Annotated in this window: 63 protein-coding genes (2 of these 63 cut by a window edge); 14 read left to right on the top strand and 49 right to left on the bottom strand. The window is 43.3% G+C overall.

Annotation, left to right across the window (positions count from 1 at the left end):
- From GC096_RS30675 to GC096_RS30640, 8 genes are all read right to left on the bottom strand, one after another.
- Nucleotides 1-1,871, bottom strand: partial view of a sbcc family protein gene (locus GC096_RS30675; RefSeq protein WP_171635635.1) — the 5' portion only. Its footprint begins 676 nt before the window's first position; the window shows 1,871 of its 2,547 coding nt (coding positions 1-1,871); it begins with the start codon at nt 1,869-1,871; its stop codon lies beyond the left edge, outside the window.
- Nucleotides 1,868-3,040 carry a metallophosphoesterase family protein gene (locus tag GC096_RS30670; protein ID WP_171635633.1) on the bottom strand — a complete coding sequence of 391 codons (1,173 nt, stop codon included), beginning with the start codon at nt 3,038-3,040 and terminating at the stop codon, nt 1,868-1,870. Before GC096_RS30670 ends, GC096_RS30675 begins: the two co-directional genes overlap by 4 nt.
- 11 nt (nt 3,041-3,051) lie before the next feature.
- On the bottom strand, nt 3,052-4,053 hold the full coding sequence (locus GC096_RS30665) for a hypothetical protein (RefSeq protein ID WP_171635631.1): 1,002 nt from the start codon (nt 4,051-4,053) through the stop codon (nt 3,052-3,054).
- Between the two features lies 1 nt (nt 4,054).
- Nucleotides 4,055-4,402 carry a hypothetical protein gene (locus tag GC096_RS30660; RefSeq protein WP_171635629.1) on the bottom strand — a complete coding sequence of 116 codons (348 nt, stop codon included), beginning with the start codon at nt 4,400-4,402 and terminating at the stop codon, nt 4,055-4,057.
- Between the two features lie 19 nt (nt 4,403-4,421).
- Complete coding sequence (locus tag GC096_RS30655) at nt 4,422-4,670, bottom strand: AbrB/MazE/SpoVT family DNA-binding domain-containing protein (RefSeq protein WP_171635627.1); 249 nt, start codon at nt 4,668-4,670, stop codon at nt 4,422-4,424.
- A gap of 41 nt (nt 4,671-4,711) precedes the next feature.
- The gene (locus GC096_RS30650) at nt 4,712-5,008 is read right to left on the bottom strand and encodes a hypothetical protein (RefSeq protein ID WP_171635625.1); all 297 of its coding nucleotides are present in this window, start codon (nt 5,006-5,008) and stop codon (nt 4,712-4,714) included.
- Between the two features lie 14 nt (nt 5,009-5,022).
- Entirely contained in the window at nt 5,023-5,529 is a 507-nt protein-coding gene (locus tag GC096_RS30645) for a helix-turn-helix domain-containing protein (RefSeq protein WP_312886375.1), read from the bottom strand.
- Nucleotides 5,530-5,672: 143 nt separating this feature from the next.
- On the bottom strand, nt 5,673-5,876 hold the full coding sequence (locus GC096_RS30640; protein ID WP_171635624.1) for a helix-turn-helix domain-containing protein: 204 nt from the start codon (nt 5,874-5,876) through the stop codon (nt 5,673-5,675).
- Nucleotides 5,877-5,979: 103 nt separating this feature from the next.
- Between GC096_RS30640 and GC096_RS30635 the strand changes: the two genes are divergently transcribed.
- Nucleotides 5,980-6,600, top strand: a complete 621-nt coding sequence (locus tag GC096_RS30635; protein WP_171635622.1) for a hypothetical protein — start codon at nt 5,980-5,982, stop codon at nt 6,598-6,600.
- Here GC096_RS30635 and GC096_RS30630 read toward each other — a convergent pair.
- On the bottom strand, nt 6,597-6,803 hold the full coding sequence (locus GC096_RS30630; protein ID WP_171635620.1) for a DUF4428 domain-containing protein: 207 nt from the start codon (nt 6,801-6,803) through the stop codon (nt 6,597-6,599). The two genes, GC096_RS30635 and GC096_RS30630, sit on opposite strands and share 4 nt — an antisense overlap.
- Before the next feature lie 27 nt (nt 6,804-6,830).
- Nucleotides 6,831-7,088, bottom strand: a complete 258-nt coding sequence (locus GC096_RS30625; protein WP_171635618.1) for a helix-turn-helix domain-containing protein — start codon at nt 7,086-7,088, stop codon at nt 6,831-6,833.
- Between the two features lie 162 nt (nt 7,089-7,250).
- Here GC096_RS30625 and GC096_RS30620 point away from each other — a divergent pair, with 162 nt between their 5' ends.
- Entirely contained in the window at nt 7,251-7,604 is a 354-nt protein-coding gene (locus GC096_RS30620) for a helix-turn-helix domain-containing protein (RefSeq protein ID WP_171635617.1), read from the top strand.
- A gap of 590 nt (nt 7,605-8,194) precedes the next feature.
- On the opposite strand, the gene GC096_RS30615 is transcribed toward GC096_RS30620, so the two are convergent.
- From GC096_RS30615 to GC096_RS30605, 3 genes are all read right to left on the bottom strand, one after another.
- A complete protein-coding gene (locus tag GC096_RS30615) occupies nt 8,195-9,790 on the bottom strand; it encodes an SIR2 family protein (protein WP_171635615.1) in 1,596 nt (531 codons plus the stop codon).
- Between the two features lie 842 nt (nt 9,791-10,632).
- Entirely contained in the window at nt 10,633-14,007 is a 3,375-nt protein-coding gene (locus GC096_RS30610; RefSeq protein ID WP_171635614.1) for a helicase-related protein, read from the bottom strand.
- The gene (locus GC096_RS30605; RefSeq protein ID WP_171635612.1) at nt 13,998-17,522 is read right to left on the bottom strand and encodes an Eco57I restriction-modification methylase domain-containing protein; all 3,525 of its coding nucleotides are present in this window, start codon (nt 17,520-17,522) and stop codon (nt 13,998-14,000) included. Before GC096_RS30605 ends, GC096_RS30610 begins: the two co-directional genes overlap by 10 nt.
- A 338-nt stretch (nt 17,523-17,860) precedes the next feature.
- Here GC096_RS30605 and GC096_RS30600 point away from each other — a divergent pair, with 338 nt between their 5' ends.
- From GC096_RS30600 to GC096_RS30580, 5 genes are all read left to right on the top strand, one after another.
- The gene (locus GC096_RS30600) at nt 17,861-18,451 is read left to right on the top strand and encodes an ImmA/IrrE family metallo-endopeptidase (RefSeq protein ID WP_171635610.1); all 591 of its coding nucleotides are present in this window, start codon (nt 17,861-17,863) and stop codon (nt 18,449-18,451) included.
- 2 nt (nt 18,452-18,453) lie between these two features.
- A complete protein-coding gene (locus GC096_RS30595) occupies nt 18,454-18,846 on the top strand; it encodes a hypothetical protein (RefSeq protein ID WP_171635603.1) in 393 nt (130 codons plus the stop codon).
- Nucleotides 18,847-18,849: 3 nt separating this feature from the next.
- Complete coding sequence (locus GC096_RS30590; RefSeq protein ID WP_171635601.1) at nt 18,850-20,025, top strand: tyrosine-type recombinase/integrase; 1,176 nt, start codon at nt 18,850-18,852, stop codon at nt 20,023-20,025.
- Nucleotides 20,026-20,095: 70 nt separating this feature from the next.
- Nucleotides 20,096-20,515, top strand: coding sequence for a hypothetical protein (locus GC096_RS30585; protein ID WP_171635599.1), 420 nt, complete (start codon nt 20,096-20,098; stop codon nt 20,513-20,515).
- A gap of 144 nt (nt 20,516-20,659) precedes the next feature.
- The gene (locus tag GC096_RS30580) at nt 20,660-21,091 is read left to right on the top strand and encodes a hypothetical protein (RefSeq protein WP_171635597.1); all 432 of its coding nucleotides are present in this window, start codon (nt 20,660-20,662) and stop codon (nt 21,089-21,091) included.
- Nucleotides 21,092-21,864: 773 nt separating this feature from the next.
- On the opposite strand, the gene GC096_RS38925 is transcribed toward GC096_RS30580, so the two are convergent.
- The 9 genes from GC096_RS38925 to GC096_RS30540 form a co-directional block, all read right to left on the bottom strand.
- Nucleotides 21,865-22,083, bottom strand: a complete 219-nt coding sequence (locus GC096_RS38925; RefSeq protein ID WP_246303060.1) for an NUDIX domain-containing protein — start codon at nt 22,081-22,083, stop codon at nt 21,865-21,867.
- Between the two features lie 239 nt (nt 22,084-22,322).
- Nucleotides 22,323-23,081, bottom strand: coding sequence for a reverse transcriptase domain-containing protein (locus GC096_RS39395; RefSeq protein WP_312886388.1), 759 nt, complete (start codon nt 23,079-23,081; stop codon nt 22,323-22,325).
- 116 nt (nt 23,082-23,197) lie between these two features.
- The gene (ltrA, locus tag GC096_RS30565) at nt 23,198-24,487 is read right to left on the bottom strand and encodes a group II intron reverse transcriptase/maturase (protein WP_171635593.1); all 1,290 of its coding nucleotides are present in this window, start codon (nt 24,485-24,487) and stop codon (nt 23,198-23,200) included.
- Between the two features lie 488 nt (nt 24,488-24,975).
- A complete protein-coding gene (locus GC096_RS30560; protein WP_312886374.1) occupies nt 24,976-25,518 on the bottom strand; it encodes a reverse transcriptase domain-containing protein in 543 nt (180 codons plus the stop codon).
- Between the two features lie 588 nt (nt 25,519-26,106).
- The gene (locus tag GC096_RS39705) at nt 26,107-26,337 is read right to left on the bottom strand and encodes a DUF6199 family natural product biosynthesis protein (RefSeq protein ID WP_512699183.1); all 231 of its coding nucleotides are present in this window, start codon (nt 26,335-26,337) and stop codon (nt 26,107-26,109) included.
- A 56-nt stretch (nt 26,338-26,393) separates the two neighbouring features.
- On the bottom strand, nt 26,394-26,714 hold the full coding sequence (locus GC096_RS30555; protein ID WP_171635592.1) for an Imm32 family immunity protein: 321 nt from the start codon (nt 26,712-26,714) through the stop codon (nt 26,394-26,396).
- Nucleotides 26,695-27,120: a hypothetical protein gene (locus tag GC096_RS30550; protein ID WP_171635590.1), complete on the bottom strand. Its 426-nt coding sequence runs from the start codon at nt 27,118-27,120 to the stop codon at nt 26,695-26,697. The genes GC096_RS30555 and GC096_RS30550 overlap by 20 nt, the downstream gene beginning before the upstream one ends.
- Before the next feature lie 341 nt (nt 27,121-27,461).
- Nucleotides 27,462-27,611 carry a hypothetical protein gene (locus tag GC096_RS30545; RefSeq protein WP_171635589.1) on the bottom strand — a complete coding sequence of 50 codons (150 nt, stop codon included), beginning with the start codon at nt 27,609-27,611 and terminating at the stop codon, nt 27,462-27,464.
- Between the two features lie 628 nt (nt 27,612-28,239).
- Nucleotides 28,240-28,425 carry an NUDIX domain-containing protein gene (locus GC096_RS30540; protein ID WP_376769535.1) on the bottom strand — a complete coding sequence of 62 codons (186 nt, stop codon included), beginning with the start codon at nt 28,423-28,425 and terminating at the stop codon, nt 28,240-28,242.
- Between the two features lie 252 nt (nt 28,426-28,677).
- Between GC096_RS30540 and sda the strand changes: the two genes are divergently transcribed.
- Nucleotides 28,678-28,836 carry a sporulation histidine kinase inhibitor Sda gene (gene sda / locus GC096_RS30535; protein WP_376769534.1) on the top strand — a complete coding sequence of 53 codons (159 nt, stop codon included), beginning with the start codon at nt 28,678-28,680 and terminating at the stop codon, nt 28,834-28,836.
- Nucleotides 28,837-28,994: 158 nt separating this feature from the next.
- Here the strand turns inward: sda and GC096_RS30530 are convergent, their stop codons facing one another.
- Complete coding sequence (locus GC096_RS30530) at nt 28,995-30,476, bottom strand: copper amine oxidase N-terminal domain-containing protein (protein WP_171635587.1); 1,482 nt, start codon at nt 30,474-30,476, stop codon at nt 28,995-28,997.
- An 18-nt stretch (nt 30,477-30,494) separates the two neighbouring features.
- Nucleotides 30,495-31,244, bottom strand: a complete 750-nt coding sequence (locus tag GC096_RS30525; RefSeq protein ID WP_171635585.1) for a hypothetical protein — start codon at nt 31,242-31,244, stop codon at nt 30,495-30,497.
- Nucleotides 31,245-31,411: 167 nt separating this feature from the next.
- On the opposite strand from GC096_RS30525, the gene GC096_RS30520 reads away from it, so the two are divergent.
- Nucleotides 31,412-31,588, top strand: a complete 177-nt coding sequence (locus GC096_RS30520; RefSeq protein ID WP_171635584.1) for a hypothetical protein — start codon at nt 31,412-31,414, stop codon at nt 31,586-31,588.
- Nucleotides 31,589-31,670: 82 nt separating this feature from the next.
- Here the strand turns inward: GC096_RS30520 and GC096_RS30515 are convergent, their stop codons facing one another.
- Nucleotides 31,671-31,955: a hypothetical protein gene (locus tag GC096_RS30515; RefSeq protein WP_056624777.1), complete on the bottom strand. Its 285-nt coding sequence runs from the start codon at nt 31,953-31,955 to the stop codon at nt 31,671-31,673.
- A gap of 154 nt (nt 31,956-32,109) precedes the next feature.
- On the opposite strand from GC096_RS30515, the gene GC096_RS30510 reads away from it, so the two are divergent.
- Both GC096_RS30510 and GC096_RS30505 read left to right on the top strand, forming a co-directional pair.
- Nucleotides 32,110-32,607, top strand: coding sequence for a GNAT family N-acetyltransferase (locus GC096_RS30510; RefSeq protein ID WP_171635582.1), 498 nt, complete (start codon nt 32,110-32,112; stop codon nt 32,605-32,607).
- Between the two features lie 121 nt (nt 32,608-32,728).
- A complete protein-coding gene (locus GC096_RS30505; RefSeq protein WP_246303058.1) occupies nt 32,729-33,796 on the top strand; it encodes a polysaccharide deacetylase family protein in 1,068 nt (355 codons plus the stop codon).
- A 73-nt stretch (nt 33,797-33,869) separates the two neighbouring features.
- On the opposite strand, the gene GC096_RS30500 is transcribed toward GC096_RS30505, so the two are convergent.
- The 8 genes from GC096_RS30500 to GC096_RS30465 form a co-directional block, all read right to left on the bottom strand.
- Nucleotides 33,870-34,328 (bottom strand): Fur family transcriptional regulator, encoded by a 459-nt coding sequence (locus GC096_RS30500; protein ID WP_171635580.1) that lies wholly within the window; start codon nt 34,326-34,328, stop codon nt 33,870-33,872.
- A gap of 130 nt (nt 34,329-34,458) precedes the next feature.
- Nucleotides 34,459-35,457, bottom strand: coding sequence for a CobW family GTP-binding protein (locus GC096_RS30495; protein WP_171635579.1), 999 nt, complete (start codon nt 35,455-35,457; stop codon nt 34,459-34,461).
- 42 nt (nt 35,458-35,499) lie between these two features.
- On the bottom strand, nt 35,500-36,042 hold the full coding sequence (locus GC096_RS30490) for a hypothetical protein (protein ID WP_171635577.1): 543 nt from the start codon (nt 36,040-36,042) through the stop codon (nt 35,500-35,502).
- 5 nt (nt 36,043-36,047) lie between these two features.
- On the bottom strand, nt 36,048-37,211 hold the full coding sequence (locus GC096_RS30485; RefSeq protein WP_171635575.1) for a metallophosphoesterase: 1,164 nt from the start codon (nt 37,209-37,211) through the stop codon (nt 36,048-36,050).
- A 38-nt stretch (nt 37,212-37,249) separates the two neighbouring features.
- Nucleotides 37,250-37,930: an SOS response-associated peptidase gene (locus tag GC096_RS30480; protein WP_171635573.1), complete on the bottom strand. Its 681-nt coding sequence runs from the start codon at nt 37,928-37,930 to the stop codon at nt 37,250-37,252.
- 147 nt (nt 37,931-38,077) lie between these two features.
- Nucleotides 38,078-38,602 carry a YhjD family protein gene (locus GC096_RS30475; RefSeq protein WP_216626293.1) on the bottom strand — a complete coding sequence of 175 codons (525 nt, stop codon included), beginning with the start codon at nt 38,600-38,602 and terminating at the stop codon, nt 38,078-38,080.
- A complete protein-coding gene (locus GC096_RS30470; RefSeq protein WP_171635571.1) occupies nt 38,599-39,876 on the bottom strand; it encodes a DNA polymerase IV in 1,278 nt (425 codons plus the stop codon). The genes GC096_RS30475 and GC096_RS30470 overlap by 4 nt, the downstream gene beginning before the upstream one ends.
- Complete coding sequence (locus GC096_RS30465) at nt 39,873-40,244, bottom strand: YhjD family protein (protein WP_063795520.1); 372 nt, start codon at nt 40,242-40,244, stop codon at nt 39,873-39,875. Before GC096_RS30465 ends, GC096_RS30470 begins: the two co-directional genes overlap by 4 nt.
- A 316-nt stretch (nt 40,245-40,560) precedes the next feature.
- Between GC096_RS30465 and GC096_RS30460 the strand changes: the two genes are divergently transcribed.
- The gene (locus GC096_RS30460) at nt 40,561-40,935 is read left to right on the top strand and encodes a DUF3992 domain-containing protein (RefSeq protein WP_171635569.1); all 375 of its coding nucleotides are present in this window, start codon (nt 40,561-40,563) and stop codon (nt 40,933-40,935) included.
- Nucleotides 40,936-40,966: 31 nt separating this feature from the next.
- Nucleotides 40,967-41,305 carry a DUF3992 domain-containing protein gene (locus GC096_RS30455; RefSeq protein ID WP_171635567.1) on the top strand — a complete coding sequence of 113 codons (339 nt, stop codon included), beginning with the start codon at nt 40,967-40,969 and terminating at the stop codon, nt 41,303-41,305.
- A gap of 58 nt (nt 41,306-41,363) precedes the next feature.
- On the opposite strand, the gene GC096_RS30450 is transcribed toward GC096_RS30455, so the two are convergent.
- From GC096_RS30450 to GC096_RS30415, 8 genes are all read right to left on the bottom strand, one after another.
- Entirely contained in the window at nt 41,364-42,023 is a 660-nt protein-coding gene (locus GC096_RS30450; RefSeq protein ID WP_171635565.1) for an S-Ena type endospore appendage, read from the bottom strand.
- A gap of 106 nt (nt 42,024-42,129) precedes the next feature.
- Complete coding sequence (locus GC096_RS30445) at nt 42,130-43,344, bottom strand: collagen-like triple helix repeat-containing protein (RefSeq protein WP_216626334.1); 1,215 nt, start codon at nt 43,342-43,344, stop codon at nt 42,130-42,132.
- Nucleotides 43,345-43,649: 305 nt separating this feature from the next.
- Nucleotides 43,650-43,937 carry a stage VI sporulation protein F gene (locus GC096_RS30440; RefSeq protein WP_171635563.1) on the bottom strand — a complete coding sequence of 96 codons (288 nt, stop codon included), beginning with the start codon at nt 43,935-43,937 and terminating at the stop codon, nt 43,650-43,652.
- Between the two features lie 615 nt (nt 43,938-44,552).
- Nucleotides 44,553-44,819 carry a DUF1294 domain-containing protein gene (locus tag GC096_RS30435; protein WP_312886373.1) on the bottom strand — a complete coding sequence of 89 codons (267 nt, stop codon included), beginning with the start codon at nt 44,817-44,819 and terminating at the stop codon, nt 44,553-44,555.
- Between the two features lie 94 nt (nt 44,820-44,913).
- Nucleotides 44,914-46,962 carry an ATP-dependent DNA helicase RecG gene (gene recG / locus GC096_RS30430; RefSeq protein ID WP_171635562.1) on the bottom strand — a complete coding sequence of 683 codons (2,049 nt, stop codon included), beginning with the start codon at nt 46,960-46,962 and terminating at the stop codon, nt 44,914-44,916.
- Nucleotides 46,963-46,965: 3 nt separating this feature from the next.
- Nucleotides 46,966-47,826 (bottom strand): fatty acid kinase binding subunit FakB, encoded by an 861-nt coding sequence (locus GC096_RS30425; protein WP_171635560.1) that lies wholly within the window; start codon nt 47,824-47,826, stop codon nt 46,966-46,968.
- Nucleotides 47,827-47,871: 45 nt separating this feature from the next.
- Entirely contained in the window at nt 47,872-49,608 is a 1,737-nt protein-coding gene (locus GC096_RS30420; protein ID WP_171635558.1) for a fatty acid kinase ATP-binding subunit FakA, read from the bottom strand.
- A gap of 29 nt (nt 49,609-49,637) precedes the next feature.
- The gene (locus GC096_RS30415) at nt 49,638-49,997 is read right to left on the bottom strand and encodes an Asp23/Gls24 family envelope stress response protein (RefSeq protein WP_028558212.1); all 360 of its coding nucleotides are present in this window, start codon (nt 49,995-49,997) and stop codon (nt 49,638-49,640) included.
- Nucleotides 49,998-50,246: 249 nt separating this feature from the next.
- On the opposite strand from GC096_RS30415, the gene rpmB reads away from it, so the two are divergent.
- On the top strand, nt 50,247-50,435 hold the full coding sequence (gene rpmB / locus GC096_RS30410; RefSeq protein ID WP_029197753.1) for a 50S ribosomal protein L28: 189 nt from the start codon (nt 50,247-50,249) through the stop codon (nt 50,433-50,435).
- Nucleotides 50,436-50,539: 104 nt separating this feature from the next.
- Here rpmB and spoVM read toward each other — a convergent pair whose 3' ends face one another.
- The 8 genes from spoVM to rsmB form a co-directional block, all read right to left on the bottom strand.
- The gene (gene spoVM / locus GC096_RS30405) at nt 50,540-50,620 is read right to left on the bottom strand and encodes a stage V sporulation protein SpoVM (protein WP_036634233.1); all 81 of its coding nucleotides are present in this window, start codon (nt 50,618-50,620) and stop codon (nt 50,540-50,542) included.
- 335 nt (nt 50,621-50,955) lie between these two features.
- Complete coding sequence (locus GC096_RS30400) at nt 50,956-51,201, bottom strand: hypothetical protein (RefSeq protein WP_171635556.1); 246 nt, start codon at nt 51,199-51,201, stop codon at nt 50,956-50,958.
- Nucleotides 51,202-51,217: 16 nt separating this feature from the next.
- Complete coding sequence (rpe, locus tag GC096_RS30395) at nt 51,218-51,868, bottom strand: ribulose-phosphate 3-epimerase (protein ID WP_171635554.1); 651 nt, start codon at nt 51,866-51,868, stop codon at nt 51,218-51,220.
- A gap of 5 nt (nt 51,869-51,873) precedes the next feature.
- Nucleotides 51,874-52,806 (bottom strand): ribosome small subunit-dependent GTPase A, encoded by a 933-nt coding sequence (gene rsgA / locus GC096_RS30390; protein ID WP_171635552.1) that lies wholly within the window; start codon nt 52,804-52,806, stop codon nt 51,874-51,876.
- Nucleotides 52,806-54,908 carry a Stk1 family PASTA domain-containing Ser/Thr kinase gene (pknB, locus tag GC096_RS30385; RefSeq protein WP_171635550.1) on the bottom strand — a complete coding sequence of 701 codons (2,103 nt, stop codon included), beginning with the start codon at nt 54,906-54,908 and terminating at the stop codon, nt 52,806-52,808. The genes rsgA and pknB overlap by 1 nt, the downstream gene beginning before the upstream one ends.
- On the bottom strand, nt 54,905-55,669 hold the full coding sequence (locus GC096_RS30380; RefSeq protein ID WP_171635548.1) for a Stp1/IreP family PP2C-type Ser/Thr phosphatase: 765 nt from the start codon (nt 55,667-55,669) through the stop codon (nt 54,905-54,907). Before GC096_RS30380 ends, pknB begins: the two co-directional genes overlap by 4 nt.
- Nucleotides 55,670-55,681: 12 nt before the next feature.
- Nucleotides 55,682-56,752, bottom strand: a complete 1,071-nt coding sequence (gene rlmN, locus GC096_RS30375) for a dual-specificity RNA methyltransferase RlmN (RefSeq protein WP_171635546.1) — start codon at nt 56,750-56,752, stop codon at nt 55,682-55,684.
- Between the two features lie 79 nt (nt 56,753-56,831).
- Nucleotides 56,832-57,671, bottom strand: partial view of a 16S rRNA (cytosine(967)-C(5))-methyltransferase RsmB gene (gene rsmB, locus GC096_RS30370; RefSeq protein WP_171635545.1) — the 3' portion only. Its footprint extends 636 nt past the window's final position; the window shows 840 of its 1,476 coding nt (coding positions 637-1,476); the start codon falls outside the window, past its right edge; it ends in the stop codon at nt 56,832-56,834.

The raw sequence follows: 57,671 nt of genomic DNA, 5'->3' as shown, positions 1-57,671 counted from the left end.
AGCAGCGCTACCTCTGAATCCAGACTCAGTAGATTCAGCTGAAGCAGCGAGATCTCTTCCTCGATCGTTTGTTTACGTTCTTCCTTTGCTTGCACTTCGCTATCAATGGCAGCAATCCGAGCTGTCGAGCTCTGTCTGGCCTCACGTGCAGCCCCGATCTGTTCTTTCAAGTTCGCCCAGGCTTGAAGATTCTCCACGCGTAAACGAAGCACTGGAAGAGGTGCTAGCGCTTCAAGTAACGTCCTGAGCTCATTTTGAGTGTTGTGTTGCTTTTGTTCTAATTCTCCTACTTGATCAATAAGCCGTGTACTTTGAGCCTGCAAACTAACAAGGAGCTCTTCCTTTGCCTGCATTTGACTTGCTTCTTCTGCCATTGGTCTAAGCTCTTCAATAGTAATTTTCAAAGCTCGATGAGCTGCAAAATCATAACCAATCTTTTGCTGACTTTCATTAAGACTATTCAACGATTCATTCAGCTTATTTAATAAAGAATGATCTAACATGCTAAACTCTTCATTTTTGCTATCCAACAATTGCTTGGCATCTTGAGCATCCGATAGAAACAAGCAAGCAGCCTTAGTGACATCAATACAATTTGAATCCGCAAGCATCGATGTCTTTGTTTGAAGCATTCGAATTTCTGATTCAAGCAAACTCTTCGTTGTGTTGATCCTTGTCTGCTCGACGCTCACTTTTGCTCGAATGTCTAAGATTTCCTTTTCTATTGAATCCCATTGTTCAGCAAGCTGCTCTGTTTGGGTTAACTGTATGCAGGCCGCCTTATATTCATCTGCCTTAGCCATGAATAGCACTCGACTCTGAAGCAATTGCTGAAGGTTCCTAATCCTATGGTCTAGCGGGTCCAACTCATTCTTTAAATGAAGGATAGATAATTCCATGTGTTCAAGCTCAGAGGCTAATCGCTCCTGATCCGGAAGCCGTGCCTCGAGCGCTGCGATCTGCTCTTTTGCTAGATAAAACTCATCCGTATTGGTAACAATCTCCGCTTCCCTCGAAAGTATCTTCTCTGCTCGTCCGAGCTTTGCAAGAAGGCTCTCCTTTTCTAATTGAAGTGGAGCGAGCTCTCTTAAAATAGAAGCCACCTGACTTTTAAGCTCTGCAGATTTCTCAGCATTGGTTTGAAGAATACGAATCTTCTCTTCCTGTTGTACCAAAGCGGCTTCTTTTACCAGGATGAATGATTTCATGTCATCGGATTCACGAGTTAGATTTTCAATTAGCTCGATCCTGGAAGGCTTCAGCAACAGCCGAGCATCATGCTCGGCCAGTTTATCCTTCGCTTTTTCGATCTCAATATGTAGCGCCGCTGCCTTATGTCTAGCTGCTTCTTGTAGACGCTCGTAAATGTTAAGTCCAAGAATCTGCTGCAAGATCTCTTTCCGCTTACCGGCTGACTTAGCTGTAAACTCATTGGCTTTACCCTGCATAATCATGCTCGAAGCAGTGAAAGTTTCATCATCGAGATTCAAGAGACTGCGGATTACTGCTTCCGTATCTTTGATTTTCTCAGCAGACTTACTCTCCCACCGGTCATTAATTTGCTGCTGGAACTCCAAAGTGCTCTTCCCATTACCTTTAAGTGAGCGCGTCCGGATCGTTCGGTAGGTGCTGCCCTGATGCTCAAATGTAAAAGTGACGGCCATATCCTGCGTACCTCGCTTTACAAGATCATCCATGCTAACTCCCTCAATCACATCACCGAACAATGCAAATCTAGGCGCCATGGTGAAACCAGAGCTCTTCCCCGCACCGTTTCTTCCGCAAATGGCCGCGATTGTAACGTCTGTTAGATCTATGTGTGCAAAAGGAATTGCGCGGAAGTTAACTAATTCTAGCGTTAATGGATTCATGAGATCGCCTCCAGTAGTTCAGCAGTGAGTGCCTGCAGCTCGCTTATTTCCGCTGTTTCAATGCCTTGGTTCTCAGACCATTTAGCTAGTGCAACTTGCGGACCAAGACTCTCGGTCACCTCAACGTCACGAACCCGATCGGAGCGTTCAATGTCTGCTTTAATCTCATGCACAAAGAATGCGCCAGCATCATACAGTGACTTTTCCAACGTCCTACGATCGAATCGCTTCTGTAGATCTTCGCTGCAGGTGTACCGGACCCGGACGATTGCATCTTTAATGGATGCAAACTCATCCACTTGCCCATCCAGCCAAGCTTCAATATCCATATCGCACCAATCAATGGTTTTAAATCGGCGAGCAGGCGTTCCTATAAAAGTTGATGCAAAGGTTTGCTTTGCTGTTAATTCATGAATCCAAAAGCCTGGCGCAGTCCGTTCATCTCCGAAGTTATGACGTTCAGGAGCACCACTGTAAAAGACATTTCTCCCAGCTTGCTGTGGCCGGTGAATATGGCCAAGAGCGACTAGATCGAACAGCTGTGCAGCCTCATCGGTAAGAATCGGTTCGTTCATCAGAAGCACGTCTTCAAAGCCTGTATCAGCCAGGTCAAACGTTAGATGAGACATGAGTATGTTGGTCCCCTTACTATAAGCAGCTAATTCAGAACACTTCTCATAGATCCATTCCGTCATCTTTTGATGAAACTCATTAGGAGATAAATCTTTAAAATCCTCTTGAGTAGCAAACTGACTGCGATTCATGCCAGGTAGGCAGCTTATGGATAATTCATTTTCTGGTGTACCTAATACGAGACCGCCTGGTGCTGTGAAGATCGTAACTTTAGGAATAGACATTTCTTTGATGATCTCGTAAGCAGAGACCGCATCGTGTGAAGGTGTTCCACTAATTACAACGACCTTACACCCCGCGCTGCTTAATCGCCGCAACCACTGCGTAAACGCCGCAATCTCGATCGTAGCCCGATCAATGAACACCCTGGCATCCTTAAACGCGTCGCCGGCAAAGAGTACAACCTCGCATCCTTCTTCAATAATCCGATCAGCGACCCAATCCATTGTTCTTGTTATATCCCCAAATCGAGAATATGGGTTAGGGCCCGGATAACCGAGTCCCCAGTGACTATCTGCAACATGAGCTATTTTCAAAGCATTTCACCTCACAAGTCTTCTGGTACATCGAATTTCATTTCTCTTTGGTCTGACTGGCTCGCTGCGATAAAGAATTCAAGATGGTCTCCAACTGTCTTCCAATCTGCATCCGATTGAATATCTGATACGACCTTTTTAATATCACGATTCAAAGCGATCGTGGCTTCTTTTGCGAGAGAGTTCCAATCTAAAGCAGCTTTTTTCATGAGATCCAAAACTCGATTCTTCTGAACAACATTTCCTGATTGCCCAGAATTACCTGTACCCGAGCTGCGACTACTAGTCTGCTTGCTCTGGGTGTTTTGCTGTTGAGCTTTGGATTGAGTCGGGTTATCCCCTTCTCCATCCGGATCCTCCCCAGCTAGATAAGCTTCCAACTCTTGCTCAGTTTGTGTGAAGATTCCACTGGATCTAGTCGCAGCAAGGGTAGCATCCACAAGTGCACGTTTCTTAGCCATCTTTAGGACCGTGTTCCAAATGGAATGCATATCGTCATTTTCCATACGATAAGATTGATACTTGCCATATTTACCAGTACGTTCTTTACTAACGAGGTCTTCTTTTTCAACACCTTTAGGAAGATCTTTCTCCGATACCCATCTCCAGCGGTACCGGCTTTCAAACGTATTAGCATGGCCCACGCCTTCGCCGATGATGGAGCCAGAACCGCGGTGGATTAATCTAATCGTGATATCCACTCCGTAGTAACCTGTCTCGAAGTTTTTATCTTCAACCTTACTAGCAATCGTCGGAGCGAAATTATAGAACTCACAAAGACCTTCCGCTCCTGGTTTTAGTAATGTGGGTTTATCTGTTCCAGGAATAATCCCGTAGTCAACACCTTCTTGCATGACCTCGCGGAAAAATTCTTTTGTTAGATTTAGTTTTTGCTTCATATCGGCCAACTTCTTCCGTAAATCTGTTGCACTGCCGAATTCGTAATCGATGATTGCTCCGCCGCCAGCTTGTCCGCTAGAAGTTTGAGGCTGAATAACAGTGACTTCGTTCAAATTACGCCGCCCCCTTTAGCAGATCCACAATGGACTGCAACGCCTTAAGCTCCGTCTTCAACTTGTCCAGTTTATAGCGAGACTCCATTGTAAGATGCTCCGTGCGTGCTACCTCATTTCGTTCAATTGCCGAAAACTTACGAAGCTGTGCACTGCGAATTTCTGCATTTTTGCCGTCAATTACCATTCCCTCATCTTCAAACACCCCAAGATACAGACCATCTTCTCTATGCGTTAGCTGAGAGCGAGCAATGTTTAAATTGTTTTGTGCATTGATCAGCGCAATCTCAGCGTTTGCAATAAGCTCCGGCAATTCCATTAACCGTGCAATAATTGTTTGTTTATTCATTTGAATGACCTCCTAGTTTTTAAATTGATTGAATTTGGCTGATGCAGCTCGTACAAATTAATTTTCCACCAGGACCTGATTTCACGTTTTCGATATTGGTACAAAGCACGCAACCCGGAGCATATTTCTTTAAAACAATGCTGTCGCCGTTCGTAAAAATCTCAATGGAATCTTTAATCTCGACCCCAAGAGTTCTCCGCAGCTCAATTGGTATTACTACACGACCTAGGTCGTCTACTTTTCTTACGATTCCAGTTGCTTTTAACATGTTCGTTTCTCCTCTTAGTTTGATTTGGTAGATTCATAGATTTATAGACAAAAAAATGAGTCCTTGAATTGTATTTGCTCAGCCGGTATACTGGAAGCAATGTTATTTTCAAATGCTGCAATCTTGAAGTAGTCACCCTGGCCGGTGGCTGCTTCTTTTTCTATTCCATACAATTCCTTCTCCAACGCGGCAATTGCCCCTCGAAGCCAATCCTCTGCAGCAGGTCTCACGTCCTTATGGAAGTAACCTGGGTTTGTCCGCAAAGCCTCTAAATAGGAATACAACTTACTTAAATGTGCGTAGAAACCAACATCTTTAGATACTAAAATCTGTGGCAATTGTTCACCTCCTCTCAGCGATCGCACTTTTTAACTTCTAGCTCATGCTTTTGGATTAATCGTTTCCTATCTAAGCCAAACTCATCTTCCAAAACACCTTGCATGACATTAGCTGTTTCAATGACAACTCTCATCTCATGCCATACATTCTCAGCACTTTCTCTTCGTTTCTCAGGGGAAATGTGTTTTGCCATAGCTAGTCGCTCCAATGCTTTCCCTGCTTCTGCAAGTTGTTTGAGCAGCACATCTTTAAGCGCTGCTGGATGCAAATCCAGATTTGGAACATCCTCTAGGATGTTTGATATGTAACCTCCTGTCCTTTCATCAGCAATCTCGAGAGCCAGCTTCCAGGATAGACCGGATACAACGGTGTCATAACCACTAGGCAATGGGCGCTCTCCGCTTTCAATTCGGGCGAGTACAGTACGATCAATTGGAATCCGATTTGCAAGTTCTTCTTGAGTTAAATTCTTTTCTCTTCGAAACATTTGAATGGCTTGTCCAATTGCGATATTTCTCACCACCTCTCATATAATTGTGTCAAATTAGCACAAGACCACTATAGATTTGTGACAATGAAGCAAATTAAGATGTACTTACAGATGAGCGCTTCATCTCTCCTCTCCACAGCCGCTGACAACCTTCTTCGTCAGCATTTATTGTTTTATTGAGCAATTCGATGGTTCTCGCTTTCTTGCAGCTTCATCCAAGCCTCGATTGTCTCCATTCGAAATAGGATACGAGCGCCGACTTTGAAGTGTGGAATTTCTTTTTTACGAACCATTGTATAGACGGAATCGCGGTGAACGCCTAGGTAAGATGCGATTTCATCAACGGTTAAGGTTTTGCGTTCGACTTGTTGGTCCATTTGATCACCTCCTCGACAAGAACATATGTACTTGGGTTTCCAGAATATGATAGAATAGGAATTGTTGTGATTTAATATTTTTTAACAAAAGGAAGTGTGAAAGATGAGTGAAATAGAAGTCGGATTGTCAAAATTTATTGAATTCACAATTAAACAAGGACCTGCAAAACTAAGTGTTGTAAGAGATGTTAAGTACCAGACTGAGTACAGCCCTGCTACTGACTACTGGAAAAAATTAAGAGAAGGAATCGTTGAAATGCATCGGAACGGATATTCTTCTGAATATCTAGATCACATTGTTGAATCAGTTACTGATAAGAAAAAACACCAGTATGCCAAAGCAGTCGACGAATACAAGAAGCTTTTCAAAAAACACGAAATAGATTTTTTTGAGCCTGGGAAAGCATTCTGGGCATATGAAGATATCATTGTTAAAGCAAACCCAGAATTAGGCCTTTACATTAACGGCGAACCTCATTTAATTAAACTTTACCTCCGCGATGACGATTCACGATTTGATAAATGGACTACTACATCAGTTTGTACATTGCTAGCCAACTCAACTTATTCTCAGCATTTCAATTTTGAGAATGCTGCTTATTCGGTAGTACATGTCAAGAAAGGGAAACAATTTTCACTACTTAAGGGTCTAGTGAAAGCAGACAACATTCTTACACTCCAGGGTGAAGCTGCTCATTTTATTGATCTTTACAAAAAAATTTAGCTAGCTCTATCGCTCATATCAGCTGCACATGAATTACAAAGGTTTCTTCCATCCTCAAGCCCCAAAATGCCTGGTTCTCTGTTACAGATGCAGCAATTTGGGGTTTCTTTTTTTCGGGCAATTTTAGTTGCTGAATCCACACTATTTTGGAAAAATCGTTTAATCGTGTACTTTCTTCCACTCCATCCGACTTGTTGGTCCATGTGATCACCTCCTAATCTAGTTATTTATTAGGCAGTCGAAGCACTTTCGGAAGTTGCCATTTTGGCAATTTTAATTTCAAAAAAAAGTTCCTTAATATCTACTTTTAAAATATGTGCTATTTGTGCAAGTGACTCTGCTGAAATCTTTCCTCTTCCACATTCAAGGTAATAGTAACCATTAGTGCTCTCATAGCCAAGGAACTTAGACATTTCTTCTAATGAGTAACCCGCCAACTTACGTAGTTTTTTTATTTTTTCTAGATTAACCTTTGCAATACTTTGCATTATGTCACCACCTCCTTATTGCCAAATCGGTAACTATACACATATATTACATTGCCAAATCGGTAAAGTCAATATAAAAGTTACCTTTTTGGCAAATAACTTTATTACCATATTGGTAAGTAGTAAAATATACTTATACTCAAATGAACTGAGGTAACTATAATGAGTGTTTTAGGCTCAAGAATAAAATATCTTCGTGAGAAGTTAGATATTTCTCAAAAGCGTCTTGCTGACGCATTAGGAATAACTAATATTCAAGTATCAAGATACGAGACAGGTGACCGAAAGCCTGATCCAGATACAATTAAAAAAATAGCTGAATTTTTTGATGTTTCTTCTGATTTTTTGTTAGGGGTTACATCAGATCAAGTTGATTCAAATGAAACTAACAGTAGTATTGGCCGCGCTTTCTTCGGAGGAGCCGATCAATACACAGAGGATGAGTTGGAGATAGCTCGCGCCGCTGCGCAAGCTGCTGTTGAGGCTTATAGGAAGGGTTTGAATAAGAAGAAATAAACGACACCATAATTGGTGTCGTTTTGTATATATTTAATAGTTGTTTGATAAATATATCCTTGTTGCCTCAGGAATCCGAAAAGCTTTCAAAGTACTTATATTTGTAAAGGACTTGTTACTTCCTTGTTATGCCAAACTTATTTATTCATTTTTTCCTCATTTGAGTTATTGATGTTGATTTTCATATGTAACATCTCCCTTTATTTTATAAGTACTCATAATAAGCTATGTTTTTTTACGATTATTTTCGTTTAACGATCCACATTACTAAGTATGCCAACAACGCAACGACAAAAGGTAACGGACCCATGAACATAGACAATACCGCGCAAACCACCATAACACCAAGAAATTTCAACATTTTAATATCCTCCTTGTTTAATTTTTTTATAATAGCTCTGTGAAATTAAATCCAATTTCAACACAACCTGTCATACTCCTTCAAACTGGAAATAACAGTTGTTGCATACCAATGGATTTTGTTAGTTTTCATTGACGATGTGCAAGCTTTTTTATTATAATACGCATATAATAATTATTAACGCAGTAACCTTGTGGACTTCATATAATAATATGAACCCTCCGCAAGGTTATTTCTTATACATAAATAGATCATACAATGATACCAAGCGACGAAAAGAACTCTTATGATTGCTATCAAATGCATTATATTTGGCAAACTCTTTTTGAAGGAATGTTTTTATCTCTTCTAATGGCAAGGCTTCAAAATTTCGTATTATCCAATTATACTTTCTCCAAGTAATTAATCTATAATCTTCCGGCATATGCTCCATTCTGGTACCTTCAGGAACACTTCGTAAACTTGTAATAAGCCCATTATTTAAATAATGATTTTTCTCCGTATGCGTTATTAAATACTCGTGAACCTTTGGGCATTGTTTTATTTCTTGTTCTGATAAATCTATTGAATATTTATAGATAGGTAAAATCCTATTTATAGTTAAATAAGAGTGTTCATACGTCTCTTGAATAAGTCTTTTGTTATTAAAATTCTTGTTATCAAATAAAACATCCTCAAGTAGATCTTCGATCGGCCTTAAATTATATCCATATGCGCTATTAATATCTCGTATATTCCCTATTGCTATTGCAAATTTTTGGTCACTTTGTGAAAGCTTACTAATATCATCCATAAGTATAGTCATTACTGAATCAGTTTCTTGGTTAGATTCTACCGATTGAACAACAATGTCTCTTACTATTCTTTTAACTTGTTTTACTGTACTGATGTTCATCGCAGGTGTTAAATTAGATAGCCTTTTATAAACCTCTTCATAATTGTCAGTACTTATTATTGATATAGGGAATACGGTTTCTTCGCCATTATAAGCCTTCGCTCTGAACAAAAATTCTTTTTCTTGTAATTCTTGATTACCTTGATTATATTCAATTAAATAAAAATGGTTTTTTAAACTTTCAATTTGTTTATGAGATAAGCATCTAACTAGATCTGTTAAGATTTGTTGTATATTCGGATCATTTATAGAATAACCAATAAATACTACAGGGTTTTCTGATATTAAAGTTAATAATTTAGCACTAAATAACTTCGCATTTTCTTTGAAATTATTGTAATCTTCTGTTGTGATAACAATATTGTCTGGTTCAGTTATGCATCCGTGAATTTTATACAACTCTCCTAGCTCCAATGAATCTGGACTAAAAAGTTGCGGCTGACCAATAAATGTATTTTCCTTAGGAAGTGCAAATAAAGTTTCTATTAAAACATCATAATTGGTTGTAATTACTGACATTACTTTATTTTTTAATCCTTTAAAAACGTCTAATTCTGCTTCTTTTTCACTTATAATTTTAAAATCATTTACAATTGTAGAAATGCATTTCCTAAAAGGATTTACTCCTTCCTCAATCCAATCTGAATATGTATCTACTAACTCACTTTCATAAAAATAATCATTAAACTCTTTTTCAATTTTTTCTGCAATAATGGCATTTATCTCACCATCGCCGAATTGTCTATATTCAGCTGTATTCTTTATCCTGGATTTCAATGTAACAAAATTTATTCTTTGCTTTCCAATGAATTCATATATTTTTATTAACAGACTTTCCCAATCAGGTGCATCGATGTACCGTCTGCTAAATCCAGATCCAATAAACAAAACAGGAAGTTTATTTCCGCTAATTAATCTTTCAAAAGACATTAAATCACTCCCTTTTTTAACAATTACTGTTATTTGGGTCTCATTGAAACATCATTGAGTCTGTTGCGTCATCTGTAATATATAGTATACATAATTCTTAATTCGGCTGTTTAATCAACCTAGCAGATTCCCAAAATCTTCTACTCTAGGCATTTTATCATAATAAATTCGACCTGAATAGACATTTCTTGTATCTTTGGAACTAGGACCATGTTATAATTATGGAATATATTACTATATTAGGATATTAATTTTCCGGAGGTTAAAAATGAACAAAGTACTATCATCAGATATGGAACTCTTCGCGGCCGCGCTTTCGCAAACATATGTAGTTGTTAGCATAGATGATATGCTAGAAAACGCAGGCATCATACGCGAATACTGTGACAAATATGTAAAAATAGGTGATTCTTGGTTTTCCCGCAACATGTATGAATTCCACATAATGACACGATAGGCATAAATAAAATAACTGCAATCAGCTTTTCGAAAGAGAGTCATTTTATCCCTTTGGTAAATGTCGATGAAAATGGCGGAAGGTATTTTTAAAAATATGAATTGTGATTTAAGGATTGTATAGAAAAAGGAGATAATCGCTATTTCCCGATTATCTCCTTTTTCTATACAATTTTTGCGCCATCCCTTTGTAGAAAGTAACTGTTTCCTCGTGATAGGATTGGTCTTGGAACCAACCGTTCTCCTATGGAGAGACGATGAGCCAACTTTGCCATAAGAAATATCCCAGACCATTGGAGGATGTTATCTTCTGTATATTGTTCATTTCATAAAAAAAAGCACAATCAGTTGATGATGCAACTATCAAATAAAAGCTGCTATTGATACTATTTGATAAATTCCTCTTGTTTAATACCAAAATGGCCAATAATCCAACTAATATCACTCTGAGAGTTATCCGCGAGACGTAAATCTGATTGAGTCTGTGATGTTCCGTGTTCTTCCCTAGAGCCCAAAATTGTAAAATAAAACTCCTCAAATCTTTCCCAAAGAGTGGAAACATTTTGATATAAATCTATGATCAATTCATACTCATGGTCCTGTATATCAATAGTGTCTAACGCATCAATAAACTCTTTAACCGCTCTTGGCTCTATAGACTTACTATTCAACTTATCCAGAATATATCGCCGATTCTGACCATTGATATCTTCTATTATTGCTTTTTTTACTTGTTTTACTCTCGCGTCTATTAGTTCATCTCGTTTTCGTTTTGGCACTATTGCTTCGTTGTAATGTGAAATTCGTGTTTGCTTAAGTTCATCTAAAAGCATTATTGCTGCTTTCCTTAATTTCTCTGCCGTTTCTACCGATAGCCCCTTGGTTGATTTTATATCCTCTAGAGAACCTTGATACCATAAGGTTTCTACTTCTGAAAGACTGTAAATCCATTGTTCACTTAACCTTGCAGCTGGAATGGTTTCTTCTCTAAGTAACGTGCCATTTGTGTCACGATAAATAATCCGAACTATACAAACAAAATAATCCTGTGAACCATAACTGATATCTGGAAATACAGGCTTAATAATTAATGGTGGACTAAGACGTATTGATTCCCACATACGCTGTTGAGAAGTATGATAAGCCTGAGAATGCATTTCTTCATCTACAATTACATGACTCCGATCGACAACATTGTCAATCATCCTTGAAATCATACTTCCTGTAACTTGTTTGTTCTTAACACTTTCTTCTAAATATTTACGATATTCTGGCATAACAAGTTCATCAAATGCAGTATCCTGATAAACCCCTATTAATTTTTTTCCAAGTCTCTCCACCATTTTGAGTTCTGCTTCTATAGCAGACATAGAAGGAAATGTAAGTATCAGTACTTCCCCGACTTGTCCATCATTACGTGGTCTATCAATTCGCCCAATCCTTTGTTCTACATTCATTGGATTAAACGGTAAGTCGAGGTTAAAGAGTACTCTGCAGTCTTGAAGATTTTGACCAACCGATAAAGTCTCCGTACCTATAACAACTTGAATTTCTTCAATTGTCCCAATATACTCTGGATGACCTTTAGAAACAGGCGAAAAGCGGTTTAGAATATTTTCTTTTGTTTGTAAGCCCTGTTCTCCAGTGACACGGGCATCAGCAGCTTGCCCTGTTACTAGTCCTATTTTTAAGTTATGGATTTCTTTTTCCAGCCGCTCAAAATAATGCAAAACGGTATCACGAAATTGCGAGATAATCAGTACTTTTTCTCCCTGACTTATATACAAAAGAATCTCTTTTTTGACTTTTTCATATTTTTCGTCGTATCTTTGAAACCCCTCTTTTAGCGAATCTTCGATTTGTTTTAGTTGATTTAAATCTGTTTGAGAATCTTGCCTCATTCGTTTAAGCATTTGCGTCGCGTCTTTCTTTTTTACCGCGTCTATCTTCTCAAGCATCCTACGGACATATTGAGCACGTCTTTGACGAGAACGTAATTCAAAATCAGTTAATTCGTGATCTTCTATAAACCATTCCTCAAAATCACTAAAATTCTCATCAATACCATAATTTACAGAAAGCCACCTTTTAAATTCTTTTAGTAAGTTAGGAGCACTCTCTATCCTCTCAATATCAATCATAAGAGCATTCAGTTTACTTTTAACTTTTATAATCGATGACAAAAAAGCATACCATGACGAATCAGCTCTTTTTAACAACATGAGTTTAAGTTGCTCGCTAGATAATTCTTCCCATTCAGGTGATTCATAATAGCGAAACGTATTCATGTAAGGTAAGTGCAAATTTCCAATCCTTTCGTAATTTAATTCAAAAACCGTTTGTTTTGCCGGTTCATATCGAATTTCAATTACAGGAAACTCACGTTTCGCAAAGCTTACGTCTTTGCCTCCATAGGTTCGACGGGTACGTTGGAGAAATAAATCGCGCCAAAATTCTTTAAACGCTGCGTCATCCAATTCAAAACCTTTAGCCGCTTTTCTATTGGCAAAACCTAAATATTCCTTATACGAGCTATTCTTCGTCACTTTTATAGGACGAAGAAATAAGCGACCAAGATGATAAATATCCCTACGAGAATTATTATAAGGGGTTGCTGTCAACAATAAGCCTTGGATATCATGGAATTCCTTAGTTAATTGATGAATATTACGATACAGTTTTGTAGTTGAATGGCGTAACCCCTGATGGGCTTCATCGATAATAACAAATGATATGTCACTAAAAGTTTCCCGTAGTTCCTTTAAGCTCATACGTGAAATCTGTTCTTTGGAATAAAATGCAATTGCTTCTAAAGGAACATTAACAATATTAATCTCATCTACCCATTGATTCTGCAGTTTTTTGGGTACGATTATGATTGTTTTCACATCTCCAAGCGCACGTATAATGGAGACTGCTGTTCTAGTTTTACCTAGACCTACTCCATCGGATAAAACTGCACAACCAAACTGAGTAATTCGGGCGACTAGTTCTCCAATCCCAATTTTTTGGTGCTCATACAGGGTTTCAGTAAAATCTTTTTTTATATAACTATCAAGCAGTGGTTTTGCAAATGATTTTGCAAACTCAACATAGGTTGCCTGTCCAGTCAAATAATGAGCGCTTTTAGATATTTCTCGTTCAATTATTTCAATAAGATCTCTTGAGTATGCCTTTGCCTCTTCACTAATCCAAATCACGTCGAACCATCGAGATAATGACATAAATGCATCCATTGTTACGGCGTTTAACTCTAAATTAATTGTCAAGCCACTTTTAGTAAAATTACTTGAGCCTATAATCGCATAACCTTCCCTATCCTCAAGTGGCTCACGGTGAAGCAAGTATAATTTCGAGTGAAAATAGTTCCCCTCGCCTTTATATACTTTAACATCAACTCTCCCTGACTTAATCCATTCGACTAGACAATGCAATGAATTATCATCCGCTTGACCGCTAGCAATCTCAGCCATTAAAGCTTCCTGTGGAGTAAGATTAACACTATAGCCTTCGTCTAGAACATCAGCAGTTCTAAAATCAGTCTTAGTTCCCATCAACAATCGTATTTTTGAGTCTGGATGTTCCATCATCTTCATTAAAGCTGGTTGAAGTAATTTAAAACCACTTATAAAAAAATAGCCAACTGCAATATCCAGGCAAATAGATTTACCTAGGTAATATGATAATGCCTCTTGCATTGTAACGAGTTGATTATCTATTACCCGTTCCTCTTTCCAGTTATAATTAGAATTTATGGACACGAATGTTCCTCCTCTTTTGAGGTAATAACATCATAATACTCAAGGATCTTTTGTAAATCTTTACGCACTGCAGAAACATGCATAGGGCTTTCAAACGTCGATATTGCCATAATGATTTCCTCTCGCTTAAGGCCATATAGTGAGGCTATAATCGCATCAATCTCCGCTCTTAATGTCTGCACTTCGTTTAAATCCAGTTGTTTTATTGGCATATTCAGTTCATCTGCTAATGCTGCCATGTCGTTTGATGTGCAAACTAATTTGGCAACTCTTTCAACAATTGCCTGAAATCTCAGATCATTTTCTTCGAGTAAAACAAGTGGTAAGCTTTCCAATATAAACTTACTCAAATGCTTATCCACTTTGCGCCGCGAAAAGAAATCAACCGTATACGAATTTAATATTCCGCAGAGATATAGCATTTTTTTGTAGTTAGATGAAGTATCCAGTACCCACAATGTATTAGCTATTGCAGTTTGTTTAGGAACAATCGTTGCTATAGTTGTCCTTCGATCAGTTCCCCTTGCAACTTCCCGTAGCAGCAATCTTATGATTCCTTTGCCATTAATTCCAGCTTGACTATGTATAGAAGTATCTATCCAATATCGAATTGATTCTTTGAAATCTTCTGCCATGCCGAATTGTGAAATATGTTTTCCTTCAACTAAGGGAATGCCTACTCCATCAGTATTGAATAATTGTCGTTTACTAGTCATATGCAAACCACTTTTAAACTCAAAGCCATATTCTAATTGTAAACATTCCTTAACGGTAGGAAATTTCATCAATCTTCTGGAGATAGATAACTCCTCTTTTGAACGATATTCCATTAATACTAAAGACTCAGGTGCTAATTCCCTTACGTAGTCCACAGGATAGTCAATTTTCAAAGAATCTGCGCTTAAATCATCTAATGTATTTCTATAGAAAAATGCCTTAAATTCGCTAACGGTTGATGCCTCAGCACATTGAAATGTGACGACGGTAAACTTGTAACTCCCATGCACATTTTCAAAAATTCTTTTATTCTTATTTTCAAATCCCAGCATTTCGATCAGATTCGTCTTATCAAATAACAAATGGCGAAGCCCTGATGAACCTAGATCAGTACCAATATTACCAGGTACTAACACACTTACAATTCCACCTGCCTTTATTAGCTGCCAGAATCGTTCAATTGATAATTTGTATAGGTTAAGGTCACTGCCTGTAAATCTTCCACTGACCCTCCAACGGAGAAAATTATACATATTCTCTTGTCTAAAATACTCGTTTGCAGATTCATACATCCTAATCTGGGTTTCCCAGGCTTGCTTCAAGCGTGGGTATTTAATGAATATCTCGTTTTCGATCTCTTTTTTTATATTGTTATCGCTAATTGCCGAAAATCCTTCATAATATGACTCGAAAAACTCATCAGGGTTTACTTTCCATGCTTCCCATGGTGGATTTCCAAGACCTACATCGAAACCTGCGTTATCACTCCAGCCCCCGTCTGGATTGAAAAAGACTTCGGGAAAATGTAATTCGAGAATATCGATACGTAATGTTTCTGTAAACCCATTTACATATGAAAGTTCCCTAATTAACTCATTACGAATATTAAGTCGGATGTCAGCCATTTCTCTCCAATTCGTATCGGTCGGATCCCCTTTTTTGATTTTTGTTCGCAATTCAATTAATCTAGCAATTTTGGTTTTGTATTTTCTAAATGTACTTTTTCCTTTGCCATGTGAGAATGGGGAAATCAGTGCATTTTGATGAGCTAAAGTTAAACCGATCATTCGTGGGAAGTTAACCCCTGGTTGCCAATTTTCAAGTGTTGCAAGTGTTAGCGTTTGTGAACTAATGATAAGAGCTTTATAATCAATATCTATTCCATATATATTATTAAGTAAAATATGACGTTCCCATAGACTTTGCGCTTCTTCAGCATGAGTGAAATAAGGAAATAATTTAACTAGCTCAGGGACTTGTTCTATTGTCTTTGCAACCGATTTACGGTGAGCTGATAGGTAACGAAAAGCTCCTCTTAAGAACGAACCTCCACCGCATGTAATATCAATGATTTTAATATCAGTGATCTCTTCAATTGCCTTTATTGCTTGATCAATGTTACTTTCTGAGACAAATTTTTGTAATTTTAATAGGCGCTGTTGAAAAACATTACCAAGCGCTTGACGGACCATATATTCAACAAGACGATTATCAGTATAATATGCACCTTTTTGTTTTTGCTCCTGCTTATCAGAACCATAATGAATTTTGAAATCATCTGATGTGTAGTCAATCTGAATAGCACTACTCATTGAAATTTCATAATGGTTCTGGATCATTTCCGGTGGCAGATCCTGATATCGAAAATTGTAACGATCCGAACTAGTGTCAGCAATAAGTTTAAGTAGATCTATACTGCCATCACTGATCAATGCTTTTTCAATCGTAGTCGCTACCTCAGCGACATCCCCTGCAAACAGATCGCCACCATAGGCTAATTCAAACTGCTCCCGTAAATGATTTTGAAAACTTCGCACTTCTTCTTCCAGTCCCGGTCGTTTTTGAACTTTTGGTGTTAATTCCTCATAGAAATCATCAAATAACGTAATCTGAACGGCTTCCTTAAGCAATTCCTCTTTTACGTCCGGGAATTCAATCGTCACTAATTTATCGAGAACATCTTCCATTCGTCCTTCCGCGAATCCCAGTCCTATCTTTTCAAAATTCACTTTTGAGGTAAATACCACAGGTCCGTGGTATGCCTCTAAAAAATGTCTTAAAATAATACGAAGCACCAGTGTATCTACTACTGCCCCAACCGCTGCTTTAAAAGAAACTGTTTCAACTAATCCATGTAAATCTGATCTTTTCAGAAGACTTTTTGCCTCCTCAGTTAATAAAGGAAGTAAATAGCTGCGAAGCATCTTATCACGAACAATTATTTCCGCCATTCGTCTACGATAAAGACCGACAATATAATGGAATCGCGACCCCAACTCTCTAGTAAATAAGCGCTCAATACCAGTCATTCTGAATCCAAATCCGAATTCATCCGGCTCAATCTTGGCTTTTCCGTAACTAAGTGTATTAATAAAAAGTTCTGCATATAGTGAGACCCTTTGAATTGACATCTCTGATATATCCAATCTTTCATCTCGATTACCACCCATAGCTCTGAACCAAACGATACGTTTCCTTCCAACAAATCCAAGTAAGGTTACTGCTTCAGATGCACCATACTCTTTGCTATATGTCTCTACATCTTCGAAGAGCTTTCGTAAATCATTTACAGTACTCTCCGCAGTAAGTGTTTCTATATATCTAATAGCTATGACGTGAGAGCCTTCAAAATCAGAATGCCCTAACATACGCCAATTGCTTTCAGGATTAATTGGATTTTTCCTCAGTTCATACCCAAGGAAAGAGGCGACTTCTTTCAATAATTCTTCTTCAACATACTGATGAGCACAATCAAGTTTATTAAGTAACACCTGTACGTTTTGCTGATATTGGTCCATTATATCCTCCAAATAGAAATACACATTTTGTTGTTATCTTTGTTGTAATCATTTATAAAAATTCCACAATCGTTTCCTATTTCCTGCTTTTTATACGCGGTATGTATTCACTTACTTGCTCCCGAAGTAGAGTTCAAACTACCAAAAATATACACTATGTGGTTGTTGTATCAATCTTCTCCTTCAGACTCACATTGTATACCGAACTCTTCGTATCGTCTAAGGTGGAAATTTCCTTTTCCGCTAACCAGGTACTAGCCAAATGGCGCACCAAAATTACGAACATATATTCCTATTTATGATTCTTTATGCTACTATCAGACTATTGGAGGTAGCTTATGAATTTATCACTTTATAGACCTACTGAACTAGAAAAATGGCTTGAAAAAGAGTACCGAAGTATCGGTATCGAGTATGCATCAGATATGGACTTAGACCTAATTTCATCCATCTTTGATGTAGAAATCCGAACCTATGCCGGGCCCTCATTTGCCGAATGGAAAGAAGACGAATACTCCTTCATTTTCCTTAATGCCTATCTAAATGAAAAACAAAGACGTGAAATCTTCTTTCATGAACTATGCCATCCCCTGCAGCATGTTGGTCAACAAGAAATCATGCCTAAATCGTTTATTGAGCTGCAGGAAATACAAGCTAAAAACTTTCAACATTACGCAGCCATGCCTTCATACTTACTTGAGGAGTTTAAATCAGTCTCCCCTTCATTACTTGTAAAGGTAATAGCTGAAGAGTTTTGCTTAACAGAACGGTTTGTGCAGCATCGACTAGAACAAATTCAAAATCGAGTTCAAACAGCTCAATACGAAGAAGAACTGATTCGCCGTCGAAATACAAAGATCGTCATAGATGATGACCACGTAAGGCGTGTGATGGCAGAACTGGGTCCCAAACAACTTGAAGGAGCATAAGCATGGCGAAGATATCTGTTTTTTATTCGGAGCACCCCGAGGATTTCCATCCGGTACCGGACAAGTTAAATATCTCATTTGGCCCAGGAAACATTGCCTGGCATAAAAATTTTCTGTACATACCTTTAGAAGCTCCATTTCGGCCCAAGGCTGCCGAGGACTACGCAGATGATTCTATAGGCGTTTCTATTCATTTCGAAGACCTGACAAAGCATCCAGAGCGTCCTAATCAGTTTGGAATCGATATACATAGTGTTGTACGTCGATTGGAGAAGTTGAAATACCAAGAGGGGCTACATTTTGAATATAGTGACATAGAGCAATTCATTATTCAAATGGCTGATATAGAAGAAATCATGCAGATGGATGTAAAACCTTTTTATAAATGGAGGTAGGACATGCCAAGTATCGAGAAGCGAGGGAAAAATGCATTTCGTTTGGTTATCGAAGCAGGCTACGATTCATTAGGTAATCGCATTAAAAGATCTAGGACCGTAAAAGTCTCTACGTTGAAAGAAGCAAAAGCAGAACTTGCTAAGTTTCAAATTGAATTTGAAGTTGGTGAGTACATTTCCCCCGAAAAACAAACCTTTGAAGCATTTGTCCAAGAATGGAAAACCAAGTTCGTCGAAAAGAATCTAGAAGCAAAAACAATTGTAAATTATCTTTATCACGTAAATAAACGCATTCTCCCCTATTTCGGAAAATTGCATATGAATAAGATCAAGACAATGCATATCATTGATTACTTAGAAAAGCTGCATACTGAAAATCGCATTATCGGTGAAGGAACTCTCTCCTCTTCAACGATCGTTTATAATTACCGTGTAATACGCAGCATTTTTTCAAAAGCAGTGGATTGGAAAGTAATTAAAGACAATCCCGTTAAAGGGGTCACCAAACCTAAAGAGAAATCCAAAGAAATGGATGTCTATAATGATGAAGAAGTTCGATGGTTAATCCAGGCCCTTTCGAGTGAAAAGCCATTATTTAGAGTTTTAATCCTATTGGCTCTGACAACAGGCCTTCGCTGCGGAGAGCTCCTGGGGCTTGAATGGAAGCATGTTGATTTAGAAACCGGCATAATCGATGTCAAACAATCCATACCTATGTTTAAAGATGGACAACCCATCATCAAGGAGCCGAAAACCAAAAACTCAATACGCAAAGTCTCGATTCCAAGCTTTGTAATTCAAGAACTCACAGGTTTTTATAATCAAAGTAAGACGGATCGAGATGCCCTCGAAGAAAAGTGGGCAGCCGGTGCACACTTCTTTGTTTTCAGCAGTTGGAATGGTAAACCCTTCTATACTAAAACTCCAGGAGACATGTGGCGCAGATTTATTAGAAAGTATCCCCAGATGAAATATATTCGATTCCATGACCTCCGTCATACTTCTGCTACCCTTCTCATCAACCAAGGCGTCCATGCTAAGATCATTTCTAACCGTCTTGGTCACTCTAATATTTCTACAACCATGAACGTATACGGACACGCTATTCAATCTGCAGATCAAGCCGCGGCGAGTAAGTTTGATTCATTCTTTACTGATCCTAGTACTCCCCTCAACTGATAAAGGAAATAAATGTGAGATGTAGAATACATACAACTGAATGGTTTGGTTATCATTGAGGGGGAAATAAATGAGGATCTTTAAAGGAATTAGTATACTTTCGTTATTCTTAGGCTTTCTCGTTGAACAGATCGGTTCAATGGTCTGTCGGTTCATTTTTGTTTTTATTCTTATTAAAGCAATTCCTAGCAATGTTCATGATGCACCTGGTTTGATTTATTCAAATTCCTTTTACCTTTTAATTGTACTTCTAGTTACTTTACTTTTAAGTTGGCTTGGTGGTTACGTTACGGCCAGAATTGCCAAGGCATCAAAAATAAAAAATGCCGTTATTCTTGCTTTGTTCTTCGAGCTATTTATTTTTAATCCGCTTGTTGGACCTACTTCCTATCCTATCTGGTATATTATCATCTTGCTCATTTTAAATATTCCAGTGGCTGTTATAGGTGCTAAGATTGCATTAAGAAGAATGAAATCCAGTGCCGTCTAGTATCTAAGTGTTTAGATTTAAAAACAGTTGTAGACAGGGAAATATTGCCCCCCCGCGGTAGCGCTCAGCTTGTATGATAGATTAACCGCAGCTGCAACTACATTATGAGTTTAGAAATTTCAAATTCTAAAGGAGCTACAGCACTTGGCAACTCACACTATTCATTTATATTTTGATGAAGACAACGACGAATTTACTAATTTCTTAGAACAGCACGATGATGGTCTATTCCTTTTTGCAGTCTTTACTAAACCCATACCTGGGACCTTGTTAGAAGCTGATTTTCATAAACCAGGACCGAAAGGGCAGTATCACGTTCATATTAATGATAAGAATGGAAATGAAGTGTTATCTGTTAATAAAGATGGTAGTGCTCACCATAGGGTGAATAAAGGAAAACAAGTCCATCCGATCGTAGCTGATTATTTAAGGAAAAAAGGTTATGAAGTATCATCAGACAACATCCTAAAAGTAGTTCAGTTAGATAGCAAAAAGAAATACCATAGAATCACTGTAAGAATTTCAGGTAATGATGTGTGGCTAAAAATTGGTGGACTTATTCAAAGAAATGATTAAGTTTAAAAGGAATATTCGTTAATGAGACATGAGCTGTGTAATTTAAATATAGATACTGCTATTGAGCTCCCTCAGAAAACGATAGTTCAATAAAACCAAGGCAGGCCAGGATTTTATTTTCTCGTTCAAGGTTACTGTCGTGCATACGATTAGTACAGTTTTGAAACACCAAAAAGTTGGGGACGGATTGGGGACGAAATTCTTCAAACCGTCCCCAACCGCATCAAATTAATTACTATCGAAAAGTTGAAAACCCTTATATATCAAGGCTTTTTCGGACTATAACAGGCCCGATCAAAAGCACTTTCTCTCTTCTCCCATGAGGCGGCTGCGCAAGCAGTCGCCGTTATTATTTTATAGGACAGTTTTCGGAAACCCTTATTCTATAAGGGGTTATTATGTGTAACAGTAACTAATTCCCTATAGTACAGTTAGTGTTTTTTTAATGATCAAGGTACCAGTAGGGTACCAAGTGAAATATAATCGATCTAAATCTACATTAAATTAACGAAAAAAGCCCAAGAGTGGATTCTCTTTCGGGCTTTTTTAGCTTCTATTATAAATTAAAAAAGTCTGAGGATATTCCTTTTAGCTCACATTTGGTGCCCGTAACTCAAACTGACTAGGTTAATGATGAAAGGTACATCCGCAGGAGCAAAATCAAACTGACTCATTTCTTCAACAGATACCATCTTTAATCGTCATGATCTGCTGCAACCAATTCACCTGAAGCCCATGTGCACCAGAATGCATAGAGTACAATAGTACCTGCCTCATAATGAAAGGTACTTTCTCCAAAGAACTCTCCAACACTCACTTCCAATTCCAAACTCTTCGTTCATCTCACGCCTCAAGCATTCTTCTAATGTTTCCCCGTCCTCTTGCTTCCCTCCTGGAAACTCCCACTTGCCGGCAAGCTTATCCGTAGACTTACGTTGCTCAATTAGAATTTTATTTTCTTTCATTAATAAAGCCGCGGTAACTTTTTTCATCTAGGCCTCCAACAATTGCAGCGATTTGTTTATCCGAGAGCCCTTGAGCTTTCAACCAATCAATTTATCTCTACCTCGCTTTTCTCTGGTTGTTTCCGGTGAATTGAATACACAGTTTAAGGCCATATGGTAGGGCTAGAGTAAAGGGCTGAAACATTTCAGCCCCTCCTCATCAAACCGTACGTGAGGTTTTCCCTCATACGGCTTTCCGATGTTCGTCGTTCATGAGCATGCGGAATTTACAATAACGTTTTAAGTCCAATTTGTTTGGCAATATACTTAACCTCTTGAAATGAACCCATCCAATTTCTGCGTTGTCTTTTCTTAGCGTACCATCGAGTCAACCTCTGCAGAATATACCAGTCCATCTTCGCTAATCTCCGCTGGCTGTAGTTCGTGTAATAGTAGTTTCTCCACCCTTGAATTTTAGGATTAAGCCATTCTACCTGTTCTTCAAAGGATCGGGAACGTGAGCTTGGTGGTGCAAGTCTTTCTTTGACCATTTCTCGTATGCGTTCTTCCGCCTTTTTAGTTAGCCACTGTTGTGTGGTAAAATACACGTTACCTTGGGATGTTTCTGCTTTTGTTTTTCGGTGGTGCATGCCCAGAAAGTCGAATCCTTCTTCTCCTGTCCACAATCCCACAATGCGAGTTTTGGTTGGATGTAAGGTAAGTTCTAGTCGCTCCATAATCGTACAAATGAGCTTGTACGCATGATCTGCTTCTTTCTTTGTTTTGCAGACGACAACCATATCGTCCGCGTACCGTGTTAACTCACCTACACCCTTCCCATGTTTCTCCCACATTTGGTCATAGTAGTTTAAATAGATATTCGCCAGTAACGGCGAGATGACGCCACCTTGAGGTGTGCCTAAGTCCGAGCGTCTTACTGTCCCTTCTTCCATCACTCCCGCCCCAAGCCACTTCCTAATTAACTTCAATATCCGCCTGTCATTGATGCGCATTTGCACCAGTTTCATTAGTTTCTCTTGGTTAATGTTGTGGTTGGTAGAAGACGGCCTTAGGTTTCACCTTTGTACCGTCAGCCCCAATCAGAACCCGACGTGCGGATTTCCCGCATCGGGCTCCCCAGAGTCGTTCACAGGTTAGCTCGTTAGATGGTTGGATGGAGTAACTTAGGCTCCGGAAGCCTGAACCAATCTCTACTTCTCAAGTAGGACCAGTATAGACGATGTCTTTGGCTTCTCCTTCGAAGGGACCGGATCCATTGACGTTCAATTTGTCTTTTAAGGCTATGCAGTTTGTAGTCGCAATGGTAGAGCGAAAAGTACTGGTAGAATCCTCGAAGCATCATCGTCAGTTGTTTCTGCTGATCTCGCCGTTTCCAATGGCTATGCGCTCTCAGCCAAGTTCTGACGCGGTCCGTGAATTTCCGGCAGCTCTTCACACTTGGTATTCGTACAAGCGCGAATTCGCCTTTTTGTCCAACTCCGCAGACATGCTTAAAGCCCAGAAAATCGAAGGTCTCCGGATCTTCTCCGTATTCCGCTTTTCGCTCTCTTGCAAATCGTCCAAAGATCATAAGCCGAGTCTTTTCTTCTGCTAGTTCAAGACCGAATTGTTTCATCCGTTCATTTAGCAGCGTCTGAAAGTTCTCCGCATCACGTTTGTATTCGAAACACACCACGTAATCATCAGCAAATCGAATCAAGTAGGCTTCTCCTTGAAAACATCTCTTGCACCGTTTCTCAAACCATAAATCCAGTACGTAATGCAAATAGATGTTTGCAAGTAGCGGACTAATTGGGCCGCCTTGTGGCGTTCCTTCCTCATTCCGTGTGACTACTCCGTGTTGCATAACTCCTGCTCGCAGCCATTTTCCAATGAGATGTAGGATAACAGGATCAGCGACCCGATGTTCAACCATCTTCATCAACCATTCATGATTAATATGATTGAAGTAGCCCCGGATATCCGCTTCGAACACATGTCTTACCTTCTTGGTTACAATGCACGATCTGAGCGCCTTCAGTGCCATGTGCGGGTTTCGTCCCGGACGAAATCCATAAGAGATTTCCAGAAAATCCTGCTCGAAGATCGCTTCGACTACTCTCGCTACTGCTCGTTGCACCAATCTGTCTTCCACTGTAGGAATACCCAGCGGACGTGTCTTCCCATTTCCTTTTGGGATATCCACTCGCCTTACAGGTGGAGCCTTGTAGCGATTATGTCTGAGCCCTGACCAGAGATCCTCCGTTCTCTCTTTCAGATTCGCTTCAAATTGAGCCATTGTTTCTCCATCTATCCCGCTCGCACCTTTGCGATTCATCAATCCCCACGTTTCTTGTAGAAATTCAGGCGTGATGAGATGCGCAAGTGATGTGAACCGGATCTTCTTATCTTGCCGAGCCTTCTCTGTTATCTTAGCCAGTTTTGTTGACATACATTGTCCACCTCTGTGTGTGGGATATGTTTCGCTGTTAAGAGCTTACTCTGTCCTGCCGCTTCCCCCTGTACGTGGCTTTCCCACGCTCCGAGTACTACCAGCAGGTCCGACTTCCACCGCGACTTCCGCTTCCCTATGGATGGTCCTTTTAGTCGGCGTACTCCATTTTTTTTCTATGAAGATCGCGGTGGATCTCCCTAGTTCCGTTGTGCTTCCTTTTCCGCCATGCCGTGCTCTCAGACCCCGCCGGGGTCTCCGATTTCCTCGCCCTTTTACGGAAATCTACTATAGCCTTCCAAGTTTTCGACCTTGTCGGCCCCCGGATATCTCACGAGGCTCTATCGCTTCACTTGCGTTACGGCCTGGACGTCGCTCTGTCTACGCTTAACCCGTATCGTTACCTTTACGTGTTCAAGACTCGATTCCAGGTAGGGCGGCTTTTCCCTTTGCCTGGGTGGGAATTACACCCACTGAAAGCACCCAGCTTACCTAGGCGCACCGAAGTAGCCTTGGATATCGACGTCGACTACCCAATTTCCTTTGCGGTTGCAGGCTTTCCGGATACGCTCTAATGCTCCTTTAGCACCACGTTTCGGGCGGAATCCGAAGGATGTTTCATGGAAATCTGCTTCGAAAATGGGTTCAACCATTAGTTTTGTTGCCATTTGTACGACTCGGTCTCGAACTGTCGGAATTCCGAGCGGTCTTTGCTTACCATCCTTTTTAGGAATGTAATGGCGTCTCACTGGATCGGGATGGTATGTGCCTTCTTGCAGTTCACGCTGACATTCCTTTATGAAAGAAATCTCGCCTTGCTTTTCGATGTCCGCAAGAGTAATAGCATCAATGCCAGCCGCGCCTTTGTTAGCACGCACTCTTTTCCATGCTTCGCATAGAACATCCCATCTGTGAACCTTGTCGTACAATGCGTGGAACTTACGTTTCTTGTTTTCCTTGGCTGCATGACCTAGCTTTTCTTGGAGTTGTTGAACTTTTTCCTTTGGTGTCGTTAGCCGATCGGCATTCACTCACTCGTACCTCCTTAAAAAGCATAAACAAAGCAGGGCTCCTTCCCTCCCGAAGGTTATGTTGTCCTTCGGTTCTTTGGTACTATGAGCCCCTCGGACTCCCTTCCTGCAGACGACTCACTTCGCTTTTCGGGCTTATAGAGCGTCTCCCTACGAGTTTTTTTTTCGTGCAGGGGAGGGTCTCCCCAGTTCACTGCATTATCTTTCATACCATGCCGATCCCTCTACACCGGAGGATTCCTCACTGTTGTTCCAAGTTCTCCACAGCTTCCATGGCCTTCGTCTAACGTTGCAGGACTCGGCTTCCTCTTTTCCCTCTTGCGAGGCCTTTTTGACGATGCGGCAGGATTCACTTCATGTTACGGCCTGGTATGTTGCTCGCCCTGTCTCTGACAAGTACTTTTGTCGATGCGCTTTTCCGCACAGATTTCGCCATACGCAAGCATCCTAGCTACAAAGGTGGCTTGGTCCCTCCTTTGGTTGGACTTACACCAACTAGATAATGCGTGCCTCTGGGCACGCAAAACAGAAAAAGGACTCCTGAAAATTCAGGAATCCTAAAAAGATATTTGATGTATGGCCTCATTCTTATCGGAGGTTGTAATCAGCTGCGCAAGAACCAAGAAGAAAAAATAAACCCACAATAACAAAAATACCCCCGTTTATTCTTCTCCACATTAAAACTGTTTTACTTCGTGTTCTATACTTGTTTTCAAATTGTTTTGTATTGAAATTATAACTGAAAAAGATTGAAGAGTACTTCGGAAAGAAAATTGAAAATATACCAGCAGTAATTACTAGAATGCAAAGAGCTATCATACGTTCCTCCAGCGAAAATTAGCACCCTAGCTAATTTTAGAAGTTACCTTCCTTGATTACTTTTCTTTTAGATATGAGTCAATCGGTTCAAAATCTCCGCAAGAAATTATTAACTCATCACTATTGGGCATTGAGAAAAAGCCCATTGCTTGGGAAAGATATCCTTTTTCGCTTGGATCGACGTGTACATGATAACTGCTTTTATAATCATTATAAGCCAGTCTTAGTAATTCCTGTGCAAAACCAATTAATCCATTTTTACTTAAAGTGATCATCACTCGATTATTTTCTAAAATTTCAACATGTCCTACGTTATCTTTGTTTGGAAACTCGGGAGTGTCCTCATCATTATTTAAATTAACCACTACAAAATCCATGTTCTTCAACTCCTGTATACGAATGTAACCCCATTGTATCATTTTCCACAAAGGTTCGTTGAACAGAGCTGACCATAGTTTTTTTATAATCAACATCGAGTTTTAACAGAGCCAATAAAAAAATTACCCACAAGATATGGATGCCTACAATCTCGATCCACCTGTGAATGAATACCCAGTTTAAGGCCATATGGCAGGGCAACAGAAAAAGGACTCCTGAAAATTCAGTAATCCTAAAAATGGTTCTGATATTATATAATGTCGATTTCACCCAAAAGAAAAACTGACTCATGATAAAGCGGTTATGAACATACCCGCTTGAGGATTCAAACATAATTGGATCTTTTGAGAAGCTAACGGAATCCCAGTCACTCTCATCAAAGATTGAACCAACACTTTTGCTCATTTACTTCATCTACTTCTCAAGAGCTTGATTAATCTATCCCATTCCGACCGATCAATCTTTAAATCACGAACTGCCACCCTAAATCCATACTTATTAGCATATTCAACGAATATCTGATCCTCATTCAATATTTCATAGCCAATAATTCCGAATGGTTGTTTTGTCCAAGCTTCTTTTAAGAGAACTTTATCCGCCACTCATATCACCAATTAACCCCTCAATGTTAACAAAAATTCTTTCAAATTTTCATATCTGAACAGCATTAATAAATATTTAAACTATATTTGGGATACATAGGGTTTAAGAGCGACAAATAAATAAGCACTTTAATGTGAGTGCCTCTATTTTTCGTCTTTTACAACCTCAATCGGCCGTTTAACAGCTTCAATGAACTTTTCAACAAAGTGCGGATCTTCGGGATTGAGGTTATCCATAAAGGTTTCGTCAAATCCCCCAATCTCTTGCTCTTGATGTTTCGAAGTCTTCGCCATATAACCACCCCAATTCTTCAATAACGGCCAACATCACAGCATCCGAAAAGTAAGCCTTTTGTTCTGATACCGACATTGTAGCATACTTAGTCGAAGATTTTAACTGTCCGTTTATCTTTACTGAAATCGTTGCCATGACTTCATTAAATACTAAAGTGTCTACCGTTTCACCTAGTGTCGATATGCTACTGATACCACCATCATGGCCAACAGCAACGATTTGAGAGAGCGATGATTACAGTGCCAGGTTACGAGCATCCTTTATATTGTTTCTGTCCCTTGAGGATGGTTGTAAGTCAAGATAATGGAGTCATTTGGCGCCTCCCGCAGCACAAAGTCCATTTCCCTACTAAACTTAGCCTGATTGATTGTCCCGGTTGCGCGACCTAACTGCGCTCCGGTTCTACCATCTAGAAGTACTGCAATCTCCTTGGCTTGTTGATGTCCTTACCTAGCAACGCTGCGATTCACCTCGGCTAAGCGTTCCAGCGTATCTTCCGGCACCTTCTTAAGATCAATTTGAAAGCTCGCCTTTGGGTTAAACCGACGATTAGGAGTACCAGGTGGTACATATTGCTGCAAATACAGGATGCCGTTTATTATGCTGTCGTATGATTAGAAAAAGCTTCTATATAAAGCTCTTCAATTTTTCAATGAATGGTACATCCGCAGTAGCAAAATCAAACTGACTCATTTCTTTAACAGATATCCATCTATCAATTCCAAACTCCTCGTCCATTTCACGCTTCAAACATTCTTCTAAAGTTTCCCCAACCTCTAGCTTCCCTCCAGGGAAACTACCACTTGCCAGCAAGCTTGTCGGTAGACTTCCGTTGCGCAATAAGGATTTTGTTTTCTTTCATTATTAAGGCCGCGGCAACTTTTTTCATCTAGACCTCCAACAATGACTTTCCCTAAGACACTAACACTAGCACAAATCTTCAAACTTTGTTCATTTCAAATGATTTAATGCTTTTTGTCGAATAATGTAACCTAAAATATTCCATATAGTACATAATACCTAATGTGAGGGGTAAAATCCCATTCGCTACAGGGAGATGTAAATTTGAGATACAACTTGAAGCTGAGTGACGACGCTTTACTTTCGGCATACAAAGATGCTCTTATATTGAATCTAAATGAAGAGTTTATTGAATTACTTGAAAAAGAGCTAATTAACAGAGACATTGCTTTTATACGACCATCAAAGGAAGAGAAAGAATAATAATATCTAGTTAAAAAATGATGGGCGAATGGGATCTCACCCTTCACCAGAATAAGCCCTGCTAGTTTTTTTTGCTAGCAGGGTTATAGCTGAAAAAAAGCCCAAGGGATACTCCCTCAGGCGAGTTAAATAAAAGCTCTGTTATAATGCAATTAACCCTACTGATTATAAACATTGATCCTTCTCAGCAGATGATACGACCCGTCATACATCACTACATTTCCGTGTTGATTAATTGCAAAAACGTTAAATGATAGCATCCCTCCAAACGAAAACCCCATATTGGCAAAAGCACTGGCGTCGTACGTATTGGTTTTTGGGAGGTAGAGTCCGGTGTTATAAGCAGCAATATCTTTCAAACCGAAATAAGGCTGGGTTTCACCCGTTGTCTTTACTTCCCAAATCTGTCGTTGCCCTTCGACATAGAAAGTTTCGTTATCCTCGTATACCCTCAGAATCTCTTCTTTTATGTCTATGGGAGCTACGAACCTCAGATTTCCGGATTCCTCCAGTTCAAAAATCGATTGCTTAGATACATCTAGAACAAACATTTTACCATCATTCATAATGGCTGCCAGTTTCACATTTTCCTTATCAGGAGTGAAAGACATGAATACATTTGCTTGCTGACCCGATTCGCCTGCATATATGTGATCATGAAGAATATCGCTGAAGTAAAAATGCTGACCATCGGGCGTCACCATAAAGTTACCTGGATGATAAGTCGTTTTCCCGATTGTATATGTCATCATTCGAACATTGGATGCAATCTCATATATGACGGTAGATACACTCGTATCAGAAGAAAAACTACTGGTAGCCATTAAATAAAGCATATCCAATTTAGAATCATATACAAGTTTGCGCGGCGAGAGAATGCTGGCGTTAATATGCTGCTCTCCAAACTTCGGATCCCTATAGTCAAAATTAAAGCTCTGATCAAAACCGCTGTACATCACTTTCATTTCACCTGTTACTTCATTATAGACTCGAAGGATGAAACTCATCTCGGAAGCTGCATTTCGCTCTAAAATGTAGATCAGATTGTGCTGATCGGATGCCATACTGATCACATTTACATTGGGTCGTTCGAGAAAAAAATTATTGGTAAACCCCATATTCGAAGCCGTCATTAAGTTGTCGACACGAATCTCCGCAGCTCTCGGATGAGGCGTTGTGATTATAATGGATTTCGTTTCATCATTGAAAGTAACGGTTTGATTCAAGTTTTCTGCAATAAATCTCAATGGCACTAGCGTAGTATTATTCATTATGACTGCTGGCTGCTCTAGCGCCTTACTCTGATTATCAATACGAACAATTCTGTTATCAATGGAAAGTTGTATCGAATGCCCCGCATACTTGAGAGTGATGGACTGGTCCTCCGTATTCCATGTCAAATCTGCCTTCAAGGCATCTGCAATAAAACGAAGAGGGACCATTGTCGTATTATTTAACAACACAGGCGGTGTTGAAAGCGTCGTTTTCTGCCCATTCACTGCTGCCGTAACATCGTTAATGGTCAATTGAATCTTTACACCGACCGATCTTTTCCCATCATTAGCATAGCTCGTTAGGGTATAACAATTTAGCAGCATAGCTGTAAAAGCCACGAATATCACACATACCCGATACAACACATATTATCCCCCTATAGTCTAGGTGCTTGTTTTAGAAGATTTGACTTGCAAGAGTTCGTTATGCTTACGTTGCAGTTCATGAAGGATTGCATTCGTGTTGTTCAAGTTTTTTTGTGCTGTACGCGTAGCGTTAAGCAGGCTGATGCCAAATTGTTTCTCGAAATCCGGCATACTATTTCCAATAAGTTTAAACACTAGCAAACTCTTTGTTTGTTGAAGATTGTTATATGCATCGCTCTCATTCTTAATAATGGATTTAAGATCATCTGAATTACTTACTGTTTGTATAAGATTTAGTGCCATTTGGGTGGATTCATTGTATTGTTTCATTAATTCTTCAAAATCCATATTTAATTGACTCGTAAATTCATTTCCATTCGTTAAATTGGCATACTGCTGAAGTTGTTGCGAGAAAGTTAGCAAGGCTGTATCCGTATCTTTTAGCCATTGATAGACATTCGTCAAGTTTTCTAATTCTTGTTTGGCTGGATTTAATGGATTGGCTGAGGTAGATTGAGGCATTGTCACATTTACACTATATGTAGCGGGATTCCATGTCACGAGAACCCCAAGTTGTCGTAACATAGACAAGGGCACTACAGTGTGATCTTTATAAATCATTGCGGGTAATTCATCGACTTTTAAATTTTGCCCTTCGGATGTTACTTGTACAATAGGATTCCCTTCGAAATCTCCATTTAAAGTAGCAGCTCCAGCTACGCCAACTGGGACAGAGAGTACTAGTAATAATAAAATAAACCTTTTCATTGTTCACCTCGTTAGGAATTTGTTTGACTGCTACTTACATTCCACATTTACAACACGCTCTCCTTCTGGTAGGCTTGATCCTCTATTCCATTTTATGCTATAATCAAAAACAAGAACATACATTCTCTGTTTTACATTCATCCTACAGTCAGAAAAGAAGGTCAGCCATGAAAGATCAGCCTGTATTTGAGAATCTACGTGACAAGTATGCCGATGAAGACCGCGCTAAGCTTGTGATGTTGCAGTTACGAACATTAATGGGACAGAAGCAGAAGCAGAAGAAGAAATGGTATCAGAAATGGAAAACACCGACAAAGACGAAGCCAACGACTTGGAACGACTAGCACGTCCGTGCAGGCGTATAGATTGAGACAATCAAATAGAGGCTCCCCTCCGTAGCACGCTACGTGGAGAGCCTCTTCACTTTTATCGGTTTCTTTTACGTGAATAATATAAGACCCCTAAGTAATGCGCCCCTGTGAACAGGGTGAGTATACCGAAGAACAATAAGAATCCGCCGTTACGATCACGGAAAAACAATTGCACAACGAACAATGCAAGGGAAATTTCGCTCCAGAGAAGGGTTCTTTTTTTAAGCTGTGTCAAATCGGCTGTGGATTTGCTTATTTTGCGAAGATTCATGTAAGTCAGGCCAGCGAGTACGATAACACCAATGACGATCACGAGAATATAACTTGAATTGCCCGACATGTGACTCCCCCTAATTCTAGTAGATATATTATCTAAGATACATGGATTAGGACGGAATGTCTATTTGAAAATGTCATTTCGGAGCAAGGGATTAGCTTCCCCCGTTGAACTTATATTGCAAATTGACTTCTTAACTGAGTGAGGTGCCCACATCATGTCTTCCCCAACATTCAAGCCTTTAGAAACGTCCGATATTCCTTTACTGATGGATATTTACAATCATTTCGTTATTCATTCAACCTATTCGTTCCATACGGAGCCTGTTGCGTTACCCGAATTCACAGAAAGTGTCGTCCACGCTAATCCTCGTTATCAAACGTATGTCATTCTGCTAGATGAGAAGTTGCAAGGCTATGTTCAAATTATGCCCCATAAGAAAAAACAAGCCTATGATACAACAGGTGAAGTGACCATTTATCTTCATCCAGCATGCGTTGGCAAGGGGATCGGATCTGCCTCTATTCAATATGTTGAAGCGTTCGCGAAGGAGCGCGACTTCCATTCTTTAATTGCAACTGTTTGTGCGGATAATTCAGCTAGCATCCATATGTTCACCCGAAATGGCTACCAACAATGTGCACACTATCGAGAGGTTGGCTTCAAATGGGGTCATTTTTTAGATATTGTTACGTTTCAAAAAATTATTTCATAGCCTATCCCCCTTGTTACTCGGCCCCTCTTATAGAAGAATCTGTTTCCGTTATTTGCACGGGATAATTTCGCCTCCCCTTACAAAACCTAGAGTATAGTCATAATGCTCGGAGGGGATTGTCATGACCAAGCGGCTTTGGTCCTTTAGCATCGTTTGTCTGCTTGTAACCAGCTGCGGTACGCCTTTAACGAAGCCTTTTCAAAATCAGAGCTCAACCCAACATTCGACTCCAGATGTCACTCAGACATCCCTGGAGGCTATTAGGGACTTTACGGAGTCCCCGTTGATTACAGATGCTTCCGGTTCCAAGCAATTGAGCATGTTGCCACCCGCGAGCACGCCCTCTGCTTCTGCGTTGCCCACAGCACCTACACGAGCTCCAAACCCTACACTTGCTCCACGTCCTACGTTGACTCCCAGCTTGAAGCCTAAGATCAATCCGAAAAGGCCTGTAGCTCAACCCGAGGTCTCTAAGCGTCCTTCTTTGCCCGTTCAAAAAAATCAAGGCCAAGTTAGAATTTCTCAGAAAAAGCTTACACTCTCTCAGCTGGTTGTTAAATATCCCGACACGTTCAAGCTCCGCGGCTCCAGTCAGGAGAAGAAAGTCGCGTTAACCTTTGACGATGGACCCGATACTCGGTTTACGCCGAAAGTACTTGATGCCTTAAAAGCAAATCAAGTGAAAGCAACCTTTTTCGTACTTGGTGCTATGGCTAACTCGCATCCCGATGTCATCAAGCGAATCGTGAATGAGGGGCATGTCATCGGCAACCACTCCTACAGCCATGAGAATTTACCAAAGCTCTCTGTGGATAAATTTCAAAACCAAATTGAGAGTACAGAAAACATTTTACACAACCTTATCGGCTACGCACCTAGGTTAATCCGTCCCCCCTATGGCGCAATTAACGAAGAACAGGTCAAATGGATTGCAGATCATCACTACTTAATTGTGAACTGGAATGTCGATTCCCTCGACTGGAAATCACTGAATTCCGATCAGGTCCTTCACAATATCATGCAGCAAACGAAACCCGGGTCTATTATTCTCCAGCATTCTGGAGGTGCGGACAGTCAAGATCTATCAGGCACCGTGCAAGCAATTGGACCATTAATTACTAAGCTTAAGGCAGCTGGTTATACGTTCGTCACAGTTCCTGAGCTGCTACACGTAACCAAAAGCAAATAATACACATGCAAAAAGCAGTCTTACCGGGTTCATCCCCAGCAGACTGCTTTCTTCTTAATACATCTAACGCCAATTACTCGCTCATCTGAGCAGCAGGCATGGCTGATTTACAATCGGCACAATAGCCAAATATTTCAAACCGATGGCTTTGAATCTCAAAGCTCTCCGGCAAATCCTTTACAAGCTTCATCGGACAGAACTCAAACGTCACAGTCTTCTCGCAGCTGACGCAAATCATGTGATGATGATGATGGGACAAACAACTCGCTTTGAACTTCAAGCCATCCGCCAAATGAAATTGCTCCAGAACACCCATCTCGCTCAACAATCGGAGATTGCGATACACCGTATCGAAGCTTACGCCTGGATATTTTATTTTCATATGATCATAAACATCCTTCGGCGCTAAGTAACTGCCCGATTCTGCGAATAAGGTCGCTAAGCTTCTGCGCTGCTCTGTAATGCGCCAGCCCTTCTGCGACATCGCTCTTAGCATCTCATCAATCGTATCCGTATGCGTACTCACTTGCATTACCCCTCTGTGTTGAAATGTTCTCCTATTATAGTGCAGCAAATAGGCCACTTGCGTCAAGTGTAGAACGATGACGGAAATTGTATGCACCGGATTTTAGCCAAGGACTTGCCATTAGGCTGTTTATCTTCTATGTATCCGACTCCGCTTCTAATTTCAGCAACTCTGTGCGAATGACATCCTTGGCAAAGTTCTCCCCAATGAAGACTGCTACGTCAGGCACGTCGCCCTTAGGCGTTATTTTCACAAAATCCATTTCTCTATAGGCGTATTGGAATAAGAACCGGCTTGATGTATCCGAGAAGCTGAGAATCCCTTTGGCACGATACACTTCCTGAGGAAGTTGGCTCACGAATTGTTCAAATGCGTTACTATCTACGGCCCGTTCAAAAAAATGGGTATACGCCATTACATGGTTATGCGAATGATGATGATCATGCTCATGATGATGCTCGTGGCTATGCGGAACTACCTCTTCATTCGATTCTACCTGAACTGGTGACCTGTCAGAACCCTCTGTATGAATATCTTCAATTAGCTTGATATCGATCTGACTGAAGACGGTATAATGCAAATCCGCATAAGGATTCCATTCCCTTACGAGATCATGCACTTCTTGAAGCGCCGATTCCTGCAGCAAGTCCGTCTTATTGAGCAGGAGCAAGTTCGCACATCGAATTTGATCCCGCATGAGACGGTAGGTTTTTCCGCGACTTGTTCGATTTAATTCAAGTAGCTGCGGGGCATCTACAACTGTGATGATGGCTGAAAGCTCTATCGGGAGTATGAGCGAAGCGTCCGTAATCTCATCAATAATTTCCATAGGATTCGCAATCCCCGTCGATTCAACGAAAATTAAATCTGGCTGTTCCCCTGTCACTAATTCGTTCAACGCTGTGCCAAGATCACCACGACTCGAACAGCAAATGCATCCGCCAAGCAGTTCCGACATAGGGACTTCATTAGCAATTAATTGTCCATCCAAATTCACCTCGCCTATTTCGTTCATAATCACAGCCGGCTTGCGGCCCGCTTCGGTGAAATAATCGATGGCTTTGGTGAGCAAAGTCGTTTTACCACTCCCCAGAAATCCAGATAACACATAGACATGAACTCGTTTGTTTGCCATTTATGCTGCTTACCTCCATCCTCGGGCTAATTACGCCCACGCTTACTCGGTCTTCACTTCAAATTTGGTGGCCAAGATCGGCCATTTCCCAACAATGCCCGCTAAAAAAGGAAATAATTTTGCCCACAATAGACTTGTACTTGGATCTGCCGGCTTTAAAGGAAGCTCTATACGTTCGTACAGAATTTTCGCTGCTTCTTGAACAAGTTCAAGCGCCAAGTCCTCAGGTGCCATTTCGGCAACTGCTTCTAATCTAGGGAGATAATTGTGTCCGATCGACTCCGATAAACGATGCTCCGCTATGTTGTCTGAAGCCATCACCTCGCCCATACCTCGACTGACTAGGCGTGCTGTTTCTTCATCGAATGCGTGCGGAATACAGTAAATCTCCAACGCCAAAGCCGCTATGTAAATCTCTCTTAACAGTTCATCTTCTTTGGCCATCGTTAAGACAGGTTGTGGTAGATAGGCCATAATGGCAGGCTTCAACGTGTCCCAACTATTTTCTATGCTTTTCATCGTAAACTGCATCATCGCTGCTGCCAGCTCCACAGGTGTAATTTGTTTCTTCTCTAACTCTTGCATAGGTGTTACCCCTCTTCTCTGTCATGACTTGTAAAGTGGATCGTCAGCTCAATAATTTCCGATTGGCTTCCCAATCGTATCGGTGGTCCCCATGTACCGAAGCCCGAGGACACCATCGCATGTAAATTCCCTTTGCGTAAATAGCCCCAATCTAATTCAAAGATCCGTCTAGTGAACAGATGGTTCGGCGCTATTTGACCGCGGTGCGTATGACCTGACAAATTCACATCAACGCCTGCGGCGGCCGCTACGTCTAACTGGTACGGTTGATGGTCCATAACGATAATCGGCTGGGCAAGGTCTAGTCCCTCCATCAAGGAGACTAACGCTTTACGTCCTCCAGCGGAATGTTCCGCAGACTTATCTTTACGCCCTACAAGATAGAAGCGTTCTTGGACATGAACAACTTCATCCATCAGCACACGAACGCCGATTTGTTCCATTTGTTCCACGAAGGCCGGAATATGTCCGCCATAGTATTCATGGTTGCCAAGCACAGCATACACGCCTAACGGTGCCTGCAACTCTCGCATGGTCTGTCCCATTTGATAACGAATAAAAGGTTTAATATCATCATCAATGACATCTCCCGGCAGCAGAATCAGATCAGGTTTCATCGCATTCACATGCTTAACAAGCTTGCGCAAGTGGCGATTGCCGACGACAGCACCTAAATGAATATCCGAAGCGACTGCGACCCGAAGCTGTTCCCAGTCCCCCGCTTGTTTAGGAATCGTAATCTCATATTTGCGGATAACCGGGGTTCGCGCCAGATATGAGCCTGCTAGGAGGAGAATAAATAGAATGGCTATAACGATCCACCCCAGTATTGGCACATAGCTAGCTGATGACACCGAGGCTGCATACAACACCCCAATCGCCACATCCGTGATCGGCAAAAGAAGAATGCCAAATTGGATGAGAGCCAACCAATAGGAACCCATGATATTAAGCAGTCGTGTTAGCGTTGGCGGCAGCACCTTCGTTCCAAACCGCCCGATGACATAGGAGAACGCAATGATCCAAAACACCGGCCAATACAACCAGGGATGAAATGAATCACCCAATAAATGCGATAAAAAAACCTTCAAGTGCCAGCCTATATAGCCGTTGATCGCCGCTACAATAGCAAGTATAATCGTGACCCTGAGCAACATACCATTTCTCATGTTTCTTGACGCTCCTATTCTCTGCTAGCCTCTACCTTTTAAAGCAAAAGACTTATTGGCTCTATACATTCCTCATCATCATTACGCACATTCCCCACTCGGCTAGACACCGGGTACGCCATCATGAGCTCCGAGGGGTATGGCTGCAGAAGCGGACGAAGTTCATCCACATTCTTCCTACTCCGATCTAACCAAACAGCTTCCTTCTCTCGTGGCAAAATGACCGGCATACGCTCATGAATATCCTTCATCATCTCGTTCGATTCCGTGGTAATGACCGTACACGTTGAGATGCGCACACCTTCGGGAGATGTCCATGTATCGTAAAGCCCTGCCATACTGAACAGTTCCTTGCTGCGCAACATGATGCGCATGGGCTGCTTATGCTTGCCGCTTCCTTTCCAGTCATAGAAAGAATCTGCTGGGATCAGGCAGCGTTTACGTTCAAATGGCTTGCGGAAGGCAGGCTTGTCCGCCAAGGTTTCGGAGCGCGCATTGAGCATCTGATAGCCAACTTTCTCATCTTTGGCCCATTCTGGAATCAGTCCCCAGCGCAGTTCGCCTAGCTTATTTCGCTGCCCGTCATGGACGATCGCCATCACCTGCTGTCCGGGCGCAACATTATACTTAGGGCTATATCTCGGCATAAAAGTATCGTACATATCGTAACGCAGCATCAATTCCTCTAACGTTACAGTGATCGTGTAGCGTCCGCACATAGGTTAACATCCTTCTCCTTCACACCGTTATCCCATTCCCCTCTCTCCATTATGGAAAAAAGATAGGCTTACGTCAATTCGTACAGCCCGAAGAACTGTTCTTCTTCAGGCTGTGCGAAGGGGCGCTAGCGATATCTTCAGGCAGATTCACGATTTCTTCTTCGTTTCCTTCTCTAACACACTCACACGCGGATCCGTCCCATAAATGGTTGTCACCAGACTGTCCGCATATCGGCCGATTCGCGCACCAATTTCAGCACGCATATAGTCCCTCGTCATCGTAAATCGATCTTCATGCTCACGGCACCGATACCGGTAACGGATCATCTGATCGTCTTTCTCCTCTTCCGCGACATGCATGTCATTCTCGAGCATATGACGCTTTACTTTGGCTAAGTCGGCGTGCATGTTCTTGGCCAGCACCTGAGCCACCTTCGAATAAAGTGTTCTTAGCATCTCGGAGGAACGCTCCACTTCACGCGCCCTTCGTACAATAATCGTATGCATGAGCGGCAGCAGCACAGATTCTCGTATAATATTAATGTCATCCGCTGTCGGGCGTTTCGTAGGAACTGGTTTGTCATGACGTTGGCTTTGAGCTGCTTCACGGTGTTGGGGCAGCATCATGCGGCTCGACTCCCATAAACCGTTATTCTGCAATTTTTTGCTCATTTATAATGACCTCCGATTTTGAGCGAGCGAACCTTCGCTTGGCCAGCTGTCGTCAAGGAGGACGCGCGAACAATCGCCGCATTGCCGAACCGATCCTTAATGCTATCCGTTACTTTCTCCAATTCACGTGCCTTCACTTGATCTTCAAAAAGGGTGAGCTGGTACGTTTCATCGTTCACGAACTGACTCAGCATCACGCCAGCACGACGAACTGGCATCGTGTCCCAGAATTTATAGAAAAGCTGCTTCACAGCTTGAAAAACAGTGCCCGTATGATTCGTCGGGTCTGGCATCTTCATCTGGCGCGAGAAACCTGTCGGCGCATCAAAGGGACTGCACATACAGCTAACCGTCACAATAGAGGCCATATAACCTTTGCGCCGACAATCCCGGCACACCTCCTCCGTCAGCTCCATGAGGATCGTATTCACTTCCGACGATTCCGCATAATCCCTCGGCAGCGTCATCATATGACCGATCGATTTCGGAGGCGTATCGAACGTGCCCGGCGTAACTGGACTGTCGTCCAACCCGTTTGCCGTTCGCCACATGACCTCCGCGTGAATGTCCGACTGTTTACCAAAACGCGCACGAAATTTCTGCTTTAGCTGAGGCAGCGGCGTCCGCGCCACCTCACCAATCGTATACATGCCCAACTTGGCAAAATGCGCCGTCATCCGCGAACCTACACCGAACATTTTGCTGATAGGTTCCTTCCACAAGTGCTCCTCGACAGCGGATGGCAGCAGTGTGAAAATGCCCGTCGCATTCTTTTTGGCCCATATATCTGTCGCGATTTTCGCTAGAATTTTATTCGAGCTAATTCCGACCCGCAGCTTAACCCCCGTTTGTTTGAGCACCTTATACTGCAGACTTCTAGCTACCTGCTCTGCATCTCCAAAGAACGGCAGGCTCCCTGTGACGTCAAGGAACTGCTCATCAATGCTGAAAATTTCAACGAGATCCGTAAATTCCTGATAAATTTCGGTTATTTGCAACGAAACATTAATATAATGCTGCATCCTCGGCCGCATGACGATCAGGTCAGGGCACTTCTTCAACGCTTCACCCAACCGTTCGGCTGTCGATACACCATATCCTTTGGCAACAGGGCAGGCAGCTAAAATAATACCTGACCTTAACGCAGGGTCTCCTGCTACGGCAACTGGCTTATTATCTAGACCTGGATGATCGGCCTTCTCTACACTTGCGTAGAAGCTCTGACAATCAGCCAGGAAAATCGTTCGTTCCCCGCCCTTGTTCCCCTTACTCATCGCAATTCCCCCCGCATATTCATCAGCATAGTCATAAGCTCAGCCTTGACCAAACTACGAAGCATCGTGAAATGATGAATGTAACCTCGAACTTTGTATTCGACTTGAATTCCTAAAGCATTCATTTCCGTGTGAATCACCTTAATCTCTCGCTGCTTCATCTTGCTTTTCAACTGCTGTAATTCTGGATAAATCCCCATCTCAACCTCTCTGAGATAGAAAAGAATATGATTATAAACAATTTTATCTTTATAAACCTTAAGTTCCTCCATATCTCTTGCTAACATATCAAGCAAAATCGGCAACAGTGTGTATTCCTTAATCATTTGAACATCCTCTTCTGTCTCTACTCTTGATGAACCACTCATGTTCTCACCACCATATGCGAACATATATTCGTTTTTACATATTATATACCGAACACGTATTCGTTATGCAAGTGGTTTTTCGGATATTTTTCACCAATAAAAGGATGAACTGCAGTTAATTTCAATTACTCTACCTAATTTTTACCTATTTATTGAAAACAAGCATCGCCTTACCGCCAATCTGTGCCAAACACTTGAAGTCGCACCCAGACATGTCATATTAAATATTCATCATTCAGGCGGATGTCCAAGCGTTCGGGTAATTGCCTGCATTAACTAGTTTAGAAACAAAGAAACGGAGGAGGTTTTCTTAACTATGGCATGCGATAATTCGGCGACTGCTTTAACTTGCTGCTCAGAGAAAAATTTCGTGCAGGATAAAGTATGTACGCCATGGACCGGCACAGTAGATGCCACAGATGTAGATATTGTCGCTTACAAGAATAATATTAATCCGAACCTTATCGGTACGGGATATGTGAAATTCGATTCTGGACCTGCAGCTATTACGTTGGATGTATTGAACAGTGCGGGGACTTCCATCCTAACGGCTGCCGTTTCCATTGAACCTGGAACAAGTCTGGCTTTTACTTACCAACGCTTCACCACGATACAGTTAACACTGGATGGAACAGACACTGGCTTATATCAAGGTGAATTTTGTATCACGACCCGTTATTCGATTCAATAATGTCAATTGAAAATTAAAGGAGGTACTCAACATGTGCTCTTGCAACACAGCTCTTTGCTGTTGTTCGGAAAAAACCTACGTACAGGATAAAGTATGTACGAATTGGCTAACGGCTGCAGCAGGTACAACCACCGTTTACACAGATAATTTGGCAACTCTGATTAGCGGCACTGGATATATCAAAAATGAAACGGGAACCGGTAACATTACAGTGAATTTTCTCCGTTCGGCAGCTCCCGTCATGACCGCTATCATTGTGGCGCCAGGAGGCAGCACCTCGTTTACTGTCGGGCGGTTTGATACGATTACTATTCTGACAACAGCAGCAGCAAGCGGGGAGTTTTGTATAACTGTGCGATACAGTATGTAAAATTAAAAAGCACACCACAATAAGGTGGTTTTTCACTAACCGTGAGAAACCACCTTATTCATTCGCAGCATGGATGTTCGGATTCGATTTGGAGTGTAGTGGAGATGACGTACTTGCCTTCCACATAACTCATCTCATCACCTAATGAAGAGATGGCAATGGCTTTGACACTTTGGCCTATAAAATTTATGGTACTGCCAGGAGGAACGCTCAGTCGCTTGTTATCGCCGTCATGAGTTTCAATGTCAACCTCCATCGCTTGGGTGCTACTCGAACTCGAAAATATACTAATCTGAGCCACTTCGATCTTGGACTCCACATCGATCTCCCATATCCGAAATCCAGGTTGATTGCCTTGAAGAAGTATATTGCCGCAGCACTCTTTATTGATCGTTGTCAGCGGCGGTGGCGGAGGTGGAGGATGGCAATGGTGGTGCTTAGGTGGTGGACAAGGTTTAACCACTGGCTTATATATAAACTTCAGATTAGGCTTTGGATTTAAGTTCCATTCCGGCTTTGGCTTTTTGGTTGGATATCGGCTGCGAGAACAAGAGGGACTGGGATGAGCCATCCTCGTCATCGATCGAAGATAACACCGCTTCGTCTGTTTCGGCCTACTGACCTTTCCTTTGTTTAAAGATAGGCAGGAAGACGATGTCTTGTGAACGATGGTCAGCTCGATAACCTTTTTCCTTGCGCTGCCTTTCTTCTTGATCACCTCACCTCCTCCTCCCTTCTATGCATCGATTCCTATTCCCTATTTATATTAGATGAATGTTTCTCCTTAATGGTTATACATGTTTTGGATTTATTTCAATAATCACCTAGGCAATCTGGTGCATCGACCACACAACGCCAGTTGTCCCATTGCCTATATTGATTGAAATCGTTAATCCAGCCGCGTTATAGAATAGGCCGATAACATCGCCAGCCGACAAAGAAACGTCCCCAGCCAATGTAATTTCACCGGTTCCCAATACGGCGCGCAAAGTAAGGAGCAATGCTACGTTAACATTTAAAATAGGTAGAAAACCACTCACCAAATTGACCGCGGAAGGGGATGTTCGCTGCACGGCAAAAAATGGATTGATCCCGGCGCCTAAGCTCACAGTGACAGCTGCAGTCGTGGAGTAGTTAATCGTTGCCAGTATCGTATACCTTCCTGTTGTCGGCACCGTGAAGTTGCCGGTAACTGCGTTAAAGTTCGCATTTCCATAATACGGACTAGCCGTCGACCAATTCGTAAGCTGTGTACTTGTTGCAATGGATAGCGTAGACAAGAATGCAGAAAATCCAGTCGACGCAAAATTCGGGCCAATTGGGCCAGTTGCACCGGTTACTCCAGTCGCTCCAGTCGCCCCCGTTGGACCGGTTGGGCCAGTTACTCCAGTTACTCCAGTTGGACCCGTTGCTCCTGTTGCTCCAGTTACACCAGTTGCTCCAGTCTCCCCAGTTGCTCCAGTTGCTCCAGTTGCTCCTGTTGCTCCGGTTACACCAGTTGCTCCAGTTACTCCAGTTGCTCCAGTTGCTCCAGTTGCTCCGGTCGCTCCAGTTGCTCCAGTTGCTCCAGTTGCTCCGGTCGCTCCAGTTGCTCCAGTTACTCCGGTCGCTCCAGTTGCTCCAGTCTCCCCAGTTGCTCCAGTTGCTCCAGTTGCTCCAGTTGCTCCAGTTGCTCCAGTTGCTCCAGTTGCTCCAGTTGCTCCAGTTGCTCCGGTTACACCAGTTACTCCAGTTGCTCCAGTCACTCCGGTTACACCAGTTGCTCCGGTCGCTCCAGTCGCTCCGGTCGCTCCTGTTGCTCCAGTTGCTCCAGTTGCTCCAGTTACTCCGGTCGCTCCAGTTGCTCCAGTTGCTCCAGTTGCTCCAGTTGCTCCAGTTGCTCCGGTCGCTCCAGTTGCTCCAGTTGCTCCAGTTGCTCCCGTTGGACCCGTTGGACATACGCACGGAATGCCACTGCAACTTAAAGCAACTGAACATGAACAATGTCTATGTGATCTTTCTTGAAATTCATCCTCATCTGCAGGACCGCAATAGTTCACGAATGATACCCTCCCTAAGGCCTTGCTTCAAACGACTCTATTACTAGTAAATGAATTTCAGCTTAATATGCTTGTACTCATGTCTCCCCTTGGATAAAAATGTACCCACATGAAAAAGGACCTTACGGAGTTTACCCAAAGGCCTTTCGCAGCTATTTCATTAGATTGCAGTAAGCGTAGCAGCCCTTACACCAAATATCACAGGAGAGCTTTGTGTCCCCCCTGCTATGCCCCCACATCGGCATAGCAAAAAACGCCACAAACAGAGCATCTCACGCTCCACATGTGGCGTTTTCATCATGCAGCTATCGAAATATAGACCATAATCGAATCAAGTGGAACGTGTTGTTCGGATCAATCTTTTGCGCCAGGATAAACGTTAAAATCTGGTGTGTCTGGTTCCCGCTGAGTTTCTCACCGAAAATACCCGCAGCAAGACCGATTAGACGCGTAACCTTCGCCGTGTTTTGTAAATCTGCCTTCGTGACGCCTTGCAGCAGCATTTTGATGCGTTCCTTTACCTCAGGGTTTTTCATCTTGAACTTTACACGCTCCACGAGCGCAGGATCGATGCCATATTGCTGATAACTCATACCCGCACCTCCGATACCCGTCATGCTCCTATCTTATGAGTGAATGTAGGCAAACTTGACTGAGGCCGATGCATATAAAAAAACCTATGACGTTAGTTTTAAGTGGTACAAGCCATTTTGCAGCAAAATGACCAATACTCGGGTGGCTTTCCTCCTCTATGCACGCAGCGCGTGCGGATCCGGAGGCGCGTTGAGGTGCCTATGCATGGCGGAGGTGTCGTATAAATGGAAAAAGTACAGCTAAATTCGAGCTATTGATCGAAAAATAACAATTAACTGGATTTCATGCATGTATTCTGATCAAAAATGTGAAGAACTTCTAAAATCATTGATTTTACCTACATAATATCCATCTAATCTTCAATTATGGAAGTTTTCAAAGAAAATAGCTGGAGTTTTTCCCGTTAAATTGTTTAGGGGAGGTGCGCGGCCGGCAAGGAGGGGCTTAGAGTTCAGGAGTTCAGGAGTTCAGGAGTTCAGGAGTTCAGGAGTTCGGGGGTTCAGGTTCAGGTTCAGGTTCAGGTCGAACTTCGGGGTTCGGAGGTTCTCAGCTAGCCATCCACCTAACATCCCACACAAAAAAACAGCCACCGTTCCCGGCAACTGTCCCTTCACTTACATATACATGGCGATGAGAATGACGCAAATGCAATTTAACGCAATGAGCAGCGGAAAGCCCACAACAAACGAAGTGTGCTTCGTTTTGTGACGCCACATGCGCATGCCGAGCCAACCGCCTATCCCACCGCCGAGAGCAGCGAGTAGAAACAGGCGTTTTTCCGGTACGCGGCGCCCACCTTTTTTGGCTTGTCCTTTGTCATGTCCCATCTCAACAAACGTAATGATATTCATCAATAATAAATAAATGAGAAAATAAGTCACGGCTGTACACCTTCACTCCCCTAAAATAGTGCAACTACTCCTATCTTAAAAGGGAACGCGCTAGGGGTCAACTTGTGTCTCCGTCCATGATCTACTAATCTAGCACTTCGCTGTCAAAAATATGAGCCCGCTCCAAATACGCCCTGAGCGGCATGAACGAAGCTCCCGTCCAGAAGGTCGAGTCGCCGACTAATTCAGCCGCATCATCGCGTGCCTGCTCCATAACTTCGAAATCCGCCATCATATCGGCGATGCGGAACTCCGGCAGCCCGCTCTGCTTCGTGCCGAAGAAATCCCCCGGCCCGCGCAGCTCGAGATCGCGCCGCGCAATCTCGAAGCCGTCGGTGGTCTCCGTCATCGCCTTCATGCGCTCCTTGCCGACCTCCGTCTTCGGGTCGGCGATGAGCACACAGAAGGACTGGTGCTCGCCCCGCCCGACCCGGCCGCGCAGCTGGTGCAGCTGCGACAGGCCGAAACGGTCGGCGTCGTAGATCACCATCAGCGTGGCGTTCGGCACGTCCACGCCAACCTCAATCACCGTGGTCGACACGAGCGCCTCCACGGTGCCTTCCTTGAAGGCGCGCATGATCGCTTCCTTCTCCTGCGCGCTCATACGCCCATGCAGCAAGCCAATCCGCATCTGCGGAAAATGCTGCTGCAACTGAATGTGGACGTCGATCGCATTCTGAACGTCCAGCTTGTCCGACTCCTCGATGAGCGGACAAATAATATACGCCTGCCGGCCTGCGGCCACCTCGCGCTGAATAAAGCCGAGCACGCGCTCCAGCATCGCATGCTGAACCGCGTACGTCTTGATCGGCTTACGTCCCTTCGGCAGCTCGCGCAGCGTCGAAACGTCCATGTCGCCGAACGCGGTGATGGCCAGCGTGCGCGGGATCGGCGTCGCCGTCATCGTCAGCACGTCCGGATTCATCCCTTTGCGCCGCAGGATGCTGCGCTGGTTCACCCCAAAGCGATGCTGCTCGTCCGTCACAACGAGACCTAACTGGCGGAAATACACATCCTCTTGAATCAGCGCATGCGTCCCAACCAACACATGGATCAAGCCCATCTGCAAAGAGGCCAGCAGATCCCGTCGCTGGCGGTCTGTTGAGCTTCCGGTCAGCAACGCGACCTGCAGCCCATAAGGCTCGAACAACGTGCTGAGCGAGCGATTATGCTGCTCAGCGAGGATCTCCGTCGGCACCATCAGCGCGCCTTGGTAGCCAGCCGTAACCGTCGCGTAGAGCCCTATAGCCGCGACGATCGTCTTCCCCGCACCGACATCGCCCTGCAGCAGTCGGTTCATCGCGTAGGGCTCCTGCATGTCGTGCAGGAGCTCACCAACGACCTTCTTCTGCGACTCCGTCAGCTGGAAGGGGAGCGCGCGCACGAAGGCGCGTACAGCAGGCAGATCAACCTGCTGCTTCAAACCATCCGTGCGGCTGCGCGTCACAGCCCGGTAAGCCTGGAGCTTGAGCTGGAAGAGGAACAGCTCCTCATACACCATGCGCCCCCGCGCCTGCTTGCCCTCCTCCACGCCACTCGGCGTGTGGATAATAGCCAGCGCCTTGCTGCGCGACATAAACCCGTACCGGTCGGTGATACTCGCCGGCAGCACCTCACGGATCAAGGCGCTGTACTGTGTCAGCGCCTGCCCTATGATCTTACGCATCCATTTCTGCGTAATCGTGCCCGCAACAACCGAATACACCGGCTGAATGGTGCCAGTGTTCGAATCCCCTTGTCCGGGGAACTCCGAATCGGACACACTCATTTGCCGGCGCTTGGCGTCCCATTTGCCAGTCAGAACAATCTCCTGCTGTGGCCGCAAGCGATCCTTCAAGAAATGGCGATTAAACCACACCGCCGTTAACAGAAAATCGTCGACCATCACCTTACAGGATAGTCGGGATTTGCCGCTATAGCGCTGCAGCACCGGTTCCCCAATGATATAGCCCTTCACGGTGACACGGTCGCCATCCTTCACACTAGCTAAATCGCGAACTGTGTAATCCTCGTAACGAAATGGCACATATTCGAGTAAATCCATAACTGTAAAAACGCCCATGGCGTTTAGCTCAAGTGCTTTTTGAGCGCCAACTCCATGGACTTCACGTACTTCAACTTGATTTAAATCCATCTCTTACACCGTACCTACGAAGGCTGCAATGGTACCTGGTCCAGCGTGTGCGCCAATAACAGGACCTAAAGTGATATATTCCACGTGCTCCACAGCGAACCGCTGCACGATGGCCTCTCGCAGCCCCTCCGCACCTTCCAAATTATTAGCATGAGCAATATGCAGCGTGCGGATCGTCTTATCGGACAAATCCGCCGCTAACAACTCAAGAATGCGTGCAATCGCTTTTTTGTTACCACGAACTTTATCAATAACCGTCACTTCACCCGCACTATCCAAAGAAAGAATCGGCTTAATGTTTAATAAGGAACCGAACAAGGCCGAAGCCTTGCCAATTCTACCGCCTTTCTGAAGAAACTCAAGCGTGTCTACAAGGAAATAAATATAATATTGCGCTCTCATCGTCTCAATGAGCTTTAGGATCTCGTCCACACTTTTCCCAGTTCGAGCCGCTTCGGCAGCAGCTACAACAAGCGCACCTATCCCATACGAGGCCGAACAAGAATCAATGACGTGAACCCTGCCGACTTGATCTCCTTCAAGCATTGAAGCAGCCAATTCAGCCGTTCTGTACGTTCCACTCAACACGGAAGCCAAATGAATCGAGATCACCTCGGCATCAGGTTCCTCCAACAAGCTTTGATAGAAGTTCAGAAACTCACCAGGTGAAGGCGTTGACGTTGTTGGGAAGTGTGAGGATGACGTCAGCTTCGTATAGAAATCCTCAGATTGCAGCGTCACCGCGTCCAAATACTGTTCCTCGCCAAAATTAATTTTGAGCGGCACCATTTCGATGTTCAACGCTTCTCTGACAGCCAATGGAATATCGGCCGTGCTATCCGTTACAATACGAATATTTGTCACAGGGCTCACTCCAATCACGAATTTACACTACCTGCTTGTACGATCCTATTCAACGGAGAATAGATAAGCATACAAGGGTTGTCCACCAGGATGAAGCTCAATTTCCATATCTGGATACATCGTCTGGATAAAAATCTCCAACTCTTCCATGCCTTCCTCCGTCGCATCTTCGCCCGTCAGGATCGTTACGATTTCGCTGCCTTCATCGATCATTTCTTCCAGCAGCTTCTTGCAAGCGTCCATCAGACTTGGCTGCGAAGAGACAATCCGCCCATCTTGAATACCGATGAAATGGCCCTGCTTAATATCGATCCCATCCATGTTCGTATCACGCACCGCATACGTCACTTGACCGGACTTCACACGTCGCAGTGATTCATTCATCGCGTCCGTATTGATCTGTGCATCCGCCTTCTCCTGGAAAGCCAGAATGGCTGCTAGTCCTTGCGGAATGGATTTCGATGGGATGACGATCAGTGTTTTGTTATCGACGAGATCAACCGCTTGCTGCGCGGCCAAAATAATATTCGAGTTGTTCGGAAGCACATAAATCGTGTCCGCATCAATACTGTTCACTGCGTTCACGATATCCTCTGTACTTGGGTTCATCGTTTGTCCGCCAGACAGCACGACATCCACACCCACACTGGATAAAATGTCCGTAATTCCATCACCCAGTGCAACTGCAACAAAGCCATACGGCTTATTGGGCACAGCAACTGCAGCAGCAGGACTCACAACAGGAGCCTCATACCCATGCGTCACGTCTTCTAATATATGTGAATGCTGATCACGCATATTTTCGATTTTGATCCGGCTGAGTGCGCCGTAATTCATCGCTTGATTCATAACCTCGCCAGGGTATTCTGCATGAATGTGCACCTTCACGAGCTCTTCATCAGCAACAACAAGGAGCGAATCTCCCAGCTTGCTGAGTTGCTCACGAAATACGCCTTCATCAAACGTAAAGCCCTTGACCTTGCCTGGAGCAATCGTCAACATGAATTCCGTACAATAGCCGAACTCGATATCTTCCGTAGCTAAATGGGCTTGTGCTGGCATATGAGCATGTACTTCTTTGGCCAAATTCATACCAGGAAGAAGAGACACCTCACCTAGATTCGTATCCATCGTAGCAAAGTCCTCATCGACTTGTACCAATCCACCGCTTAACGACGTAACGAAACCTTCGTAGACACAGACAAGACCTTGGCCTCCTGCATCAACAACACCGACCTGTTTAAGAATCGCAAGTTGATCTGGTGTTTTGGCCAGTGCTTCCTTGGCTCTGCCCAACACCTCATTCATCAAATCCAATACATCACTGCTGCGGCGGAATTGCACGGCATGTTTAGCCGCTTCCTTCGATACTGTTAAAATCGTGCCCTCAACCGGTTTCACAACAGCCTTATACGCTGTTTCTACGCCTTGCTGCAAGGCAGCCGCGAATTGCTGGCCATTCACACTTTCTAAATCATGCACATATTTCGCGAAACCGCGGAACAATTGTGACAAAATCACACCGGAATTGCCTCTTGCACCCATCAGTAACCCTTTGGACAATGCATCAGCTGCTTTCCCAATATGAGAAGATGGCTTCTTTTTCAGTTCCTCACAGCCTGCTGTGAGTGTTAAATTCATGTTGGTGCCAGTATCTCCATCGGGTACAGGGAATACGTTCAATCCATTAACCTTATCTACATTCCTGCGAAGGTTATCCGCACCCGCCAAGACCATGGCAGTGAAGTCATTTCCATTTATTGAAATAAAGCGCTTACTCAAAGTGATTCCCCTTCCTGGTTATCGGGCTTTTATTTGGCCACTCGCACGCCTTGAACAAAGATGTTCACGTCGTCTACTTGCAGCCCTACAACTTCATTTAAAATATATTTGACTTTCGTTTGGACATTACCTGCCACTACGGATATTTTGGTTCCATAGCTGACAATAATATAAAGATCAATTTCAAGTCGGCCGTTCTCTCTACGAACTTCGACACCACGACTCAAATTGTCTCGACCTAACAATTCAGCTATACCATCCTTCAATTGCTTTCTCGTTGCCATGCCTACAAGACCATAGCAATCTAATGCAGCAGATCCGGCCAGAGTTGAAATCACTTCATTGGTAATATACACTTTTCCATACTCGGTTGTGAGTTCAATCGGCATTATGTAACAACTCCTTCAAGTTTCGCTATACCAAGACTAATCTTCATTGTACTATAACATACTTCATAAATAAACGGCAAAAATGAAGCTAATTCGTTGACTAGGCTCCTTTTGCTATGCTATTATGTTTAAGTGTGTTTTTGCTGGTTACGTTCACGTATCACAAGTAAAAATTTGAGGAATACTGTCATGTCAAGCTTAGGCTTGCCACCCAGGCTTCTTTGTATACTGCCGAAGGAGGTGTCAAACATGTCCCGCAAATGTTTCATTACAGGTAAAAGTCCTAGTTCAGGAAATCACGTGTCCCACGCTAACAATAAAAACAAGCGTACTTGGGGAGTTAACGTTCAAAAGGTTCGCATCCTCGTTGATGGTAAACCGAAACGGGTTTACGTAAGTACTCGTGCGTTGAAATCCGGAAAAGTGGCTCGCGTTTAATTCGTAGCTACGGATACTTAACTTACTTATGTGAATGACAAAAAGCACCTTAATCGGTGCTTTTTTTGCATTCCTGGGGAGAATGACGTAAGTATGGGCAAACCCTAGTTTTTACTAAACGTATTAAGTACAGCTTTCACGAATCCTCCCAAAAATCTCGGCAGTTTGATTGTGTAGAATTTCATTCTCTACCCCTCCTTAGAGTTTTCGTCAGAAAACTGGGTTCGAAAGCATCAGCTTAGAATGATCGTCAGTCCACTGACCTCGTTCAAGCATTCACTTCGCGGCCCGTCAGCCGCCTTATTCACAAGCTTCTGCTTGTTCTAGCGCCAGTTCACTGACCTTCTTGAGCAAACGTTTCACAACGTGCATGACTGCTCCTAAAACATCATTACAACAGTGTATGCCCAGAGCGTAGAAAAAGTGCCTTCTATTTTTACTTCCTCCCACAATTCAGTTGCTTCCAGAAAGCAAAAAAAGCTACAAGAGCGCATCACTCTTGTAACTATATGTATGCGTGCTAGGGAGCGGTTATGCCCACCTCATTGTACAATGCAACAATTAAACTAAATATGAAATAGAAGAATACCGAGATGACGATAAACCATACGCGGAAGCTAATTTGTTCAAATCGACGGAAGAACCGCATCCCTACGTAGAGAGCGCCAAGCGAGAAAATGTACTTCACAAAATCGTCTATGGTTGAAAAACACGTCAATAATACCGCGCAAAGCAGACTGTACATCAGTAACCAGAGAAATCTCATTGTCCTTTGTCCCCTTTTAGCCGCGTATTCGTCTAATGGCCTCAGCACGGTCCTGTTGCCCGAATACGGCATTGCCGGCTACTAAGACATCAGCCCCCGCCTCTATGACCTGACGAGCTGTTATCTCGTTGATACCGCCGTCTACTTCGATGTGAAGCCCCGTGAGCCCCTTCGCATTCGCCTGCTCACGCAGCGCGCGAATTTTATTCAGCATACCAGGGATGAACGCCTGCCCACCAAAGCCTGGATTCACCGTCATAATGAGCACGAGATCCAAGTGCTCATCAAGCACATGCTCGATCAGAGAAATTGGTGTAGCAGGATTCAACACAACGCCAGCTTTAATACCGCTTTGCTTAATAAGGTCGAGCGTCCGGTGCAGATGCGTACAAGCTTCAACATGCACAGAAATCAGATCCGCGCCAGCCTTGACAAAATCAGGAATATAGCGGTCCGGCTTTTCGATCATCAAATGAACATCAAGCGGCAGCTTAGTGACTGGACGAATCGCGTCAACAACTAATGGACCAATGGTAATATTGGGCACAAAATGCCCATCCATAACGTCGACATGAATCCAATCTGCTCCGCCCTGCTCCACTGCCTTAATCTCGTCGCCAAGCTTGGCAAAATCGGCAGATAAAATAGAAGGTGCTACATATACCATTACGCCTAATACCTCCTCTTGCGTTCCTTGATTTCAGTTAGAAATAGCAAGTAATGATCATAACGAGAAGCTGCGATCGTCCCACTCGCAACGCCGTCCCGCACTTTACAGTCCGGTTCATGCAAATGCAAGCAACCTCTGAATCGACAGCCCTCAGCAATAGCCGCGAACTCTCTGAAACAACTGCTCAAGCCTTCCGCGTCGACCTCCATGAAGTCCAACTGGCTAAAGCCCGGTGTATCGGCAACAAGGCCCCCATTAGCAAGAGGCAACAGCTCCACATGACGAGTCGTATGCTTTCCTCTTCCTAATCGTTGCGAGATCGCATTCGTCTCTAGATCAAGACCGCTAATCATTTTATTCAATAAAGAGGACTTGCCAACACCGGATTGTCCAGCAAACACACTCACTTTGCCATCCAAATGCTGTAGAATCGCCTCTACGCCCTCTTCTAGTCTAGAGCTCGTCGTAACGAAGGGATAACCAATTCCCTCATATAGAGTCGTAATTCGCTTAAATTCAGTCGCAGTCATTTCTTTGGCATGAGAGGCATTGTCATCCGTATCCGTCAGCAAATCGCTTTTGGTGAAGCATAACAGCACATCAATCCCTGTATTTTCGATATGTACGAGAAACTTGTCCAATAGCTGCGTATTCAGAACAGGTTCTGTCACCGAAAAAACAAGCACAACCACGTTCACATTTGCGATCGGCGGACGAATAAGCTCCGAAGAGCGAGGAAGGATTTCCGTAACGGTTCCCTCCCCGTTCTCTGTGGCTTCGTACACGACACGATCTCCAACAAGCGGCGTTATATTTCTATTTTTGAACACGCCTCTTCCACGACAGGTCACCGTATTTCCCTCCAGAAGAGCAGCTCCTTCAGGCAATACATAATAATAACCGCTAAGCGCTTTGACAATCAGTCCTTGCGGCATTAATTGGCTCCTCCAGCCGGTGGTTTAGAAGCTGTTCCACCGGTTTGACCTTGGCCATTCCCACCAACGGGAATAGCGGGTCCGGTATTTTGTGTCTTCGGAGTCGGGGATGGACTAGGAGATACCGTCTTCCCGTTTTTTTGATCCAAATAATCTTGATAGGTGCGTGTGATTGAATTAACCAAGCTGTCTCCTTCTTTGATCAAGATTACGGCTTTTTTGTCCGGTGAAACAATGACTTTGACATCCAAGTTTTGCGGCTTCGAGACTTTTTCCGTCAAGTATTCGAAGTTCTCATATTGGGCGTCGCTCACAATAATTTTGAACACAGAGTCCTTGCCTTCTGTAGTAGGCTTCACAGGTACGCTAACTGTCAGTTGACCAGCTTCTTCTGGCAAACCATCACTAATGACGAGTGAAATTTCCCCGCCAATGGAGGCTTCCTCATCTTTTTTATAAGGAAACTGGGCGATTACTTTCCCTTTAGCTACTTTGTAGCTCTTCTCACGAGTAATGCCATTGACCGGGAGCTTCAGACCCAGCTTCGTAATTTGTGCCTTCGCCTCTGCTTCCGCCAAGCCAACTAAGTCTGTCATTTTAACCGTTTCCTTCGCTTTGCTCACCGTTAAGGTAATTGCAGCTTTTTCCAGTTCAAACTCCTCACCAGGAGGCGGTGACTGCCTGAGAATCAGATCAGGCGCATTGTCGGATGTTTCAGGTTTAATCGTAATTTGCTCATCCTTAATACCGAGTCCCTGCAGCTTTAATTTAACATCGTTTAGGGTTTGCCCCGCATAGTTGTCCATTTTAAATTTGGGAATGCCTTTACTCACGTAAAGAATGACCTTCGTACCAACATTCAGCCTTAACCCGCTTGGATCTTGACGAATGACCGTATCCTTGGGCAGTTTGCTATCCGCATCGTATTCGACCGTCCAGCCTAATTTGGCAACCGTTAGTTCAGCTTGCGCTTGTGTCAGTATCTTGTTCTCGACATTCGGGACCTCAACAGTCTCAATGGCGAACATCCCTTTCACGTAACCAACCATGTACCACATGGCGCCGAGCACAATTAACAAAACAGCAATCCAGATGAGCGGCTTAATCCAGCCTTTCCCCTTCGAAGGAGCAGGCTCTTCTCGCCAAGCTGGCTTGTCTGGTTCATCATCGTCGTCGTCATCGAATTGCGCTAGCTGATCAGCGCGAATGGCTGGCATAACCAGCGTCCGCTCTTCATCCATACCATAAGCATCCCAGAAAGCGACCTTTGCTTCATTCCGACGATCTGGAGCCAAGCACGTATCGAGATCGGCCATCATCAGCTTCGCAGATTGATACCGTTCTTCCGGCTTTTTGCGCATCGCCTTCAGTATAATGTTCTCTACACTTTGCGGAATCAGCGGATTCACTTTACGCGGCTCTTCCACATCTTCCTGCAAATGCTTCAAGGCGACGGAAATCGGACTTTCCCCTAGAAAAGGAAGTCGACCGGTCAGCATTTGATACATCACAATGCCTAGCGAATACAAATCCGATTTTTCCCCCGTATTCGTGCCTTTCGCATGCTCAGGAGAGAAATAGTGAACAGAACCGACGACAGATCCGGTTTGCGTAATCGTAGATGATGTCGCAGCTCTAGCAATACCGAAATCCGTCACCTTCACACGGCCGTTTTTGCCAATTAGAATATTGTGCGGCTTGATATCGCGGTGAATAATTTCATTATGATGAGCGTGATCAAGTGCATCTGCAATTTGGCTTGCATAATGAACCGCATCTTCCACCTGTAATGGCGCCTTTTCCTTAATCAAATCATTCAGCGTCTTGCCTTCGATATATTCCATCACGATGTAATGGACATCTTCTTCTTGCCCAACGTCATAAATACTGACAACATTAGGATGAGATAGGGAAGCGGCTGCTTGTGCTTCTCTGCGGAAACGACGAATGAATTCTTCATCGTGCACATACTGTGATCGCAGCACTTTGACAGCCACTTTACGATTCAAAAGCAAATCATGCCCTTTGTAGACTAAAGCCATGCCGCCTCCGCCAATACGTTCTAAGATCTCATAGCGGCCTCCAAGCTTTCTACCGATCAATTCCCATCACCCCTTTTTTCGTCCGAATCCTGATCATGTGCAAGTAAAAGGACCGTTACATTATCATCTCCGCCTTCGCGAAGCGCGCTCTGGATTAGCGCATCTGCCGCATCTTCCAACTGCTCGTTTTCCCGAACAATTCGCAGAATATCCGCATCATCGACCAATCCGCTCAAACCATCCGAACAAATGAGAATCACATCGTCTGGACGCCACGTGTACTCATACAGATCCACTTCCACACTAGGCTCAGTGCCTAGTGCACGTGTAATCCAATTACGTCTTGGATGATGATCAGCCTCTTCCATCGTTAGCTGTCCATTCTTAACAAGCTCGTAAACTAAGGAATGATCCTCCGTCAGTTGTTGAATGGAATCCCCAGTCAGTTTATAAGCACGACTATCTCCGATATGTCCGATAATGAGAAGCTCCTGTGAAGCAATAATGGCAACGACAGTCGTTCCCATGCCATGGTACTTTTCTTGATCCGACGCAAAAGCATAAATCTCCTCGTTCGCCTTCTCAATCGCTTCCCTCAGTATTTGCTTACAGGACTCCACCGACATTCCCCAATGGATGGATTGCAATTGCGCTCCAATCGTGTCAATGGCCATTTGACTGGCAATATCACCAGCTTGATGCCCTCCCATTCCATCCGCAACAATAGCCAACGATAGACCATTGAGTTGATGGTAGATAGCGGCACGGTCCTCATTGACTTGACGGACCTTCCCTATATCGGTACGACTTACCATCTTCATCCGGCTCTCACCTCATTTACTGCTCTCCATATGCTTAGCTCGCAATTGTCCGCAGGCAGCAGCGATATCACTACCTTGTTCACGGCGTATGGTGGCATTAATTTTGCCCTTCTCCAGAATACGTTGGAAGGTAAAAATATCATCTCGGGGTGTACGCTTGAAATCACGTTCAGCCACAAAATTGACAGGAATCAGATTCACATGGCTGAGCGGCATATCTTTCAAGACAAGCGCCAGCTCTTCCGCATGCTCCGGCTGGTCATTCACTTCGCCCATGAGGGCATATTCAAACGTAATCCGTCTGCCCGTTTTGGCAATGTAGTACTTACAAGCTTCGATGAGATCTACGAAAGGGAACCTGCGATTAACAGGCATTAGCTTCGATCGCAGTGCATCATTCGGCGCATGGATCGAAATCGCCAAATTCACTTGCAAATTCTCATCCGCGAACTTATAAATGTTCGGTACGATGCCACTCGTCGATACCGTAATGTGACGCTGTCCGATATTCAACCCTTTCGGGTGAATCATGACACGCAAGAAATTCATGGTCGCTTCATAATTTTCGAAAGGCTCACCAATCCCCATGATCACGATGGAAGAGATACGCTCTCCCGTCTCATCAAGCAATTTCTGAGCTTTCACAACCTGGGCGACAATCTCGCCTGGTCGTAGATCCCGCTTCAACCCGCCCAAAGTGGACGCACAGAACGTACAGCCGACTCGACAGCCGACTTGGGTCGTCACGCAAATACTGTTGCCGTAATTATGCTTCATCACGACGGTTTCAATAGCGTTCTTATCTTCAAGCTCAAACAAGAACTTGACCGTGCCATCCTGGGATTGATATTTCGTAATCTCGGACAGGGTAACGAACTCAAACTGATCCTTCAGCTTGTCGCGAAGTGTTTTCGGCAAATTCGACATTTCGTCGAAGCTGAAAACGCGCTTAATGTATAACCAATCAAAAATTTGACCGGCACGAAACGCAGACTCCCCATTTTCTTTGACCCAGCTTTGCCATTCATCCCAATTCAAATCATATACAAACGGTTTCTCTTTCAGATACGGCTTAATACCCACATTTATCACAACCTGTTGTTATTTCGTCTATTTTAAAATATTTTAACACAAAGCAGGAACGAACACACGTCCCTGTCTGTTACACGTCACGCTTACGCAGCCGAGCGATAAAAAAACCGTCCGAATGGAACTGCTGCGGCAAAATTTGCACCATGCCAGACGTAGCCGCCTTCGAGTCAATCTCCGTGAACACATCCGCTGGCAGCGGAACTAGCTCGAACTCGCTGTGTTCGGCAAGAAAGCGCTCGACCATGCCCTCATTCTCTGCCTGTTCAATCGTGCACGTGCTGTACACCAGCACGCCGCCTGGCTTGAGCAGACGGTGTACACGACTCAGAATCGCATACTGCGTTTCACTGATTGCTTCGATCTCCGCCTCCTGCTTCGCCCATTTGAGATCCGGCTTGCGGCGAATAACCCCCAGGCCAGAGCAAGGTGCATCAAGCAGGATGCGGTCGAAAGACTCCGCCGCAAAATGCTCATCCAGCTTCGCAGCATCCATCACGAGCGTCTGAATCGACGATAGTCCCAGACGCTCCGCTTGATCTGCGATTAATTTCTGCTTGTGCTCATGCAGATCACAAGCCCAAATCTGACCCACATCGTCCATCTTCTCCGCGATGTGGGCGGTCTTGCCGCCAGGGGCGGCGCAGCAGTCCAGCACCTTCATGCCTGGACGCGGGTCAAGAGCCTCGGCGACGAGCATCGAGCTCTCGTCTTGAATCGAGAAGTCCCCTTGCTGGAAGCCGGGGACTAACGCCATGTTCCCGGCCCCCTGCACAAGGATGCCGGCCGGGGCCAGCTCTGACGCTTCCGCGCTGAAGCCGCTAGCTTGGAGCTGCTCCAGCAGCTCCAAGCGGCTGCGCCGCCTCGCGTTCGCGCGAATGCTCACGTGCGGCGGCTCGTTGTTCGCCGCACA

The organism is Paenibacillus plantarum (assembly GCF_013141695.1).
In the GTDB taxonomy this organism is placed as follows: Bacteria; Bacillota; Bacilli; order Paenibacillales; family NBRC-103111; genus Paenibacillus_E; species Paenibacillus_E plantarum.
Note: the sequence above shows the minus strand (reverse complement) of the source record. Positions and strands in the feature narration are given on the sequence as shown.

Excerpts from the sequence above, each read along its gene's own strand:
- GC096_RS30605 (WP_171635612.1), bottom strand. The coding sequence starts at position 17,522 with ATGGACCAATATCAGCAAAACGTACAGGTGTTACTTAATAAACTTGAT.
- GC096_RS30600 (WP_171635610.1), top strand. The coding sequence starts at position 17,861 with ATGAATTTATCACTTTATAGACCTACTGAACTAGAAAAATGGCTTGAA.
- GC096_RS30620 (WP_171635617.1), top strand. The coding sequence starts at position 7,251 with ATGAGTGTTTTAGGCTCAAGAATAAAATATCTTCGTGAGAAGTTAGAT.
- GC096_RS30660 (WP_171635629.1), bottom strand. The coding sequence starts at position 4,402 with ATGAATAAACAAACAATTATTGCACGGTTAATGGAATTGCCGGAGCTT.
- rsgA (WP_171635552.1), bottom strand. The coding sequence starts at position 52,806 with ATGCCGCAAGGACTGATTGTCAAAGCGCTTAGCGGTTATTATTATGTA.
- GC096_RS30440 (WP_171635563.1), bottom strand. The coding sequence starts at position 43,937 with ATGAGTTATCAGCAATATGGCATCGATCCTGCGCTCGTGGAGCGTGTA.
- GC096_RS30380 (WP_171635548.1), bottom strand. The coding sequence starts at position 55,669 with ATGAAGATGGTAAGTCGTACCGATATAGGGAAGGTCCGTCAAGTCAAT.
- GC096_RS30485 (WP_171635575.1), bottom strand. The coding sequence starts at position 37,211 with ATGAGAAATGGTATGTTGCTCAGGGTCACGATTATACTTGCTATTGTA.
- GC096_RS30555 (WP_171635592.1), bottom strand. The coding sequence starts at position 26,714 with ATGGATTTTGTAGTGGTTAATTTAAATAATGATGAGGACACTCCCGAG.
- GC096_RS30415 (WP_028558212.1), bottom strand. The coding sequence starts at position 49,997 with ATGCCGATTGAACTCACAACCGAGTATGGAAAAGTGTATATTACCAAT.
- GC096_RS38925 (WP_246303060.1), bottom strand. The coding sequence starts at position 22,083 with ATGAAAAAAGTTACCGCGGCTTTATTAATGAAAGAAAATAAAATTCTA.
- GC096_RS30590 (WP_171635601.1), top strand. The coding sequence starts at position 18,850 with ATGCCAAGTATCGAGAAGCGAGGGAAAAATGCATTTCGTTTGGTTATC.
- rpe (WP_171635554.1), bottom strand. The coding sequence starts at position 51,868 with ATGGTATATGTAGCACCTTCTATTTTATCTGCCGATTTTGCCAAGCTT.
- GC096_RS30635 (WP_171635622.1), top strand. The coding sequence starts at position 5,980 with ATGAGTGAAATAGAAGTCGGATTGTCAAAATTTATTGAATTCACAATT.
- GC096_RS30640 (WP_171635624.1), bottom strand. The coding sequence starts at position 5,876 with ATGGACCAACAAGTCGAACGCAAAACCTTAACCGTTGATGAAATCGCA.
- GC096_RS30585 (WP_171635599.1), top strand. The coding sequence starts at position 20,096 with ATGAGGATCTTTAAAGGAATTAGTATACTTTCGTTATTCTTAGGCTTT.
- GC096_RS30525 (WP_171635585.1), bottom strand. The coding sequence starts at position 31,244 with ATGAAAAGGTTTATTTTATTATTACTAGTACTCTCTGTCCCAGTTGGC.
- GC096_RS30655 (WP_171635627.1), bottom strand. The coding sequence starts at position 4,670 with ATGTTAAAAGCAACTGGAATCGTAAGAAAAGTAGACGACCTAGGTCGT.
- GC096_RS30515 (WP_056624777.1), bottom strand. The coding sequence starts at position 31,955 with ATGTCGGGCAATTCAAGTTATATTCTCGTGATCGTCATTGGTGTTATC.
- GC096_RS30550 (WP_171635590.1), bottom strand. The coding sequence starts at position 27,120 with ATGAGCAAAAGTGTTGGTTCAATCTTTGATGAGAGTGACTGGGATTCC.
- GC096_RS30500 (WP_171635580.1), bottom strand. The coding sequence starts at position 34,328 with ATGCAAGTGAGTACGCATACGGATACGATTGATGAGATGCTAAGAGCG.
- GC096_RS30625 (WP_171635618.1), bottom strand. The coding sequence starts at position 7,088 with ATGCAAAGTATTGCAAAGGTTAATCTAGAAAAAATAAAAAAACTACGT.
- GC096_RS30520 (WP_171635584.1), top strand. The coding sequence starts at position 31,412 with ATGAAAGATCAGCCTGTATTTGAGAATCTACGTGACAAGTATGCCGAT.
- GC096_RS39705 (WP_512699183.1), bottom strand. The coding sequence starts at position 26,337 with ATGATAGCTCTTTGCATTCTAGTAATTACTGCTGGTATATTTTCAATT.
- GC096_RS30630 (WP_171635620.1), bottom strand. The coding sequence starts at position 6,803 with ATGGACCAACAAGTCGGATGGAGTGGAAGAAAGTACACGATTAAACGA.
- recG (WP_171635562.1), bottom strand. The coding sequence starts at position 46,962 with ATGGATTTAAATCAAGTTGAAGTACGTGAAGTCCATGGAGTTGGCGCT.
- GC096_RS30480 (WP_171635573.1), bottom strand. The coding sequence starts at position 37,930 with ATGTGCGGACGCTACACGATCACTGTAACGTTAGAGGAATTGATGCTG.
- GC096_RS30490 (WP_171635577.1), bottom strand. The coding sequence starts at position 36,042 with ATGCAAGAGTTAGAGAAGAAACAAATTACACCTGTGGAGCTGGCAGCA.
- ltrA (WP_171635593.1), bottom strand. The coding sequence starts at position 24,487 with ATGTCAACAAAACTGGCTAAGATAACAGAGAAGGCTCGGCAAGATAAG.
- GC096_RS30495 (WP_171635579.1), bottom strand. The coding sequence starts at position 35,457 with ATGGCAAACAAACGAGTTCATGTCTATGTGTTATCTGGATTTCTGGGG.
- GC096_RS30595 (WP_171635603.1), top strand. The coding sequence starts at position 18,454 with ATGGCGAAGATATCTGTTTTTTATTCGGAGCACCCCGAGGATTTCCAT.
- GC096_RS30460 (WP_171635569.1), top strand. The coding sequence starts at position 40,561 with ATGGCATGCGATAATTCGGCGACTGCTTTAACTTGCTGCTCAGAGAAA.
- GC096_RS30615 (WP_171635615.1), bottom strand. The coding sequence starts at position 9,790 with ATGTCTTTTGAAAGATTAATTAGCGGAAATAAACTTCCTGTTTTGTTT.
- GC096_RS30470 (WP_171635571.1), bottom strand. The coding sequence starts at position 39,876 with ATGAGTAAGGGGAACAAGGGCGGGGAACGAACGATTTTCCTGGCTGAT.
- GC096_RS30475 (WP_216626293.1), bottom strand. The coding sequence starts at position 38,602 with ATGAGCAAAAAATTGCAGAATAACGGTTTATGGGAGTCGAGCCGCATG.
- GC096_RS30455 (WP_171635567.1), top strand. The coding sequence starts at position 40,967 with ATGTGCTCTTGCAACACAGCTCTTTGCTGTTGTTCGGAAAAAACCTAC.
- GC096_RS30505 (WP_246303058.1), top strand. The coding sequence starts at position 32,729 with ATGACCAAGCGGCTTTGGTCCTTTAGCATCGTTTGTCTGCTTGTAACC.
- GC096_RS30545 (WP_171635589.1), bottom strand. The coding sequence starts at position 27,611 with ATGGCGAAGACTTCGAAACATCAAGAGCAAGAGATTGGGGGATTTGAC.
- rpmB (WP_029197753.1), top strand. The coding sequence starts at position 50,247 with ATGTCCCGCAAATGTTTCATTACAGGTAAAAGTCCTAGTTCAGGAAAT.
- GC096_RS30465 (WP_063795520.1), bottom strand. The coding sequence starts at position 40,244 with ATGAGTGGTTCATCAAGAGTAGAGACAGAAGAGGATGTTCAAATGATT.
- GC096_RS30510 (WP_171635582.1), top strand. The coding sequence starts at position 32,110 with ATGTCTTCCCCAACATTCAAGCCTTTAGAAACGTCCGATATTCCTTTA.
- GC096_RS30400 (WP_171635556.1), bottom strand. The coding sequence starts at position 51,201 with ATGAGATTTCTCTGGTTACTGATGTACAGTCTGCTTTGCGCGGTATTA.
- spoVM (WP_036634233.1), bottom strand. The coding sequence starts at position 50,620 with ATGAAATTCTACACAATCAAACTGCCGAGATTTTTGGGAGGATTCGTG.